Below are 57,671 nucleotides of genomic sequence, written 5' to 3'. Positions count from 1 at the left end.
CGGCGGCCGCGGCCTTGGCGGCGGCGAGGGCGTCCTGGCCCTGCTGCTCGGCGGCGGCGGTGGTCTTCCCGGCCTCGGCGCGGGCCCGGGCCAGGGTCTGCTCGGCCCGGCCCTGGGTCTCGGCGGCCTGCTCGTGGGCCTGCGCGCGCAGCCGCTCGATCTCCCCGGCCGCGCCGGCGCGCAGCTCGTCCGCGTCGGCCTTGGCCCTGGTGAGCAGCTCCTCGGCGTTCTTCGCCGACTCCTCGATCTGCACGACGGCCTGGCGGCGGGCCTCGCCGCGGACCCGGTCGGCCTCGGCGGCGGCCTGGGCGCGAAGTTCCTCGGCCTCGGCCCGCAGCCGGGCCGCCTCGTCCTGCATCTGCTCGATCCGCTCGCGGATCGCGGCGGCGTCGTCGAGGGCGGCGTTCTGGGCCTGCTCGACGGCGGCCTGGGCCTGCTCGCGCAGGCGCTGGGCCTCGGCGGCGGCCTCGGTGCGGATCCGCTCGGCCTCGGTGGCGGCCTCGGCACGGGCGGTCTCGGCGTCCTGGTTGGCCCGGCCGAGTACCTCCTCGGCGGTCTTGGCGGCCTTGGCGAGGTGGACGGTGGCGTCCTTGGCGCCGGTCGCCCGGCCCTCCTCCTCGGCCGCGTGGCGCAGCCGCTGGGCCTCGGCCTCGGCGTGGGCGCGCAGCTCGGCGACGTCCCGTTCGGCCTGGGCGCGCAGTTCGGCGATCGCGGCCTCGGCCTCGGCGCGCAGTTCGCCGGCCACCGACTCGGCGGTGGCCCGCAGCCGTTCGCTCTCCTCGGCGGCGGCGGCCTTGGCGGCCTCCGCCTCGGCCTGCTTGGTGGTGGCCTCGGCGCGGATGGCCTCGGCCTCCTTGGTGGCCTGGGCGACCATCCGGGCGACCTCGGCGCGGGCGGTCTGCGAGCGCTGCTCGTTGGCGGCCTCGCCGTCGGCGACCTTGCGCTCGGCGGCCGCCTCGGCGTCGGCCTGGAGCTGTTCGGCGGCCTGCTCCGCCTGGGCGCGCAGTTCGGCGGACTCGCGGCGGGTGCGCTCGGCCTCGGCGATCGCCTCGGCGCGCAGCCGCTCTATCTCGGCCTGGGCGTGGGCGAGCTGCTGCTCGGCCCGGCTCTGCTCGGCGGCGGACTGTTCCTTGAGCCGGTCGATCTCGGCCTTCGCGGCGGCGAGCTGCTGCTCGGCGGCAGCGTGCGCGGCGGCGAGCTGCTGCTGGGCCTCGCCGCGGGCGGCACCGACCTCGGCGGCGGCCTGGGCGCCGGCCTGCTGGGCGTGCTCGGAGGCGGCGCGCAGCAGGCGCTCGGCGTCGCTCTGGGCCCGCTGGAGGGCGGCCTCGGCGGCGGCCTGGGCCTCGCCGCGGGCGGCGTCGACGTCGGCGGCGGTCTGGGCGCGGGCCTGGTCGGAGAGCGCGACGGCCTCGGCCCGGGCGGCGGCGACCATCCGCTCGGCCTCGGCGCGGGCCTCCTGGAGCAGCCGCTGGGCCTCCTGCTCGGAGCCGGCCCGGGTCTGTTCGGCCCAGCCGTTGACGTGCTGCTCGGCGGTGCGGCGCAGCTCGGCGAGCTCGTCCTCCAGCTGGCGGCGGCGGGCGGTGAGCTCGGCCTCCAGTCGGGCGGTGCGCTCGGCGGCCTCGGCCATGATCCGCTGGGTGGCGGCCTGGGAGTCGCGCAGCTGGCGCTCGGCGTCGGCGCGCAGCTGCTGGGCCTGCATCTCGGCAGTGCGGAGCATCTGCTCGGCCTGGCCGGAGACGGCGTCGAAGGCGCGCGGCTGGGCGAGCATGCGGCGGGACTCGTGCAGCTTGGCCCGGAGCACCTCCACCTGGTAGGCGAGGTCCTCGGCATGCTCGACTGCCTTGTCCCGCTCCTTTCGAGTCCGACCCATCTCGGCCTCGAACTGGGAGAGGTGATCGTCAACCTCGTAGCGGTCGTTGCCCCGCACTCCGCGGTCCCATCCATCTCCTGGTCGCGTCCTCGACCCGGCCGGTCCAGGGCCCCCGTTGTCCGGGTGCCGGTCCGACTGGCTCCTTGCATCCGCAGCCGGTGGACGGCCCTCCGGTCATGCCGGGGCCGCACTCCGCGGTGGTCGGAGCCCTGGGCGCGGAAGCGCGGTGATCCCGCGTTCCCTCGTCCGGGTGGACTCCTGGGCGAACTCTTGCCTTGTGGAGAATGGTGACAGATCCGTGTTGCGACTGTTCAGCCGTGCCCGCGTACTGGACTCCCCTGCGACGGGCCGGCCACCGCAGGGCGGACGGGCCTGTCATCGGCCGTGCCCGTCGCCTCCGTCCCCCGGAGCCTTCGCGCACCTGGGCATTGTAGTGGGAGCGCACTGCGGGGGAATGGCCGCGTGGGGGTTTTCCGACTGTCCGACGAGGTTACTGACGGGTCATGACCGGCGGGACGGGGGTGCCGCCCGGGTGGACGGCACCCGTCGGCTCAGTGGGCGGCGTGCTCGTCGGGCCCGGCGGAGGTCACCAACTCGGTCAGCACACCACCGCAGTCCTTGGGGTGCAGGAAGGTGATCCGCGAGCCCATCGAGCCGATCCGCGGCTCGTCGTAGAGGACCCGCACGCCCTTGGCCCGGACGGCCTCGGCGTCGCCGTCGACGTCGGCGGTGCCGAAGGCGATGTGGTGCACGCCCTCGCCGTTCTTCTCCAGCCACTTGGCGACGGTCGAGTCGGGCCGGGTGGGCTCCAGCAGCTGGAGGTAGGAGGCGCCGCCGTCGCCGGTGTCGTTGATCTTGAGCATGGCCTCGCGGACGCCCTGCTCCTCGTTGACCTCGGTGTGGAACACCTCGAAGCCGTAGGTGGCGCGGTAGAACTCGACCGTCTTGTCGAGGTCTCGGCAGGCGATGCCGATGTGGTCGATACGGGTCAGCACGGCGACCTCCGGGAGGCGGGTTGGCGACGTCGGGAACCAGGTGACACCAGTGCAGCGCATCGCTCTCGACCGGCGCCACCGCCGGACGTGCGAGTCTGCTCACACGCAGGGGTTTCACCCGGGCCGCGTTGACACGGTGTTGACTGGAGGGTGCCAGTGCGCTCGATCACACCGTCGCTCCGGTGACGGGCGGGTAACGGGTCAGTACATTGAGCGCATCCTCACCTGGCCACGACGTGCGAAGGGGCTCGTCCCATGACCAACACCACCTCTGTGATCGTTGCCGGTGCGCGGACCCCGATGGGCCGCCTGCTCGGCTCCCTCAAGGGCTTCTCGGGTGCCGACCTCGGCGGCTTCGCGATCAAGGCCGCACTGGAACGGGCCGGCGTCACGGGTGACCAGGTCCAGTACGTGATCATGGGCCAGGTGCTGCAGGCCGGCGCCGGGCAGATCCCGGCCCGCCAGGCCGCCGTCAAGGCCGGCATCCCGATGAACGTCCCGGCGCTCACCATCAACAAGGTGTGCCTCTCCGGCCTGGACGCCATCGCGCTGGCCGACCAGCTGATCCGGGCCGGTGAGTTCGACATCGTGGTGGCCGGCGGCCAGGAGTCGATGACCAACGCCCCGCACCTGCTGCCGAAGTCCCGCGAGGGCTACAAGTACGGCGCGGTCGAGCTGCTCGACGCGATGGCCCACGACGGCCTCACCGACGCCTACGAGAACATCCCGATGGGCGAGTCGACCGAGAAGCACAACACCCGCCTGGGCATCGCCCGCGAGGTGCAGGACGAGATCGCCGCGGCCTCCCACCAGCGGGCCGCCAAGGCGCAGGCCGACGGCGTCTTCGACGCCGAGATCACCCCGGTCGCGATCCCGCAGCGCAAGGGCGAGCCGGTGCTGTTCGGCCAGGACGAGGGCATCCGCGCGGACACCACCGTCGAGGGCCTGGCCCGGCTGCGCCCGGCGTTCGCCAAGGACGGCACGATCACCGCCGGCACCTCCTCGCAGATCTCCGACGGCGCCGCCGCGGTGGTCGTGATGAGCAAGGCCAAGGCCGAGGAGCTGGGCCTGAGCTGGATCGCCGAGATCGGCGCGCACGGCAACGTGGCGGGTCCGGACAACTCGCTGCAGTCGCAGCCGTCCAACGCGATCCGGCACGCGCTGGCCAAGGAGGGCCTGGAGGTCTCCGACCTCGACCTGATCGAGATCAACGAGGCGTTCGCGGCCGTCGCCTACCAGTCGACCAAGGACCTGGGCGTCTCCTCGGACATCGTCAACGTCAACGGCGGCGCGATCGCGCTCGGTCACCCGATCGGCATGTCCGGCGCCCGCGTGGTGCTGCACCTGGCACTGGAGCTCCAGCGGCGCGGCGGCGGTGTCGGCGCGGCCGCGCTGTGCGGCGGCGGCGGCCAGGGCGACGCGCTGATCGTGCGCGTCCCGAAGGCCTGATCAGCTGATCTGATCTTCGGGGCTGCGGACCGCCACAAGCGGTCCGCAGCCCCTTCGGCATCCCTAGGAGCTCCCGATGATCGATGTCGCCACGCTGGTCGAACAGGCCCGGGCGGGCCGGCCGCGGGCGGTCGCCCGGCTGATCACGCTGGTCGAGAACGCGGCCCCGCAGTTGCGCGAGGCGATGGCCGCGCTCGCGCCGTACACCGGTCAGGCCTACACGGTGGGCCTGACCGGTTCGCCCGGGGTCGGCAAGTCCACCTCCACCTCGGCGCTGGTCTCCGCCTACCGGCGGCTCGGCAAGCGGGTCGGGGTCCTGGCGGTCGACCCGTCCTCGCCGTTCTCCGGCGGCGCGCTGCTCGGCGACCGGGTCCGGATGCAGGACCACGCCACGGACCCCGAGGTGTTCATCCGCTCGATGGCCACCCGTGGCCACCTCGGCGGGCTGTCCTGGACGGCGCCGCAGGCGCTGCGGGTGCTGGACGCGGCCGGCTGCGAGGTGATCCTGGTCGAGACCGTCGGGGTGGGCCAGTCGGAGGTGGAGATCGCCGCCCAGGCCGACACCACCGTGGTGCTGCTCGCCCCCGGGATGGGCGACGGCATCCAGGCCGCCAAGGCCGGGATCCTGGAGATCGGCGACGTCTTCGTGGTCAACAAGGCCGACCGGGACGGCGCCGACGCCACCGCCCGGGAGCTCAACCACATGCTCGGGCTCGGCGAGGCCCGGGACGCGGGGGACTGGCGCCCGCCGATCGTCAAGACCGTCGCCGCCCGCGGCGAGGGCGTGGACGAGGTGGTCGAGGCGCTGGAGAAGCACCGCGCCTGGCTGGAGGAGCACGGCGAGCTGGCGGTGCGCCGCCGCCGCCGGGCCTCCGACGAGATCGAGGCGATCGCGCTGGCCGAACTGCGCACCCGGATCGGCGACCTGCGCGGGGACCGGCACCTGGCCGGCCTGGCCGAGCGGGTGGTGGCGGGCGAGTTGGACCCGTACGGCGCCGCCGACGAGCTGGTGGCCGGGCTCACCCGGGGCTGACGGCGGTACGGGAAGGGTGGGCCGGTCCCGGGACCGGCCCACCCTTCCCGTACGTCGGTCGGATCGCGCCGTCGGTCAGGAGCGACCGCGAAGCCCCCGCAGGTGCTCGGCGACCGGGGCCAGCGCCTCGTACATGGCGTCCAGCTGCTCGGGGGTGAAGCGGTCGATGAAGTGCGACCGGACGCTGCGCACATGGTCGGGGGCGACCCGCTGCATGGTCTCCCAGCCCTGCTCGGTGAGGTGGGCGTAGAGGCCGCGGCGGTCGCCCGGGCACTCCTGGCGCAGCACCAGTCCGGCGTTCTCCATCCGGGTGATCTGGTGCGAGAGCCGGCTCTTGGACTGCAGGGTGGCGGTCGCGAGGTCGGTCATCCGCATCCGGCGGTCGGGGGCCTCGGAGAGGACGACCAGGATCTCGTAGTCGTTGATCGCCAGGTTGTGCGGCTGGAGTTCGCGGCTGAGCTGGTAGTCCAGCAGCTTGGCGACCTCCAGATGGGCGCGCCACATCCGCTGCTCCCTGGCGGTCAGCCAGGGAGTCTCCTCCTCGGGCTGCGACGGAGGGGTGTCCGCAGTGTCGATCGTGTGCGTATCCATGCGGCCCAGCATACCGCATTTAGTTCAATCTTGTACAAGTTTACAGGCCGAAACGCCGTCCCAGATCGCCCAGGTTACCGAGGCCCGGCACGTTGAGGTTGCCCCCGCCGTGGCCGGACGCCGCCGGCTGGGACGGCACCCCGCCCACCGGGACGCCCGCCTCGGCGTCCACCTGGCCGACCGACCGCTCCGCCATCAGCTTCTCGCTGGACTGCAGCAGCACCTGGCCGGCGCCGATGAACTCGAACTGGTGCTCCTCGCCGGAGGCGCCGCCCAGCCCGGTCAGCCGCCGGATGCCGCCGATCAGCCCGTGCATGTAGTCGTGGTCGTAGTGGTGGCACGGCGCCGGGCAGTCCGCCCACCCGACCAGCGCCTGCGGGTCCACCCGGATCGGCGGCTCGACGAAGTGCACCGGCCCGTTGGAGGCGGCGACGAACTTCCCGGTGCCGATCAGGGTCAGGAAGCCCGGGATGATCGACTGCTTGAGCCGCAGCGACGGGTCGAAGGCCAGCAGGTTGCCCGAGCGGACGGTCAGGTTGCCCTCGTCCAGGTCGTAGGAGTTGAGGTCGAAGGCGCGGTCGGCCAGCAGCAGCTTGCCGCGGCCCTGCGCGACCACCCAGTCCGCCGCGTGCATCGGCGAGTTGAAGTGCTGGCCGATCATCCGGTCGAGCACGCCGGCGCCGACGCCCTTGAAGGTGATGTCGCCGTAGTAGGCGACCATCTTGCCCTTCTGCAGGAAGTACGAGCCGTTCAGGTCGACCGAGAAGGCGTAGGGGTTGACGTTGTCGTTCACCGGCAGGCTGAACGCGTCGTACACCACCGGGCCGGAGCCGCCGTGGGCGCTCGGCAGCGGGGCCTGCGGGCCGCCGAACTGCTCCTGGGCGTAGGACTGTTGAGGCTGCTGCGGGGGAGGCGGCGGCGGGTAGCCGCCCTGCTGCGGGTAGCCCTGCGCGGGGGGCGGGTAGCCCTGACCGGGCTGCGGCCCGTAGCCCGGCGGCGGGGGCGCGGCGAAGCCGGGCTGGGTCGGCTGGTCGTACGGCGACTGCCCGTACGGCGGCTGCGGCGGGTAGGACATCAGAGCTTCTCCTCGCTCGCCTGGACGTACACCGCACCCTGCCCGGACAGCTCCAGCTGGAACGCCTCGCCGGAACCGCGGCCGATCATGTCGCGCCAACCCAGCGCCGTGGACAGCTTGTTCTGCACCTGGCCGCGGTGCGCCACGTACGCCTGCGGGTCGACGTGCACCGACTGACCCGGGACGATCGGCAGCTCGAAGACGCCGCCGTGCGCCATCACCGCGACCGCCCCCTGGCCCTCCAGCTTGGTGGTGAACAGGCCCTGCCCGGTGACCTGGCCGCGGACCATGCCCATCACCCCGCCCTGCGAGCCCATGAACATGGTGGACTGGCGCAGCGTGCCCTCGAAGGCCAGCAGCCGGTCCGCCTCGACGTACAGGGTGTCGCCGACCAGGTCGATCACGTGCACGTGGTGGCCGCCGTGGCCGAACATCACCCGGCCCTGGCCCTCGACGGTCATCAGCGGGGTGTCCTCGTTGGCCACCCGGCGGCCGATCATCGACATCACGCCGCCCTGCCCGCCGGTGATGTTCGGCGTGAAGCGGACGTCGCCGGTGTACGCGAGCATCGCGCCGCGCTGGCTGAACAGCCGCTGACCGGGCACCAGCAGGGCCTCGACCATCTTGCCGTTGATCTTCGTGAAGCCCATCAGACGTCGCCCCCGATGGTGACCTTCTCCGACGGCTGCACGTACACCAGCCCCTCCCCGGTGAACTCCACCTGGACGGCCTCGCCGCCGCCCTCGCCGATCACCGTGGTCCAGCCCGCGCCGGACTTCAGGCTGCGGTGCAGGCTGCCGGTGTGTGCCACGTAGGCGCCCGGGTCCACCCGCAGCGGCTGGCTCTTGTCGACCCGCAGGATGATCGCGGGCCCGTTCGAGGTGACGGCGGCCCAGCCGTGGCCCTCCACCTTGGTGGTGAACAGGCCGTTGCCGGAGGACATCCCGTTGAGTCCGGTGAAGGTGGTGCCGGTGCGCAGCGAGCCCTCGGTGCACAGCAGGTTGTCCGCCTCGACGAACAGCGTCTCGCCGTTCAGCCTGACCAGGTTGATCTCGGTGGCCTTGTCGGCGAAGTAGCAGGTGCCCTGTCCCTTCACCTCCATGACGGTCATCTGCTCGCCGGTCAGCCGGCGGGCGACCATGCCGCGCAGGCCGTCCCCGCCGCCGGTCAGCTTCTTGAAGCTCATCTGGCCGGTGTAGGCGACCATCGAGCCGTGTCTGGCCTTGACGGCCTCACCGGCCAACTCGACCGCGAGTACCCGGGATCCCTGGAGTCTGAACTGTGCCACGCCCGCAATCTAGCGGGAGCGGCCGTGGCCGGGCGAGGGGGTGGGGACGAACTGGTACGGGTCTGCGACAAACGCGCCGGTCACGCCCGCGCGTGCGCCCCCCGAGCGGCGTGCGGGACGGCGCCGGCCGCCTCCTCGACCTCCAGCAGCGAGGCCGAGTGGCGTTCCGCCTCGAAGGCCACCACGCCGCCGCGCAGGCCGAACAGCCGCTTGGAGAGCATGATCCACAGGACGGCGGCGATGTTCAGCACCAGCGTGCCGATCTTCACCGCGCTGACGTGGTGGCTCAGTTCGTATCCCTCCAGCGGCAGGAAGGCGGCGGTGGCGACCACGGTCAGGTACTCGGCCCAGCGCTTGCCGATCCAGAGGCCGACCGCCTCGACGATCTCGATCAGCGCGTAGGCCAGCAGCGCGCCCGCGACGATCAGCAGGGTGCTCTTCTTGTAGTCGAAGGTCTTGCGGATGGTGTCGACGATCGGCGAGTGTTCGAGGTCCCAGTGGAAGTGGTCGGTGACCGGCCGGAAGACCGAGAGGTTCTCGTCGAAGACCCGGTGCACGGCGTCCTGGCTGTTGGAGAACTTCCAGACGGCCCAGGCCACGATGATGATCAGCAGGCCGCGCAGCACCCGCTCGATCGCGAGGAAGCGCAGGATGAAGAGGTCCCGCAGCGCCTTGCCGCGCGGCACCAGCGGGGCGTCCTGCGCCGGGCCGGAGCCGTGCGGGGCGCCGAGCGCGAAGTCGCCGCAGCGCAGGCAGCGCCAGGCGTCGCCGAGCGCGGTCGCGGCGTGCAGCCGGGCGGCCAGCTCGGCCTCGGTCGGCGCGTAGGTGATGTGGCCGCGCTTGGCGCAGGTCCTTCGGTCCCAGTCCCGCTTGAACATGTGTGGCTACCCCCGGTCGTCCGACGTCTGCGGCGCCCGGTTCGATGGACGCGCGGGCAGCAGGATAGGGGCAGCGGGTGGCGGGTCGCCGCGTCCGGCCGGGTTCTGGCGCACGGCTGTGACATCGGGCACGGTGCCCACCCCGGCCGGGGGTTCGGACGTGTGCTCGGTGATAATGGCCGGAAGGCTTGTGAGTCGCTTCACAAGCAGGTACGCCTCCGACCCCCGTATTGAGGTACCCATCGTGAACAGCAGCGCCGTCCACCGCCTGCGCCTGGTCTCCGGCCCCGAAGGGGTCTCGTTCATCCTGCTGCTGATCTGCTCCGTGCTGAAGCGGACCACGTCCTTCGACGGCGTCCCGGTGATGGGCATGATCCACGGGATCCTGTTCATCCTGTACGTCGTCTTCTGGATCCAGGCCTGGCAGGCGCAGAGGTGGGACGCCAAGCGCGGTGTCCTGCTGTTCGTCCTCTCGGTGCTGCCCACCGGCGGGTTCTTCGCCGAGCGGATGCTCGGCAAGGAGGAGCGCGGCGAGCTGAAGCCGGCCACCGCCTGAGCGGACACCCCTCCACGCGACGGTCGACAGGCTGCCGCGGCCTCCTCTCCCAAAGGGCCGCGGCAGCCTGTCGCCGGTTTTACCGGGGGTGGCTGGTCGGTGCCGACAGGCCCTAGTTGACGCTGACCCCGCTCCAGGCCGCGGCCACCGCCTTGTACTCGGCGCTGGTGGCGCCGTACAGGTCGGTCGCGGCCTTCAGGGTCGCCGTGCGGGCGCCCGCGTAGTTGGTGGTCGAGGTGAAGTAGACGGTCAGCGCGCGGTACCAGATCGCGGCGGCCTTGGTCCGGCCGATGCCGGTCACGGTCGAGCCGTTGGAGGTCGGGCTGTTGTAGCTGACCCCGTTGATCACCTTGGCGCCGCTGCCCTCGGCGAGCAGGAAGAAGAAGTGGTTGGCGATGCCCGAGGAGTAGTGGACGTCCAGGTTGCCGACGCCGGAGTACCAGGCGTCCGCGGACCTGCCGTCCTTGGAGGGCTTGTCCATGTAGCGCAGCGGGGTGCCGTTGCCGTTGATGTTGAGCTTCTCGCCGATCAGGTAGTCCGGCGGGTCGGCGGGCAGGTTGGCCGACCACTCGACCATGGTGCCGAAGATGTCCGAGGTGGCCTCGTTGAGGCCGCCGGACTCGCCGGAGTAGTTCAGGCCGCCGGTGGCGGAGGTGACGCCGTGGGTCATCTCGTGGCCGGAGACGTCGATCGCGGTCAGCGGGTTGGTGTTGCCGGAGCCGTCCCCGTACGTCATGCAGAAGCAGGAGTCGTTCCAGAACGCGTTGACGTAGTTGGAGCCGTAGTGGACGCGGCTCGTGGCGCCGACGCCGTTGTTCTTGATGCCGTTGCGGCCGAAGGTGTTCTTGTAGTAGTCCCAGGTCGCGGCGGCGCCGAACTGGGCGTCCACGGCGGCGGACTGGCGGTTGGAGGCCAGGCCGTTGCCCCAGGAGTTGGTGGTGCTGGTGAAGAGCGTGCCGTTGCCGGAGGTGGCGCCCTTGAGGTCGGTGGTGGACTGGTTGCCCCGGGAGGCGTCCTTCAGCGAGTAGGTCGAGCCGCTCTGGGTGGTGGTCAGCGGGACGGTGCCGACGTTGACGCCCTTGCCGGTGCCGGCCGCGGTCTGGAACTCCTCGTGGGTGGAGAGCACCGCGCCGGTGGCGGCGTCGGTGACCACCTGCTGGCTGCTCGGGGTGCCGTCGGCCCGCTCGCCGCGGACCACCGTGCGGTGGGCCAGTCGCGGAGTGCCGTCGGCCGCCCACACCACCAGCTCGGCCGCGCCCGCGCCGTCGACCCGGCTGAGCGCCGACTCGTCCTGGTCGACGGCTATCCCGACGGTCGCCCGCACCGCGGCGGTGGCGCGCTCGGCGGCCTGCCCGGCGGCCAGGCCCGGGGCCAGGCTCGGCAGCGACAACCGGCCGTCGAAGGCCCGGTCGACCGAGCTCACCGAGCCGTCGGCGCGCTGGTGGACGACCAGGTCGCCGCCGAGCACCGGGAGGTCGGCGTAGGTGCGCTCGTAGCGCAGGTGGCGTGCGCCGTCGGCGTCCGCGACGACGTCCTTGACCACCAGCCGCTCCTGGCCGCCGAGGGACAGGGCCTGCGCGACCGGGGTGCTCTGCCCGGCGGCCAGCGCGAGCAGCGCCGCGCGCTGCTGCTCCGGGGCCGGGGCGGCGGCCTGGGCGGCGGGGACGACGGCGATCTGGATCACGCCGGCGAGCAGGGCGGTGGCGGAGAGTACGGCGCCGGCTGTCAGCTTTCGCTTCACGTACGGGGTTCCTTCCACGAAACCGCGTGTGCGCGCGGTTGCGCCGCGTACCGGGGCACCGGGGGTGGCGCCGTAGGGGCGGTAGGGCGCGGACGTGCTGCTCCCGTGCAGCCACTGACGGTCCGTCGACGGGTGGGGGTGACGGAGCGTCGGACGGGGCTTGGTCAGAAGCATGACAATCGATGACAGGAAATGACAGGGTGTCGTCGGGTATTGGCCGACAATCGCCAGTGCTGGTGCGGATGGTTCGGTTGCCGCCCAGTGCCCCGCTACGGGCGGTTCGTCCGGCTGGCGGGACTCCGCCACCGGGCGGCGTGCGGGCGTCCTGTCACCGTGCGTCGTACGTCAGTTGACGTTGACGCCGCTCCACGCGGCCGCGACCGCGTTGTACTCGGCGCTGCCGTTGCCGTACAGGTCCGCGGCGGCCTTAAGGCTGCCGGTGCGGGCGCCCGCGTAGTTGGTGGTGGAGGTGAAGTAGACGGTCAGCGCGCGGTACCAGATCTGCGCGGCCTTGTCCCGGCCGATGCCGGTGACCGTCGAGCCGTTGGAGGTCGGGCTGTTGTAGCTGAAGCCGTTGATGGTCTTCGCGCCGCTGCCCTCGGACAGCAGGTAGAAGAAGTGGTTGGCGATGCCCGAGGAGTAGTGGACGTCCAGGTTGCCGACGCCGGAGTACCAGGAGTCCGCCGAGCCGCCGTCCTTGCTGGGCTTGTCCATGTAGCGCAGCGGGCTGCCGTCGCCGTTCAGGTTGATCAGCTCGCCGATCCAGTAGTTCGGCGGGTTGGCGGGCAGGTTGGCGTAGAACTCGACCATGGTGCCGAAGATGTCCGAGGTGGCCTCGTTGAGGCCGCCGGACTCACCGGAGTAGTTGAGGTTCGCCGTGGCGGCGGTGACGCCGTGGCTCATCTCGTGGCCGGCCACGTCGATCTCGGTGAGCGGGTGGGTGTTGCCGCTGCCGTCGCCGTAGGACATGCAGAAGCAGGCGTCGCTCCAGAACGCGTTGACGTAGTTGGAGCCGTAGTGCACCCGGCTGGTCGCGCCGACGCCGTTGTTCTTGATGCCGTTGCGCCCGAAGGTGTTCTTGTAGAAGTCCCAGGTGGCGGCCGCGCCGTACTGGGCGTCCACCGCGGCGGATTCGGCGTTGGAGGCCAGGCCGTTGCCGAAGGTGTCGGTCGAGTTGGCGACCAGGGTGCCGGTGCCGGAGGTCTTGTTCTTCAGGTTGACGGTCGACTGACCGCCGCGGGTGGCGTCCTTCAGCTGGTACGAGGAGCCACTCTGGGTGGTGGTCAGCGGGACGCTGCCGACGAAGACGCCCTTGCCGGTGCCGGCGGCGGTCTGCACCTGCTCGTGGGTGGAGAGCACCGCGCCGGTGGCGGCATCGGTGACCAGCAGCTGGCTGCTCGGGGTGCCGTCGGCGCGCACGCCCTCGACGGTGGTCCGGTACGCCAGGCGCGGGTTGCCGTCGCTCGCCCAGACCACCAGCTCGGCCTTGCCGGTCTGGTGCACGGCCGTCAGCGGGGACTCGTCCTTGTCGGCGACGACGCCGACGGTGGCCTGGACCGCGCCGGTGGCCTGTGCGGCGGCCTTGTCGGCCGGGATCTGCGGGGTCAGGCTCGGCAGGCTCAGCTGCGCGGTGACCGCCTTGTCGACCGACTCCACCGCACCGCGGGCGCTCTGGTGCACCACCAGGTCACCGCCGAGCACCGGCAGGCCGGCGTAGGTGCGCTCGAAGCGCAGGTGCCGGGTGCCGTCCTGGTCCACCACGGCGTCCTTCGCCACCAGTTGCTCCTGCCCGCCGAGGGCGAGCGCCTTCGCCAGCGGGCCGGACTGGCCGCCCGCCAGGGCGAGCGCCGCCGCGTGCTGCTCGGCGGCCTGCGCCTGCAGGGCGGGGATCGGGCTGGCCTGGGCGGCGGTGCTCACCTGGACCACGCCGGTGAGCAGGGCGGTGGCGGAGAGTACGGCGACTGCTGCGAGCTTTCGCTTCACGGACGAGTCCTTCCGGGAAACCGCGTGTGGGCGGTCGCACCGCGTCCCGGGGGCCGGGGTCGGCACCTGAGGGGCGGGACGGGCGCTGACGTGCGGGCCCCGTGCGGTCGAGCGGCAGGTCACCGATGGGTGGGGGTGGTGGCTGCCGGACGGGGCTGGCCGAAAGCATGACAATCGAGCAAATCAAATGACAGGTCTTGCTCATGAATTGGCCAAGTCCCGCCAGTCGGGCGGATTGTGAACGGACCGACAAAAAGGGCGAATCACCCTGGCTTTCAGCGGGTTACCGTCCGAACCGAGGCCTGGTAGTGCGGCTGCGGGTCGATCGGCCGCCAACTCCGGCACGCCTTAGTCGTGTTGTCGTGCATTCACACCGGCGCAATGTCCAGGTATGGACCTGGCCGCCCGATTGGCGGGTTCCCGCCACGCGTCTCGCTTGTCCACCATCAGGACAGCTGGTAGCACACGTCCCTTCCGCCGGTACGGTAAGGAGGTGCCCAAGCCCCTAGCCCTCGACTTCGACCCGATCGCCCGCGCCGACGAGCTCTGGACCCGCCGCTGGGGCGGGGTCCCCTCGATGGCGGCGATCACCTCGATCATGCGCGCCCACCAGATCCTGCTCTCCAGGGTCGACGCGGTGCTCAAGCCGTACGGGCTGACCTTCGCCCGGTACGAGGCGCTGGTGCTGCTGACCTTCAGCCGGACCGGCGAGCTCTCGCTGTCCAAGATCGGCGAGCGGCTCATGGTCCACCCGACCAGCGTCACCAACACCGTCGACCGGCTGGAGCGGGCCGGCCTGGTCGCCCGCCGCCCGAACCCGCTGGACGGTCGCGGCGTGCTCGCCGCGATCACCGGCCGCGGCCGCGAGGCGGTCGAGGAGGCCACCCGGGAGCTCATGGCGATGGAGTTCGGGCTGGAGGAGTACGACACCGAGCAGTGTCGCCAGGTGTTCGAGCTGCTCAGGCCGCTGCGGATCGCCGCCGGCGACTTCACCGACGACCGCGGCGAGGGGGCTGCGCGGGAGCGGCCGTGAGGACGGCTACCCTCGTGGGAGCGGTGCGCGGATCCTGGCGTACCGGCCGATCCTGCCGAGCGAGGCGATAAGAGTATGAAGGCGACCCCCCTGCTGGGCTGGTACCGGGCCCTGGCCATTGCGACCGGTGTGGCGCTGCTGGTCTTCTGCGGCTTCATGGTCGCGAAGTACGGCTTCGACACGGCCAAGGACGTGACCATGTACGTCGCGATGCTGCACGGCTACCTGTACATCGGGTACTTCGTGGTGACCTTCCTGCTCGGGCAGAAGCTGAAGTGGCCGCTCGGCCGGATGATCCTGACCCTGGCGGCCGGCTGCATCCCGTTCGCGTCCTTCGTCTTCGAGCGCAAGGTGGTCCGCGAGGCGGCCGAGCAGCTCCCGGCCGGCGCCGGCGCCCGCCAGCCCGCCGGCGTCTGACCCGAGGCCCGCGAGTCCGAGGCCCGCGAGTCCGAGGCCCGTGAGCGCCCCTTCCCCGACCGGGGGAGGGGCGCTTCGCGTTTCGGTCCCCGGCGTTTCGGCCCCGGTATCCATCGACAGCCGGTAGGGCGCCCGAGTAAATTAGTAGGACGTCCTAATAGCTGTGCCGCCCCGGTGCCGTGGCGGCCCTACGGAGTGGAGTTCGGGGCCCATGGACGCCGAGGAGATCGAGCGCGGACGGCAGCGCTGGCAGCAGCGGTACGACAGCGCCCGCAAGCGGGACGCGGACTTCACCACCCTCTCCGGCGACGAGGTCGAGCCGGTGTACGGGCCCGCTCCCGGGCAGGCCGTCGAGGGCTTCGAGCGGATCGGCTGGCCGGGCGAGTACCCGTTCACCCGCGGGCTGCACCCCACCGGCTACCGGGGCCGCACCTGGACCATCCGCCAGTTCGCCGGGTTCGGCAACGCGCAGCAGACCAACGAGCGCTACCGGATGATCCTGGAGGCGGGCGGCGGCGGCCTCTCGGTCGCCTTCGACATGCCCACCCTGATGGGTTACGACTCCGACGACGCGAAGTCGCTCGGTGAGGTGGGCCACTGCGGCGTCGCCATCGACTCGGCCGCCGACATGGAGGTGCTGTTCGCCGGCATCCCGCTCGGCGAGGTCACCACCTCGATGACGATCAGCGGCCCGGCCGTCCCGATCTTCTGCATGTACCTGGTCGCCGCCGAGCGCCAGGGCGTCGACCCGGCGGTGCTCAACGGCACCCTGCAGACGGACATCTTCAAGGAGTACATCGCCCAGAAGGAGTGGCTCTTCGCCCCCGAGCCGCACCTGCGGCTGATCGGCGACCTGATGGCGTACTGCGCCCAGGGCATTCCCGCGTACAAGCCGCTGTCCGTCTCCGGCTACCACATCCGCGAGGCCGGCGCGACGGCCGCGCAGGAGCTGGCCTACACCCTCGCCGACGGCTTCGCCTACGTCGAGCTGGGCCTGTCCCGCGGCCTGGACGTGGACGTCTTCGCGCCCGGTCTGTCCTTCTTCTTCGACGCGCACCTGGACTTCTTCGAGGAGATCGCCAAGTTCCGCGCCGCGCGCCGGATCTGGGCCCGCTGGATGCGCGACCGCTTCGGCGCCAAGACCGACAAGGCGCAGTGGCTGCGCTTCCACACCCAGACGGCCGGCGTCTCGCTGACCGCGCAGCAGCCGTACAACAACGTGGTCCGCACCGCCGTCGAGGCGCTGTCCGCGGTGCTCGGCGGCACCAACTCGCTGCACACCAACGCCCTGGACGAGACCCTGGCGCTGCCCTCCGAGCAGGCCGCCGAGATCGCCCTGCGCACCCAGCAGGTGCTGATGGAGGAGACCGGCGTCGCCAACGTGGCCGACCCGCTGGGCGGTTCCTGGTACGTCGAGGCGCTCACCGACCGGATCGAGCAGCAGGCCGAGGCGATCTTCCAGCGGATCCTGGACAAGGGCCGCGAGGACCACGAGATCGGCCCGATCACCGCCGGCATCCTGCGCGGGATCGAGGAGGGCTGGTTCACCGGCGAGATCGCCGAGGCGGCCTTCCAGTACCAGCAGTCGGTGGAGAAGGGCGACAAGCGCGTGGTCGGCGTCAACTGCCACCCGCGCAGCGTCACCCCCGAGCTGGAGATCCTGCGGGTCAGCCACGAGGTCGAGCGCGAGCAGGTGCGGGTGCTGCGGGAGCGCAAGGACGGCCGGGACGAGGCGGCGGTGCGGGCCGGGCTGGACGCCATGCTGGCGGCCGCGCGCTCGGGCGAGTCGATGATCCCGCCGATGCTGGACGCGGTGCGCGCCGAGGCGACCCTGGGCGAGATCTGCAACGCGCTGCGGCAGGAGTGGGGCACGTACCAGGAGAACGCGGCCTTCTGACGACCGGCCCGGAAGCCGCCCCCGTACGCACCGTGCGCGGGGCGGCTCCGCCGTGCCCTCAGCCGGACAGCAGGCTCGGGAACGGGCCGAGCAGCAGGTTGGTGAAGCGGCGGGTCCAGTCGGCGGTGATCGGCTCGCCGCTGACCAGGACGCGGTGCTCGACCGTCCCGGCGATGGTGTCGAAGATGATGTCGATCTCCTCGCCGGCCGTCCACGGGTCGGTGTCCGCGGCGAGTTCACCGCGTGCCTGGGCGGCCGCCCGGCCCTGCCGGACCAGCCGTTTCTGCGGGTCGACGATGGCCTCGCGGATCCGGCGGCGCAGGTGCGGGTCGCGGGTGCCCTCGGCGAACAGCGCGAGCAGCGCGGCCTGGGTCTCGGGGCGGGCCAGCAGGTCGGCGAACTGGGCGACCACGGCTTCGATGTCGGCCCGCAGGCTGCCGAGGTCGGGCATCACCAGGTCGTCGAAGAGGCTGGCGACGGCGTCCACCACGAGCTCGTTCTTGGAGGGCCAGCGGCGGTAGAGGGTGGTCTTGGCGACCTTGGCGCGGATCGCGACGTGGCCCATGGTCAGCCCGCCCCAGCCGAGTTCGGCCAGGGCCTCGCGGGTGGCGTCGAGGATCGCGCGGTCGGCGGCGGCGCTGCGCGGGCGCCCCTTGGCCCTGGCGGTGGTGCCCGCCGCGGGGGCGGGGTCGTCCGGGGTCTCCGGGGCGGGGACGTCCGGGCTCGCGGGGGGCTGGGGGGCCGGCACCGGGCCTCCTTGCGCTCTACTGGTGAGTAACATGGGTGGGGCTGGTAACGGTAGCGGCTGATCGTCGATCCGGGCAGCCGGGCCGTCCGGGAAAGTGGGGCAGCTCACGTTCCCGAACTCCCGGCGGGGCTTGCGGTCGGGGCCCCGGATCCAGTTACGCTACGACTCGTAGCGAAAGCAGTGACAACCAGGCACCGCACCCGTGGGACGGGGCGGCGCGGGCGCGGGTGGGGATCCGCGCCGAACGGTTCAGGCTACCGGGGGAGGGCCACGGCGCCCGGGAATCCGCGCCGCGCGGCCCGTGCGGGGCGACTTTCCGGAGGTTGGTGCCCGCAGGCAGCGCGGACGGGGGAGGATGGTGCCATGCAGCCACGGAATTCGCGTCCCAACAGCTCCGCCCTGCGCGGTGCGGTCGACCTCGCCGCAGTGAAGGCAGCCGGCGAGGCTGCCCAGAAGGCCGAGCAGGCCAGGGTCGAGCGGGCCCGTCAGGCGGCCGCCGCGGAGGCGGCCGGAGTCGCCCCCGCCCAGTCCGCCTACTCGCTCGTCATCGACGTCACCGAGGACACCTTCGAGACCGAGGTCGTCCAGCGGTCCACCGAGGTGCCGGTCGTCATCGACTTCTGGGCCGAGTGGTGCGGGCCCTGCAAGCAGCTCAGCCCGATCCTGGAGGGCCTGGCCGAGGAGTACGCCGGCCGCTTCGTGCTCGCCAAGATCGACGTGGACGCCAACCCGCTGATCTCCCAGCAGTTCGGCATCCAGGGCATCCCGGCCGTGATGGCCGTGGTGGCCGGCCAGCTGGTGCCGCTGTTCCAGGGCGCCGAGAGCGCGGCCAACGTCCGCAAGGTGCTGGACCAGCTGATCCTGGTCGCCGAGCAGCGCTTCGGCGTGGTCGGCGGCGCCGCGGCCCCGGGAGAGGCCCCGGCCGCCGCCCCGGAGCGACCGGAGGACCCGGCGCTGGCCGCCGCGCACGACGCGCTGGACAGCGGCGACCTGGGCGGCGCCATCCAGGCCTACCGGAACGTGCTGGCCGACCAGCCGGGCAACACCGAGGCCAAGCTGGGCCTCGCCCAGGCCGAACTGCTGCACCGGATCGAGGGCATGGACCCGCAGGCCGTCCGCACGGCGGCCGCGGCCGACCCGAAGGACGTGGCGGCCCAGCTGCAGGCGGCCGACCTGGACCTGGTGGGCGGTCACGTCGAGGACGCCTTCGGCCGCCTGGTGGACACCGTCGGCCGGACCGCCGGCGAGGACCGGGACGCCGCCCGGCTGCGCCTGCTGGAGCTGTTCGAGGTGATCGGCCCGGAGGACCCGCGGGTCACCGCGGCCCGGACGGCGCTGGCGCGCGTGCTGTTCTGACGTCCTTTCCGGGCCGGGCTCCGGGCGGGTCCTGGCACGGCGGATGACCTGCGGTGTCGCCGGGTGATTTGGCGACAATCCGGTCAACCGGACAGAGGTTTACCAAATCTTGACAACACCCGTGGACGGTCACAGCTTGTGACCGCCCACGGGTGTTTCGCTGGTGTTTCCGGCGGATTTCGTCGTCACGTTTCCTTCAAGGCGTCACGGACGGTGCATGCCGGGCCGATTTCATGATCAATGCCGCCGGGTGTTGCATTACCCGTCAGTAAGGAACCTCTTGTGCTTCGCCCGGGATTCGAGCACGATCGGCGACGCCCGGTCCCAGCCTCCCCACCCTCCGACCACCCGGTCGGCCACGCGGAGTGCGGGATCCCCACCGGGTGCTCCGCCGGCCCCGGTCGGCGGTAGGGAGGGCAGGGGGGTATCCGCGGTCCCACGGCGGTTCCTGTCCTTCGACCGGCCGCGCGCCCCTGCGCGGTCGCTGGTTGTCGCTCGGGGGTGATCGCCGATGTCGTCGGTCCTGCCCGCCGCTCCGCAAGGACGGCCGGTGGAGGAACGGGAGTGCCGCTGTACGCCGGCCGCTCCCGCGTCCGACGACGCCCAAGGCGCTCTCCGCTACCGAGGACGTAGCTCTCTCCCATCCCAGGCCCCCACCGGCGCGGGACGCGCCGCCGGGGAGCCGGAGATGTACGTCCTAGAAGGAGGACTCGCATGTCCCAGACCTACGGCAAGACCCGCTGGAAGCGCTTCGCCCTGGTGATGGTGCCGAGCATCGCGGCCACCGCGATGGTCGGCGTCGCCATGGCCAACAATGCGCTGGCGGCTTCGTTCAGCGTCTCCGGCCAGAGCTTCAAGGTCACCACGCCGGAGCTGCACGGCAAGAACTTCGCCCAGTTCGGCTCGATCGATGCCGAGGTGAACGGCACTCCGCACCCGGTCGCCGTCTCGGCGTTCGACGAGGCCACCATCAAGGGCCTCTGCCAGTCGGTGGTGACCGACCCCAACATCATCCCCGGCCTGCCGTGGAAGCTGCCCAAGATCATCCTGCGTCTGGAGGCGGGCAACAGCGACGACGTCAAGAAGCAGGTCTACGCCAAGAACCTGCTGATCGACCTCGACCAGCTGAACGCGGACGCCGAGTTCACCAACATCAACATCGGCCAGGACGCCTCGACCCTCAAGGGCGAGGCCACCCAGGGCTGGAAGTCGAAGCTCGGCGGTCTGCCGTCCGGCGCGACCGGCTTCGCCCAGGCTGCCGACAAGGCCGACCTGTACAACGTGCAGCAGACCGCCTGGGCCACCTCGGCCGGCACCTTCAAGCTCCCTGGCCTGAAGCTCGCGCTGCACACCGACGGCACCGGCGAGTGCTACTAGGCCGTTGACGGGCGGCGGGCCGGGCCCGGCCCGCCGCTCTGACGGCTCCTGTGGGACCGGGGACGGTGCGTGCGCCGTTTCCGGATCCCGTGTCTCGTCCATCCCTCGTTCACACCATCGAGGAGCTGCATCGTGTCCAGCGCCCTTGCCTCATACCGGCCCGCCGAGCACGAGAACCCCGTCCAGTGGCTGCGCCGGGTGTTCCGTACCTTCCGTCGGACGCGGCCGTACTACGGCGGCCTGCTGGCCATGATCGCCGGCGTCCCGATCATGTACTTCCCGTATGCCAAGCTCTCGTTGGGCGGCATGACGGTGGCCATGGCCACCACGGCGGGCGCCGGATCGCTGATCATCGGTGTGTTGCTGATCGTGCTCGGGCTGACCGCGTGGTTCCAGCCGACCGTGCGGGTCTTCGCGGGGGTCGCCACCACCCTGCTGACGCTGGTCTCGATCCCGGTCTCCAACCTGGCCGGCTTCGGACTGGCGCTGCTGCCGGGGCTGATCGGCGGCGGTCTGATGGCGTCCTGGGCGCCGCTGCCGGAGCCGAAGGCAGCCAAGGCCGGCGTCGCCGAGAGCGTCGCCGCCGAGACGCCTGCTACTGAGGCCTCCGCTGCCGAGACCGTCGTCGCCGAGTCCGCAGCCGTCGAGGCGCCCATCGCGAAGCTGCCCGCACAGACCGCGTCGAACGAGCAGGCCGCTGCCGCGGACCCGAAGGAGACGCGGTGAGCATGTCGGAGGATCAACCGCAGCGCTCCGGCCGGCACGCGGCCCCGCGCACGCCCGTACGGGTCCGGCTGAGAGGCCGCGCGCTGGCGATGGCCGCGGTGCCGACCGCGCTGCTGATGGCCGCCGCGTACACCCCCAACCCGGCGGTCGCCGAGTCGGGCAAGGCCTGTGGCACCGCGCCCGCCGCCGTCCCGGACGTCGCGCCGCTGGAGACGCCCGTCCCCAAGAGCGAGCTGCCCGAGCCGCCACCCGGCCCGTCCGCGGCGCCCTCGACGGGTCCGAGCGCGATTCCCACCCAGACGCCGACCACCGGGCCCGCCCAACAGCCCTCCGCGCCGGCCGATACGCCGACCGCCACCGCGACCCCGACCGGTGCGGCCACCGCCCCGACGACCCCGCCGTCCGCCCGCTCCGCCGCCACCGGCGGCTCGGGCACGACGGGCGCGGTCTACCAGGGCGGCGCCAACGGGCCCGGTACGGCCAGCCGGGCCGGGCTGATCGACGACCTCGTGGGCGGCATCGACCACCTGCTGAACCCGGGTGCCTCGCCGAGCCCGTCGCCGAACGCCAAGTCGGCCGCCACCCCCGCGCCGACCACCACCCAGTCCCCCGCCCCGACCGCCCCTGCGCCGCGGGCCGGGACGCCGGCCCCGCCGCAGGCCCCGACCACCGGAGCCCCGGTCGACGGGCAGTCCGCCGCCCAGCCGCCCGCGGCCGGCACGGGCGACCGGACCCCGGTGGGCGACCAGGCCTCGCCCACCGAGACGCCGTCCGCGAACGGTGGTGCGACCGGGAAGCCGAGCGGCAAGGCGAGCCCGAAGACGACCCCGTCCGCGGCCGCCTCCGGAACCGCCACCCCGTCCACGGCGGCCTCCGTCACCCCGTCCGCCTCGCCGAGCGCCAACCCCAACTGTGCGGTGGACACCCGCGGCCTGACCGCCGGCGCGCCCGCCACCGGGGACGTCGTCCCGGAGCAGAACTGGACGCTGCGGACCAGCCGGCTCGGCCTGCACGGCGCCGTCTTCCACGGCGTCTACGACGTGCGGACCCCGACCGGCACCAAGCGGGTGCTGAAGTTCGTGGTCGACAGCGTGGACATCGAGAACCTCGACATGTCGACCCTGGAGGGCAACGGCAAGACCTTCCACGTGCAGGGGGCCCCGGGCTCGACCTCGACCATGCGCAAGGGCCCGGTCACGATGTACGTGGAGCGGCTGTCCGGCCACCTCTCCAAGCTGCTCGGCCTGCCGATCCCGATCGACCTGGGCGAGATCACGCTCACCCCGGACACCCTGCCGCGCTGGCTGTACGACCTGATCGGCGCGATCCCGATCCCGCTGGACCTGGAGCTGACCGGGGTCACCGCCAAGCAGGCCGGCCAGTTCGGCGGCACGCTGACCATCCCCGGCATGCACCTGTTCAACGACGACGCGCCGTACAGCGACAAGTGACGGCCCCGGGCGCCGACACGGCCCGGAAACGCCCGTGGGGCGGTCCTCCACTGCGGAGGACCGCCCCACGGGCGCTGGTGCGACCGGGTGCTACTCGCCCCGGGTGCCCAGGTGGTGCACCTGGACCATGTTGGTGTTGCCGGGGATGCCGGGCGGCGAGCCGGCGGTGACGATGACGGTCGCGCCCTCGGCGAGCTTGCCCATGCTCAGCAGCTCGCGGTCGACCTGGGCGACCATCTCGTCGGTGGTCTCGACCTGCTCGGTGACGTGCGCCTCGACGCCCCAGCTCAGCGAGAGCTGGTTGCGGGTGGCGACGTCCGGGGTGAACGCGATCACCGGGATCGGCGAGCGGTAGCGGGACAGGCGGCGGGCGGTGTCACCGGACTTGGTGAACGCGACCAGCGCCTGGCCGTTGAGGAAGTCGCCCAGCTCGCACGCGGCGCGGGCGATCGAACCGCCCTGGGTGCGCGGCTTGCGGCCCGGGTTGAGCGGCTGCAGGCCCTGGGAGAGCAGCTCCTCCTCGGCCTTCTCGGCGATCCGGCTCATGGTGCGGACGGTCTCGATCGGGTACTTGCCGACGCTGGACTCGGCGGAGAGCATCACCGCGTCGGTGCCGTCCAGGATGGCGTTGGCGACGTCGGAGACCTCGGCGCGGGTCGGGCGCGAGGCGTGGATCATCGACTCCATCATCTGGGTGGCGACGATGACCGGCTTGGCGTTGCGGCGGGCCAGCGTGATCAGCTGCTTCTGGACCAGCGGCACCCGCTCCAGCGGGTACTCGACGGCCAGGTCGCCGCGGGCGACCATGATGGCGTCGAAGGCGAGGACGATCTCCTCCATGGCCTCGACGGCCTGCGGCTTCTCGATCTTGGCGATGACCGGCACGCGGATGCCGACCTCGTCCATGACCTCGTGGACGTCCTTGATGTCGTCCGCGTTGCGGACGAAGGACAGGGCGATCATGTCGACGCCCAGGCGCAGCGCGAAGCGCAGGTCGTCCTTGTCCTTCTCGGACAGGGCGGGCACGTTCACGGCCGCGCCGGGCAGGTTGATGCCCTTGTTGTTCGAGAGCACGCCGCCCTCGATCACCACGGTCTTCACCCGCGGGCCGTCGACGCTGACGACCTCCAGGGCGATGACGCCGTCGTTGATCAGAATCGGGTCGCCGGGCTTGACGTCGCCGGGCAGGCCCTTGTAGGTGGTGCCGCAGATGTGCTGGTCACCGGGGACGTCCTCGGTGGTGATGGTGAACTCGTCGCCGTTGTCGACGGTCACCGGGCCGTTGGCGAAGGTCGCCAGACGGATCTTGGGACCCTGGAGGTCGGCCAGGACGCCGATGGCCTTGCCGGTGTCCTCCGAGACCTGGCGGACCTTGCGGTACCGCTCCTCGTGGTCCGCGTGGTTGCCGTGGCTCATGTTCAGTCGGGCGACGTTCATGCCCGCCTCGACGATGGCCTTCAGCTGTTCGTAGGAGTCCGTCGCCGGACCCAGGGTGCAGACAATTTTCGCTCGGCGCATATGGATCAGTCTATCCGTTCGTGTTATAGGTGCATTCGGCACGAATCGCGAGGAATCGCCGACGAAGGATTCCGAGGGTCGAGACGACGTCTCGTCAGCCCCCGGACTGCCGGTGCACCAGGGCGAAGGCCTGTCGGGCGATCTCCAGTTCCTCGTCGGTGGGCACCACGGCGACCGCCACCCGGGCGTACGCCGGCGAGATGATCCGGGCCTCGCCGGAGCGCACCGAATTCAGCTCGGGGTCGACCGAGACGCCCAGCTCCTCCAGCCCGGCGGTGGCCGCCGCGCGCACCGGCGCCGCGTTCTCCCCGACGCCCGCGGTGAACGCGATCGCGTCCACCCGGCCGAGTACCGCGTAGTAGCCGCCGATGTACTTGCGCAGCCGGTGGATGTACGAGTCGAAGGCGAGCCGGGCGTCCGCGTCCCCGGCCTCGGCCCTGCGCATGATCTCGCGCATGTCGTTGTCGCCGCACAGGCCGCGCAGGCCGCTGCGGCGGTTGAGCAGGTCGTCGATCTCGTCGATGGACAGCCCGCCGACCCGGTGCAGGTGGAAGACCACGCCGGCGTCGATGTCGCCCGAGCGGGTGCCCATGACCAGGCCCTCCAGCGGGGTCAGGCCCATCGAGGTGTCCACGCAGCGACCGCCGCTGACCGCCGAGGCGGAGGCGCCGTTGCCCAGGTGCAGCACGATCACGTTCACCTCGGCCGGATCCTTGCCGAGCAGCCGGGCGGTGGCCCGCGAGACGTACTGGTGGGAGGTGCCGTGGAAGCCGTAGCGGCGCACCCGGTGCTCGTCGGCGACGGCCTTGTCGATCGCGTACCGGGCGGAGTACTCGGGCATCGAGGCGTGGAAGGCGGTGTCGAAGACGGCCACCTGGGGGAGGTCCGGGCGCAGCGCGCGGGCCACCTCGATGCCGGTGATGTTGGCCGGGTTGTGCAGCGGGGCGACCGGGATCAGCCGGCGGACCTCCTTGAGCACGTCGTCGGTGATCACGGTCGGCTCGGTGAACCGCTTGCCGCCGTGCACCACCCGGTGGCCGATCGCGGCCAGCTCGGGGGAGTCCAGCCCGAGGCCGTCGGCGGCCAGCTCCTCGGCGACGGCCTTCAGGGCGGTGGCGTGGTCCGGGAAGACCTGCAGGGTCTCGCGCGGCTCGCCCGACTGCGGGGTGTGCACCAGCCGCCCGCTGGACTCGCCGATCCGCTCGACCAGACCGGAGGCCAGCCGGGCGCCGTCCAGCATGTCGATCAGCTGGTACTTCACCGACGAGGAGCCGGCGTTCAGCACCAGAACGCGGGTACCTTCGCTCATGCCTGCGGCTCCTTGCGGTCCTGGGACTGGATGGCGGTGATCGCGACGGTGTTGACGATGTCCTGGACGAGCGCACCGCGCGAGAGGTCGTTGACGGGCTTGCGCAGCCCCTGCAGCACCGGGCCGACCGCCACCGCGCCCGCCGAGCGCTGGACCGCCTTGTAGGTGTTGTTGCCGGTGTTGAGGTCCGGGAAGATCAGCACGGTGGCCCGGCCCGCCACCGGCGAGCCCGGCAGCTTGGTGGCCGCGACGTGGACGTCCACCGCCGCGTCGTACTGGATCGGGCCCTCGACCAGGATGTCCGGCCGCAGCTCGCGGACCAGCTCGGTGGCCTTGCGGACCTTGTCGACGTCCGCGCCGGAGCCCGAGGTGCCGGTCGAGTACGAGAGCATCGCGACCCGCGGCTCGACCCCGAACTGGGCGGCGGTGGCGGCGGCCTGGATCGCGATGTCGGCCAGCTGCTGGGCGTCCGGGTCGGGGTTGACCGCGCAGTCGCCGTACACCAGCACCTTGTCGGCCAGGCACATGAAGAAGACGCTCGACACGATGGACGCGCCGGGCGAGGTCTTGATCACCTCGAAGGCGGGCCGGATGGTGGCCGCGGTGGAGTGCACCGCGCCGGAGACCATGCCGTCCGCGATGCCCTCCTGGACCATCAGGGTGCCGAAGTACGAGACGTCGGTGACCACGTCCAGCGCGAGCTCGACGGTCATCCCCTTGTGGGCGCGCAGCCGGGCGTACAGCTCGGCGAACTGGCGGCGCAGCGGGCTGGTGGCCGGGTCGACGATCCGGACCTGGGAGCGGTCGGCGCCCGGCGCTCCCCCGGCCTGGTGGCCGGGAGGTGCCCCCACCTGCGGGAGGTCGATGCCGAGGCTCGCGGCCTTGCGGCGCACCGCGTCCGGCTCGCCGAGCAGGGTGAGGTCGCAGATGTTGCGGCGCAGCAGGATCTCGGCCGCGCGCAGCACCCGTTCCTCGGTGCCCTCCGGCAGGACGACGTGCCGCCGGCTCGCCCGGGCCCGCTCCAGCAACTCGTGCTCGAACATCATCGGGGTGACCCGCTCGGACCGGCCGACCTCGATCAGGTTGGTCAACTCGGCCGTGTCGACGTGCAGTTCGAACAGGCCGAGGGCGATCTCGGCCTTCCGCGGGCTGGCCGCGGTGAGCTTGCCCTCCAGGTGGGTGAGGGTGGCGGCGGTCGGCCAGCTGCCCTCGGGGACGACCGCGACCGGGGTGCCGGGGGCGAGTCGGGCGGCCAGCGCCAGCACGTTCGGACCGGGGTGCTGGCCGAGCGTCAGCAGTACGCCGGCGATGGGCGGGGCGCCGGCGGCGTGCGCGGCCAGCGAGCCGATCACCAGGTCGGCGCGGTCCCCGGGGGTGACGACCAGGGCGCCCTCGGTCAGGGCGTCCAGGAAGGTCGGCAGCATGGCGCCGCCGAAGACGAAGCCGCGGACGTCGCGGGCCAGGCCGGCGGCGTCCCCGAGCAGGACGTCGGCGCCGGTCGCCTCGACCAGCTGGGCGACGGTCGGCGCGGCCAGCGCCGGCTCCTCCGGTATGACGTAGGCGGGGATCGGCAGCTTCTCGGTGAGCTTGCGCTGGATCCGCTGCTTGGCACCCGGGGCGACCCGGTTGGCGACCATCGCCAGGGTCTCGCAGCCCAGGTCGGTGTACGCCCGGTGGGCGTTGCGGACCTCGGCGACCACGGCCTCCGGGTCCTCGGCGTGCCCGCCGACCACCGGCAGCACGGCGGCGCCGAACTCGTTCGCCAGCCGGGCGTTGAAGGCCAGCTCGTCCGGGATGTTGGTGTCGGCGAAGTCGGTGCCGAGCACCAGCACCGCCTGGCAGCGCCGCTCCACCGCACGGAAGCGGTCGACCAGGGTGGAGACCAGCTCGTCCTGCCCCTGGGCGGCCTGCAGCGCGGCGGCCTCCTCGTAGGTGAGCCCGTACAGCTCGGAGCTCGGCAGGTCGATCCGGTACCGGCCGCGCAGCAGCTCCACCACGTGGTCCGAGCCCGGCGCCCCGGGCGCGTGCGCGTGCACCAGCGGGCGGAACACCCCGACCCGGTCCACCTGGCGGGTGAGCAGTTCCATGACCCCGAGTTCGACCGCCTGCCGGCCGTCCCCCCGGTCGATGCCGGTCACGTACACGCTGCGCGCCACGTGGGTGTCTCCGTCCCGTCGTCTCGGAATATGGCCATATCGACCATACCTTTGCACCCCGAACGGGTGTCCGCGAGCAGAGCGACCCGGCGGAGGCAAGGGGGCGAAGGTCCCCGCAGGGCGCGCCCTGGAGCTCGCCGCCGAGGTGGACGATCATTGCGCTGTCGGCTAGCGGTTCCCGCGGAGATCAGGGCTGCGCCGGCGTTCCGAAGTACTCGGGGCCCACCAGCTCGACGGACGCCCCGCGGGGGCTCTCGGTGATGAACGCCCGGACCACTCGCTTGTCCAGGAGCCACCCGTGCGGATGCTGCAGTGAGCCGGAGGGGCCGGCCATCCAGCCGTCGGCGGTGAGGCTGTCCCGCAGCCGGGCTGCCACCGCCGTCGGCGAGAGATGTCCGGTGCTGCCGATGGAGAGTTCCCTGGTGCAGTCGTGCGAGGCGCAACTGCCGGCGGTCCCGGAGTCGCGCTCGACGACGACGCCCGACGGCAGCGGAAGCTCGGCAAGACTCGGGTAGTAGGCGAAACCCGAGAGGTAGAGCGGATAGGCGGCAGCGACGACCACGCCGACGATCGCGTGGCAGACGAGGGCGGCTGTCGCGCCGCCGACTCGGTGGCTCTCCGCCTCTTCGGGGCGACGGCCGTGCAGCCGTCGTTCGGCCAGTGCACCGACGAGGATCGCGAGAAGCGAGCTGAACGGATATACCACCGTCAACTCGGCCGCCGCGAGGAGTGGCCACCATTCGTACTCCAGACCGATCAGCACCACCGCCTGGCCCAACAGGGCGACGCCGACGGTCCCTCCGACCAGCCGGGTGCGAGCGAGCGCAGCCCAGCAGCCCAGCGGCCACAGCACATACAGCCACCACATGATCTGGAACAACGACGCCTCCTGCTGACGATTTGCGTCGGATGTGAACGCTAAGGGTGTCCGGGGTGGGAGACAACGCTCCCGCCCCGGACACGGTGCGGATCAGGAGAACGTGCAGGTCATGATGCCGCTTGCACAGATTTCCCGGTTGGCTCGATCCCAGTGCGTCTTCCAGGCAGTGATATTGCCTGTGACATTGGGGCCGAAATGGCCGTAATGATCGCCCTTGAGGTCGTAGAACGCCCGGTACGACTCACTCGTGGGGTCGATACCTCCGTTGTAGAACCCGTAGAGCAGGTCATACGACGCGTAGTCCCGAGTGCTGACATCCGGCAGCTTGGGCAGTTCCACCGACTCCAGGTACTTGATGTAGTAGGCGGTTGCCGCCATGTCCAGATCGGTCTGGTCGCGCAGGTCGGCCCACTCGTGTCCCTGGAAGGCGTCCGGGTAGGCCTTGGCGATGTAGTCCCAGGTCACCGGTTTGATATTGGTGACGCCGAGCGAGGCCACCCCGTCACCGCCGTGGCCCGGCCACAGGTGCATCGCGGACAGTGCCGCGGCCCGCTTCTCGTACTCCAGGTAGACGTCGAGACCGTGGTCGCGGACCATCGGCACCTCCTTGCCGCTGGTCTCCATCAGCGCGATGGAGTAGACCAATCGCGGATCGACCTTCGCCTTGGCGGCAGCGATGACGGCCGACTGCATCAGGATCGACGGCTGGCACGCGAGATCCTCGAACTTCGCATTGAGGCAGTCCCCGTAGGTCTTGTTCATGGCCGTGCGCCAGTCGCTGTTCAGGGTGAACCGCAGGTTGCAGGGGTACTGGTCCCACGAACCGTCGCACTTTCGACCCCCGGGAGTGCCAGCGCCACCTGTGAGTTCAGTGGCATTCGCACAGACCTGCCCCGATGCCGCGTCACACCATCCCTTGTCCGCCGAGGCTTTGATGCCGGTCCGGTTGGCCGCGTCGGCGGCTTCCTTGGCATCCTGTTGGGCCTTGGCGATCGCGGCCTCGGCCGACGTGGCGGAGGCGTCCGCCGCCGCGGCTGACTTCTGGGCCTGGTTCGCAGCCGTCCGAGCGGTGACTGCGGCCTGACGGGCACCTGCCGCGTCCCGTTCCGCCACGGTGGCCGAGTTCTGTGCTCCCTTGGCATCGGTGGCGGCGTCGGTTGCCGATTGGTGAGCCGCGCTCTGGTCGCCCTTGGCTTGGGTCACCAGTTGGTCGCTGTGCGCGGCAGCCTGGATCGCGACCGCCGAGTCGGCGGCGGCGGAGGCCGCTGACTTCACCGCGTCCGCCGAGGACTTGGCCGCTGCCGCGGCCGACTTGGCGGCGTCGGCAGCGGCCTGGGCAGCCAGCTTGGCGTCCCCGTTCGCCTGGTCGGCCGCCTGCTGGGCACTCACCGCGGCCTCGGCCGCCTGGGTGGCCCGTGCCTGGGCGACCTCCGCCTGTTGCTGGGACACGGTCTTGGCCGCCTGGGAGGCCAAGGTGGCCAGACCGGCCGCCGAGTCGTTGTTGGCGTACGGTGCGGCGAGGTCGATCGCCTTGTCGGCCGGCGCGGCGACGGTCGCCGCCGCGGCCGACGCCTGCTGGGCGGCTTCGGAGGTCGCCGCCGCCTTGCCGGCGGCGACGGCGCTCTCGGCGACCGCGCCGTCCGCCTCGGACCGGGCCGCGGTGGCCTTGCCCTGGGCGTCGGCGGCGGTCTGGGCGGCCTGGTCCGAGGCGGTCTGGGCGGTCTGGGCGTTCGTCGACGCCTGGTTCGAGGCCTCGATCGCGTCAGCCGCTGCCGCGTGGGCGTCCGCGGCGGCAGCAGTCGTTGCTGCGGTGTCCGCGTCCGACTTGTCCGCGTCCGCCTTGGCCCGGGCCGCAGCGGAGTTGGCTGCGTCGGCCGCCTTGCGGGCCTTGCCGGCTGCGATCGTCGCGGTACCTGCCACAGAGCGCGCCTGGTTGGCGGCAGTGACTGCCGCCGCGGCGTCCGCCTTGGCCCGGTCGGCCGCAGCCCGGGCGGCACCCGCGTTCGGGCCGCCGGCCGCTGCGACTGCCGCGGCCTCTGCGGCGCCGGCCCGTGCATCGGCCGCGTTCTCGTTCTGCTCGGCCGTCAGGGCTTGGCCCCGTGCCGTGTCAGCGTTCTGTTCGGCTTGCTGCGCGGCGCTTTCGTTGGCGGCCGCAGTCCCGGCAGCTGCCGCGGCATCCTTCTGCATGCCCTGAGCAGTGGCTGCCTTCTGCTGGGCCAGGGCCTCCGCCTGTTGGGCCTTGTTTCTCTGGGTGTCGGCGGTGGCCTTGGCGGTGGCCGCGTTCTGCCGCTCCTGGGCAGCCTTGGCGGCGCTGTCGTGGGCGGCGGCGGCCGCCGTGACGGCGGTGCTCTCGGCTGTCTGTGCCTTGCCCTTGGCGGTGGCGGCGCGCTGGGCGGCGCCGGCCGCGGCGGTCGCCCGTTCCTGGCTGGTGGCGGCGAGCGAGGCTGCCAGTTTGGCGTCGCCCTGGGCCATTTCGCGGAGGAACTGGGCCCGGGCGGCGTGGGCCTGGGCCCGGGCGTTGGCGAGCAGGGTGGCGCTGTCGTTGACGGTGGCGTTGGTGGTGGCCAGCGCCGTCTGGATGGCGTTGGAGATGGCGGTGGCAGCTGAGGCGGAGGCCTTGGCGACCTGTGCGTCCTGCTGCGCGTACAGCAGGCCGCGGCCCTCCGGGTCGCCGTTGGCCTTGGCGGTCGCGACGGACGCGTCCTGGGCGGCCTGGACCTTGTCAGCGGCCTCCTTGGCCTGCGCGGCGGCCATCTTGGCGCTCTCGGTCAGCCCGGTGACCTTGGCCTTGATGATGCCGAGGTCGTTGGGGATCCGGTCCACCGGCGCATTCCACTCGGGTGAGACCCGGTACTGCTGGGCCCAGAGCAGTCGGTCGGCGTACCAGGCGTAGCTGAGCGCGTCGTTCATCGCCTCGGAACTGGTGCGCAGCGCCTCCAGGCCCTGGATCTCGGCGGTGGTGATGTCCGCGCGGAGCTGGGCCTGGGAGTTGAGTTCGGCCTGGTACTCGGCCCAGGCGGTCTCGATGGCGTCGGTCAGCACGTACTTGGGGTCGGCGGGGTTGGTCGGGTCGCCGTTGAACCAGCGGGCCTTGATCGCCTCGACCTCGATCCGGAACTCCGGGGAGCCCTGAGCGGGTGCGACCGTCGGGAAGCCGTTGTACTGGATGAACCGTCGGACGTCGTCGGCCGAGCCCCCGTTGGCTTGGTGGGCGTAGGTCTCCCAGATCGTGGTCGGGTCCTTGGCGGCGTTCTCCTTGCCGATCGCGGTGACCCGGTCCATCGCGGCCTGGTCGGCCTTCGGTATGTCCAGAGCGATGGAGACGGAGAGTACGGCTCGCCAGAACGTGGAGTCGGACGACATGTAGGCGATCACGTCGCCGTCGAAGTCGGGCTGGCGATCGTACATCGAGAAGCCGTCGAGGAAGTGCTGCCGGCCGTCCCGGCGCTGGCCCCGGGCCTGGTCGGCGACCTTGGTAGCGGCCACGTCCTTCGCCAGCGCGCTGCTGGGATCGTCTTCCCATCCTCTGCTGATCCAGGTGGCCCAGACCGCGCTCGTCTCGGCGTCGTTGCCGGCCAGTGCGGCGCCGGCCTCGGTCCGCATCCGGGTGCCGCCGGCGTGCATCACCTTGGCCAACCGGGCCCGGTCCATGCGCTTGTTCTCCGCGTCCTTGAGCGCGGCGAGGCGGACGCCCAGCGGGCCCGTGCCGGCCGGGTAGATCACCGGCGCGGAGACCTTGGGTCCGGCGACCGCGGCGTGCGGGCGCCGGGGGGTGTTCCAGACCTGGGCGATCCAGTCGTTGCAGGTCCAGATCTGGAGGTTGGTGCCGTCTGAGGTGGAGCCGGCCGGAACGTCTAGGCAGCGGCCCGAGTTGGGGTTGAGCAGGGTGGTGCGGCCGTCCGCGTCGAAGCGGACCACCCACTGCTGGTTCAACCCGCCATTGCAGGTCCAGAGCCCGACCGGCGTGCCGTCCGCGACGGCGCCCTCGCCGCCGGCGATGTCGAGGCACTGGAAGGCGTGGGTGATGGTGCCGTTCTGGTTCAGCGTCCAGACCTGCGCGGGCGTGCCGTTGCACTGGGTGCTCTGCACCGGGGTGCCGGGAGCCGGGTTGTTCCAGGGGTCGTCCACGCACTTGCCGCCGAGGGCCGGGTCGGAGATCGGACCGGTCGGCTGGGGATCGCCGGCGGGCGGGCTGAACCACTGGGCTGTGCTGCCGTTGCAGCCCCACAGCCGGAGCGTCGCGCCGTCAGTGGTGGAGGCGCCGGGGACGTCGATGCAGCGGCGGCTCATCGGGTTGTAGATCCGGGGGCTGCCGTTGCTGGCGTACTGCACGATCCACTGCTGGTTTCGGCCGCCGTTGCAGTCCCAGATCTCCAGTTCGGTGCCGTCGGTGATCCCGCTCCCGTCGCGAGCGGTGTCGGGAATGTCGAGGCACTTTTCCGGGGTGGTGGTCAGGGTGATTGTCCCGTAGAACCCGAGGTCGCCGTACCCGTAAGGGCCGCTGGGGTTGAACGTCCAGTTCTGGGCGTCCCCGCCGTTGCAGGTGGACGAACCCACGGCCGCGCCGTTGCGGGTGTCGGCCGCGAGGTCGTCCGCGCACTTGTCGAGGCCGAGGTTGTGGATCGGGCCGCTGGCCTGTGCGTTGAGGTTGACCGGGGTGGCTAGCCCGGTGTTCCCGAGGTCCCACGGAGGGGTGTCCGCGGCGGCCGGTGGGATCAGTCCGAAGGCGAGGCCGATGGCCGCGAGCGCGGCGGCCGTTCTCGCCAGGAATGGGTGGGCCCGCCCTAATGATCTCGATTTCATGAAGTTGCGACCTACCGTCAGTTATGCCCGGACCTCGCCTTGTTGACGAACGATCTCGGATCGCGGCGAAGCCTACTGCGGTGGTTCGCATCCTTTTCGAACATTTACAGAAGCGGAAGCCCCCCGGAGCGATTCGCGTTCCGGGGGGGGCATGCGGCGAGGTGCTCGCTAGGCCGGGCGGAGCCAGAGGGTGGCGAGTGGGGGGAGGACCAGTTCGGCGGAGCGGGGCTGGTCGTTCCAGGGGGTCGGGTCGGCCTTGACCGGGTGGGAGTTGCCGATGCCGCCGCCGCCGTAGGCCTCGGCGTCGGTGTTGAGCACTTCCTCCCACAGCTGGTCGCGGCCCGCCAGGGCGGGCAGGCCGACCCGGTGGCCGTGCCGGACGACCGGGGAGAAGTTGCAGACCGCGACCAGTGGCGAGCCGTCGGCCGCGTACCGGACGAAGGAGAGCAGGTTGTCCTCGGCGGCGCCGCCGTCGAGCCAGCGGAAGCCGTCCGGGGTGGCGTCCCGTTCCCAGAGGGCGGGGGTGTCCAGGTAGTGCCGGTTGAGGTCGCGGACCAGTCGGCGCACGCCGAGGTGGTCCCGGTGGGCCGGCCACTGCTCGTCGAGCACCCACCACTGCGGTCCCTGTTCGTGGTGCCACTCCGCGCCCTGGGCGAACTCCTGTCCCATGAAGAGGAGTTGCTTGCCCGGGTGGGACCACATGAAGCCCAGGTAGGCGCGGTGGTTGGCGCGCTGCTGCCACCAGTCGCCGGGCATCTTGGAGACCAGCGCCTGCTTGCCGTGCACCACCTCGTCGTGCGAGATCGGCAGGATGTAGTTCTCCGAGTAGGCGTACACCATCGAGAAGGTGATCTCGTTGTGGTGGTACTTGCGGTGCACCGGCTCCTTGGACATGTAGACCAGCGAGTCGTGCATCCAGCCCATGTTCCACTTCAGCCCGAAGCCCAGGCCGCCGGCGTCGGTGGGGCGGGTGACGCCGTCCCAGGCGGTGGACTCCTCGGCGATGGTGACCACGCCGGGGCAGCGCCGGTAGACGGTGGCGTTCATCTCCTGCAGGAACGCGGCGGCGTCCAGGTTCTCCCGGCCGCCGTGCTGGTTGGGCGTCCAGGCGCCGCCCTCGCGGGAGTAGTCGAGGTAGAGCATCGAGGCGACGGCGTCCACCCGCAGGCCGTCGATGTGGAACTCCTCGCACCAGTAGACCGCGTTGGCGACGAGGAAGTTGCGCACCTCCTTGCGGCCGTAGTCGAACTCCAGGGTGCCCCAGTCGGGGTGCTCGGCGCGCAGCGGGTCGGCGGGCTCGTACAGCGGCTCGCCGTCGAAGCGGGCGAGCGCGAAGGCGTCCTTGGGGAAGTGGGCGGGCACCCAGTCGACGATCACGCCGATGCCGTGCCGGTGCAGGGTGTCCACCAGGTGGCGGAAGTCGTCCGGGCCGCCGAGCCGGGCGGTGGGGGCGTAGTAGCCGGACACCTGGTAGCCCCAGGAGCCACCGAAGGGGTGCTCCATCACCGGCATGAACTCCACGTGGGTGAAGTTCAACTCCTTGAGGTAGAGCGGGAGTTCCTCGGCGATGGCGCGGTAGCTGGTGAGGTCCGGCCGCCAGGACGCCAGGTGCAGCTCGTACACCGACATCGGCGCCCGGTGGTGCGCGGTGCGGGCCCGGCGGGCCATCCACTCGCCGTCCTGCCAGCGGTGGTCGGAGCTGGTGACCACCGAGGCGGTGGCGGGCGGGCACTGGGCGGCGCGGGCCAGCGGGTCGGCCTTGTCGAGCACCCAGCCCTGCCGGGTGTGGATCTCGTACTTGTACGCGGCGCCCTCGCCGAGGCCCGGGACGAACAGCTCCCAGATCCCGGACGAGCCGAGCGAGCGCATCGGGTGCCCGGTGCCGTCCCAGTGGTTGAAGTCGCCGATCAGCCGGACCCCGACGGCGTTCGGCGCCCAGACCGCGAAGGCGGTGCCGGCGACGCCGTCGACGGTGCGCGGGTGGGAGCCGAGCGCCCGCCAGAGCTGCTCGTGCCGGCCCTCGGAGATCAGGTGCAGGTCGAGCTCGCCGAGGGTGGGCGGGGTGCGGTAGCCGTCGTGCTGGACCAGTGGCTCGCCGCCGGGGTAGGTCACCAGCAGCCGGTAGTCCGGCATGCTCCCGCCGGCCACCAGCCCGGTGAACAGGCCGCCCTGCTGGTGGGTGAGTTCGGCCGGGCCCTGGGCGGTCTCGACGACCACCCGCTCGGCGAACGGACGCAGCACCCGGATCGCGGTGCCGCCGTGCACCGGGTGGGCGCCGAGCAGGGCGTGCGGGTCGTGGTGCTGCCCGCCGACCAGCCGGTCCACCTCGGACGGCGGCAGCGGCGCCTCGGGCAGCCGCAGCGAGGCCGTGGGCGGGGCCGTGGGTGGGGCCGCGACCGGCTCGGGCTCGGCGACCGGCTCGGGCTCCGCGGCCGCCCGGGGCGTTGTGGGCTCGGGCCCGGGGGAGTCCGGGCCGGCCAGGAAGGTGTCCGGTACGGGGCGGGTGGTACGGCCGGGCGGATCGAGCGGAGTCACGGCTGGGTCCTCCTGCGACGGGGGGTGGGCAAACTCCAGGGCGGCGGAACCGGGGGTACGGGTGCGGCCGGGGCGGTCACACGGTGAGGGCGAGCCGGTTGATCGCGGCGAGCGGGATCGGCAGCCAGCTCGGCCGGTGCCGGGCCTCGTAGACCACCTCGTACACCGCCTTGTCGATCTCCAGGGCCCGCATCAGCTCCGGCGAGGCCGCCGGGTCGGCGCCGCCGCCGGCGGTGTAGCCGGCGCAGAAGGCGGTGCGGTTGCGCTGCGCCCAGGCGGCCGCGAGGTGGGCGAGCTCCGGGTCGACCGGGCCGCCGGCCAGCAGGTGGGCGGCCGCGTAGTCGAAGGAGCGGAGCATCGCGGCGATGTCGCGCAGCGCGGGCTGCGGCTCCCGGCGCTCGTTGACGGACTTGGCCGGTTCGCCCTCGAAGTCCAGCAGCACCCAGCCGTGCGGGGTGCGCATGGCCTGCCCGAGGTGCAGGTCGCCGTGGATGCGCTGGACCGGCAGGCCGTCCGGGTGGGCGTCGGCGAGCTGCTGGAAGGCGGTGCGCAGCGCGGCCCGGTAGCGCAGCAGCCCGGGGACGGCGGCGACGGCGCTGTCCAGCCGGTCGGCCATGGTGGTGGCGAGCCGGCTGGTCTGGGCGCGGTCGAGCCGGGCGACCGGCATCGACCGGGCCAGGACCCGGTGCACCTCGGCGGTGGCCCGGCCGAGCCGGTGCGCCTCGATGGCGAAGTTGCCGGGGGAGGGGTCGCCCTTGAGCCTGCCGACCTGGTCGAGGGCGAGCTCCCAGCCGTCCTCGGCGTCCGGCAGGTAGCGCTGGAGCAGGCCGAGGGTGGCGGGTTCGGCGCGTTCCATCCGGCTCTCGAACCAGGCGGCGACCCGGGGGATCCGGGTGGAGCCGGCCCGGGAGAGGGCGAGGGAGAGTTCGAGGTCGGGGTTGGTGCCGGGGTGGATGCGGCGGAACAGCTTGAGGATGTACGAGGTGCCGTAGATGACCGAGCTGTTGGACTGCTCGGCGGTGGAGGCGCGGCCGGGGAGGTTGGCGGGGAGCCCGGAGCCGGGGGTGCGGCGGAAGGACAGCGAGCCGAACCGGTCGCCGGTGGCCAGGTGTTCCAGCAGCCGCCCGGTGAGTTCGGGGTCGTGCACCGCGTCGTAGAGCGCCGCGCCGTCGTACGGGCCCTGGCTGAGCCGGCCGAGCACGGCGCTGGGCTCGATGTCCGCGGGCCCGTCCGAGCGGATGCCGAGCAGGAGTTGGTAGATGTCCCCGTGCGGGGCGCCGGCCGTGGTGGCGTGCTCGACCCGCAGCAGCAGGTGCAGCAGGGCCGGGTCGCCGACCTGCAGCGGGGTTCCGACCATCGGGGTGAGGCCGGTGATGGGCCGTCCCTTCCCGGCGTACCAGCGCTGGGTGGGGAGCCACTCGGCGATCAGCGGCAGGGCCGCCTGGACGAGTTCGCTGACCCCCAGGGCGGTTCTCCGGGCCCCGGTGCTCCGCGGGCCCGCCGACGCGGCGGATTCGGCGGGGGTGTCGTGCTGCACATGGGCTTGAGAACGGGAGGTTTCGGACATGACTCCCTTTCCCCGGAAGCGGGCGGACGGCCCGACGGGTCTGGCCGGGTCCGTCAGTCTTCCGGATTTCGGCGGCGCGGCGGCGGCGGCACGCGAGCGGGGCTCAGGTGTCACGCCTTCGTGTGGGTGGCCGTTGGGCTGTTCTCCGTACGCGGTGGTGCAGAGAACTCCGGGGGCGCAGGGGTTCAACTCGCGCCCCCGGAGGGTCTGGTGGTGCTGTTGGGGCCGGATGTGGCGGATCGTTACTTCGAGCGCCTCGTCCCGCTCAGGCGCGGGGGCTGCCGGAGCTGGAACCAGTAGAAGCCGTGGCCGGCCAGGGTGAGCAGGTAGGGCCACTCGCCGATCGAGGGGAAGCGCACCCCGCCGATCAGCTCGACCGGGTACCGTCCGCCGTACTGCCGCAGGTCCAGCTCGGTCGGCTGCGCGAACCGCGAGAAGTTGTTCACGCACATGACCAGGTCCCCCTCGTGTTCGCGCACGAAGGCCAGCACGGCGGGGTTGCTGGAGGGCAGTTCGGTGTACGTGCCGAGGCCGAACGCCGGATTGAGCTTGCGGATCTCGATCATGCGACGCGTCCAGTGCAGCAGCGAACTCGAACTGCTCTGCTGCGCCTCGACGTTGGTCACCTGGTAGCCGTACACCGGGTCCATGATGGGCGGCAGACTGAGCCTGCCCGGGTCGGCGGAGGAGAAACCCGCGTTGCGGTCCGGGGTCCACTGCATCGGCGTGCGCACGCCGTCCCGGTCGCCCAGCCAGATGTTGTCGCCCATGCCGATCTCGTCGCCGTAGTACAGCACCGGCGAGCCGGGCAGCGAGAACAGCAGGGCGGTGAACAGCTCGATCTGGTTGCGGTCGTTCTCCAGCAGCGGGGCGAGCCGGCGCCGGATGCCCACGTTGGCGCGCATCCGGGGGTCCTTGGCGTACTCCGCGTACATGTAGTCGCGCTCCTCGTCGGTGACCATCTCCAGGGTCAGCTCGTCGTGGTTGCGCAGGAAGATGCCCCACTGGCAGCCGCCCGGGATCTGCGGGGTCTTGGCGAGGATCTCCGACACCGGGTAGCGGGACTCCCGCCGCACGGCCATGAAGATCCGGGGCATCACCGGGAAGTGGAACGCCATGTGGCACTCGTCGCCGCCCGCGGTGAAGTCGCCGAAGTAGTCGACGACGTCCTCGGGCCACTGGTTGGCCTCGGCGAGCAGCACGGTGTCGGGGTAGTCGGCGTCGATCTCCTTGCGGACCCGCTTGAGGAACTCGTGCGTCTCCGGCAGGTTCTCGCAGTTGGTGCCCTCGCGGGCGAACAGGTAGGGCACCGCGTCCAGCCGGAAGCCGTCGATGCCGAGGTCGAGCCAGAACCGCAGCCCGGCGATCATCTCCTGCTGGACGCGGGGGTTGTCGTAGTTGAGGTCCGGCTGGTGGGAGAAGAACCGGTGCCAGTAGTACTGCTTGCGGACCGGGTCGTAGGTCCAGTTGGAGGTCTCGGTGTCGACGAAGATGATCCGGGCGTCCGGGTACTGCTTGTCGTCGTCGGCCCACATGTAGAAGTCGCCGTACGGGCCGTCCGGGTCCGCCCGCGAGGCCTGGAACCACGGGTGCTGGTCGCTGGTGTGGTTCATGACGAAGTCGATGATCACGCGCATGCCGCGGGCGTGCGCGGCGTCGACGAACTCCATGAAGTCGGCGAGGTCGCCGAACTCCGGCAGCACCGACTTGTAGTCGGCCACGTCGTACCCGCCGTCGCGCAGCGGCGAGGCGAAGAACGGCGGGAGCCAGAGGCAGTCGACCCCGAGCCACTGGAGGTAGTCGAGCTTGGTGGTGAGCCCCTTCAGGTCCCCGACCCCGTCGCCGTTGCTGTCCTGGAAGGACCGCACCAGCACCTCGTAGAAGACCGCACGCTTGAACCACTCCGGGTCCAGGTTCTTCTTCGAGGTCTCCGGGAAGATGTCGGGGACGGGCTCGTTCACTGTCACGCTGGGTTCCTCCGAACCGTGAGGAGGTGAGCCGGCTCGGCTGAGGGATCGAGCCGGACGTAGTTGTGCCGGCCCCAGGTGTAGACGGCGCCGGTGAGCTCGTCGTGCACCACGTACGGGCCGTCGCCGTCGAGGGTGACGGTGGCCTCCTGGACCTGGTGCGGGTCGAGGTTGACCACGGTGACGACCTGGTCGGTGAGGCCCTCGGGGGTGGTCGCGGTCTTGGAGTAGGCGAGCACCTGGTCGTTGTCGGTGGGGTGGAAGCGCAGGTTGCGCAGCTGCTGCAGGGCGGGGTGGCGCCGGCGCAGCCGGTTCAGCACGGTGAGCAGCGGGGCGAGGGAGTCGGTGCGGGCCCAGTCGCGCGGGCGCAGCTCGTACTTCTCCGAGTGCAGGTACTCCTCGGATCCCGGGTGGGCCGGCTCGTTCTCGTACAGCTCGAAGCCGGCGTAGACGCCGTAGCTGGGGGAGAGGGTGGCGGCGAGCACGGCGCGGACGGCGAACGCGGCCCGGCCGCCGTGCTGGAGGTAGCCGTGCAGGATGTCCGGGGTGTTGGCGAAGAAGTTGGGCCGCATGTAGGCGGCGGCGTCACCGGTGAGTTCGGTGAGGTACTCGGTGAGTTCCGTTTTGGTGGTGCGCCAGGTGAAGTACGTGTACGACTGGTGGAAACCGATCTTCCCCAGGGTGTGCATCATCGCGGGCCGGGTGAAGGCCTCCGCCAGGAACACGACGTCCGGGTCGGTGCGGGCGATGTCGGCGAGCACGTTCTCCCAGAACACCACCGGCTTGGTGTGCGGGTTGTCGACCCGGAAGATCCGAACGCCGTGGGACATCCAGAACCGGAGGATCCGGATGGTTTCCTTGACGATTCCATCCATGTCCTGGTCGAAGTTGACCGGATAGATGTCCTGGTACTTCTTCGGAGGGTTCTCGGCGTACGCGATGGTGCCGTCCGCGCGGTGGTTGAACCATTCCGGGTGCTTGTTCACCCACGGGTGGTCGGGGGAGCACTGGAGGGCGAAGTCCAGCGCCACCTCCAGGTGCAGGTCCCGGGCCTCGGCGACGAAGTGGTCGAAGTCCTCGATGGTGCCGAGGTCCGGGTGGATCGCGTCGTGGCCGCCCTCCGGGGAGCCGATCGCCCACGGCGAGCCGACGTCGTGCGGACCGGCCGTCAGGGTGTTGTCCGGGCCCTTGCGGAAGGCTCGCCCGATCGGGTGGACCGGCGGCAGGTAGACCACGTCGAAGCCCATCGCGGCGACGGCCGGCAGCCGCTCGGCGGCGGTGCGCAGGGTGCCCGAGCGCGGCGGCTCGACGCCGCCCGGGTCCACCACCGCGCCCTCCGACCGGGGGAAGAACTCGTACCAGGAGCCGTACAGCGCGCGCTCGCGGTCCACCTGGAGCGGCAGCGGGCGGGAGGCGCTGAGCAGTTCGCGCAACGGGTGGCGGTCCAGCAGTTCCAGCACGTCGGGGGCGAGTGCGGCGGCCAGCCGGGACAGCGGCGGCAGCCCGGGGTCGCGCAGCGCGTCGGCGGCGGCCAGCACGTGCGCCCGGCCCTCCTTCTTCGGCACCCCGTTCGCCGCCTGCTCCAGCAGTCGGGCGCCCTCCTCCAGGACCAGCACGGTGTCGATCCCGGCGGGCAGCTTCACGGCGGCGGTCCGGCGCCAGGTGGCGATCGGGTCGCTCCAGGCCTCGACCAGGTACGACCAGCGGCCGGGGGCCGTCGGGGTGACGTGCGCGCCCCAGCGGTCGGTGCCCTCGGCCAGCTCGCGCATCGGTGTCCACGGGCCGCTGCGGCCGCGCGGGTCGCGCAGCACCACGTTGGCGTTGACGGCGTCGTGGCCCTCGCGGAACACGGTCGCGGTGACCAGGAAGGTCTCGCCGACGACGGCCTTGGCCGGGCGGCGGCCGGAGTCGACGAGGGGGCTGACGTCCAGGACGGGGATGCGGCCGATCACGGTGTCGCTCTCTGTCGTCTTGCGGGCGGCGGACTTGCGGGCGGGGGCCTTGCGCGGCGCGGCGTCGGCGGGGGCCTCGGCGGCGTCGGCGGTGGCCTTCGCGGTGGCGGCGGCGCGGCGCGTCGTGGTGGTGCGCCTGCGCGGTGTCGCCGGCCGGCCCTCCTCGGACCCGGGTTCTCGGGCTGCGTCGGTCGGCTCGCCGCGGACCGCCCCGGCCCGCGGCGCCGGCATCGCCGGATCCGTCCGAGTGTCAGAATCCGTCCGTCCGGCGGATTCCGCGACCGCTGCGTCGATGGTGTCGGCCACCGGTGTGGACTGGTCCCGCGTGTCGCCGTGCATGTCAAACTCCTGCCCGAGATCGGCGGCAGCTCCCGCGGGCCGGGATGGGCCAGGGGAGTACCGGGAGGACTGCTGGGTGGGGAGGACGTGCGACCGGAAGCCTGCCCGCGCCGCTGTCCCCGGCAACCTGCCCGGCGCCCGCCGAGCCCGCGGCGGGACGCCCGGAGCCCGTGCGCGTCCCGGCGCGCGCCTCCAGGGGCACGCCCCTGGGCGAACCGGTCCACCCGTGAACGAGCAGGCCGGGTACGAGGACACGCGTCGGTGCGCGGTGGGCGCCGAATGGGCTAAGAAGAAGGGAAACGATCAACGCGAAAAGGATTCGGACGTGCTGCTTCAAGGCGGACGCCACCCGCCGCCGCACTCCCCGCAGCATCAACGACCTTGAGTCATCCTCGCACCGGGGACAAGACTTTTGCAGCGGTACGACAGTAGTTTCGGGCTTTGTCCTGAGCGGATGAGCCATCGGAAATGGACCTGTTCCGCAGTGTTCATGCATTGGTAGCGCGGGCCTCCGGAATGTGCGCCTCGCGCGCCCCCCGTGCAGCCCAATGCGCCGAATGCGATCTCATCAATAGGCCGAACGGATGCCCAATAGCCCACTTGACGCACTGCCATGACGACCATCGCGGCTACGCTTCACGCCGTGAAGGCAATCCGCAGATTCACCGTCCGCACCGTCCTGCCCGAACAACTCCAGCCGCTGCACGAGCTGGCCCTCAACCTGCGCTGGTCCTGGCACCCCGAGACCAGGGACCTCTTCCGGTCCGTGGACCCGGAGGTCTGGGCCGCGACCGGCGAGGACCCGGTGCGGTTGCTCGGGGAGGTCCCGGCCGCCCGGCTCGCCGCACTCGCCGCCGACCGGCGGTTCCTGCGCAGACTCGGCGACCTCGCCGACGACCTGCGCGAGTACCTGGGCGGCCCCCGCTGGTACCAGACCCAGCAGGAGGCCGGCGCCACCCCGCCGCCCGCCGCCGTCGCCTACTTCTCCCCCGAGTACGGCATCGCCGCCGCGTTGCCCCAGTACTCCGGCGGCCTGGGCATCCTGGCCGGCGACCACCTCAAGGCCGCCAGCGACCTCGGCGTCCCGATCATCGGCGTCGGGCTGTTCTACCGGCACGGCTACTTCCGCCAGTCCCTCAACCGGGACGGCTGGCAGCAGGAGCGCTACCCGCTGCTCGATCCGGACGAACTCGCGGTCAGCCTGCTCCGGGAGGGTGACGGCGCCCCCGGCCGGGTCGACCTCGCCCTGCCCGGCGGCCGCACCCTGGCCGCACACATCTGGAAGGCCCAGGTCGGGCGGGTGCCGTTGCTGCTGCTCGACTCCGACATCGAGGCCAACTCGCCGGCCGAGCGCGACGTCACCGACCGGCTCTACGGCGGCGGCAGCGAGCACCGGCTGCTCCAGGAGATGCTGCTCGGCATCGGCGGCGTCCGCGCCGTCCGCGCCTACTGCCGGCTCACCGGGCACCCCGCCCCCGAGGTCTTCCACACCAACGAGGGCCACGCCGGCTTCCTCGGTGTCGAACGGATCCGCGAACTCGTCGCCGACGACGCGGCCGGCCTGGACTTCGCCGCCGCCCTGGAGTCCGTCCGGGCCGGCACCCTGTTCACCACCCACACGCCCGTTCCGGCCGGCATCGACCGCTTCGACCGCGAGCTGGTCGCCCGGCACTTCAGCGGCGACGCCGCGCTGCCCGGAGTCCCGGTCGAACCGGTGCTGGCGCTCGGCGCCGAGACCTGGCCCGGCGGGGACCCGAAGCTTTTCAACATGGCCGCCATGGGCCTGCGGCTCGCCCAGCGCGCCAACGGGGTGTCCACCCTGCACGGCGAGGTCAGCCGCTCCATGTTCAACGGCCTCTGGCCCGGATTCGACGCCACCGAGGTGCCGATCACCTCGGTCACCAACGGCGTCCACGCCGCCACCTGGATCGACCCGGCGGTCGTGCGGCTCGGCGCCGCCGAGATCGGCGCCGACCGCGCCGAGGACGCCATGACCACCGGCGACGCCAAGCGCTGGACGGGCCTGGAGAGGATCGGCAACACCGAGATCTGGGACCTGCGCCGCAGCCTGCGCGCCCAACTGGTCGAGGAGGCCCGCCGCCGGCTGCGCGACTCCTGGCGGCAGCGCGGCGCCGGCGAGGCCGAACTCGGCTGGGTCTCCTCGGTGCTCGACCCGGACGTGCTCACCATCGGCTTCGCCCGCCGGGTGCCCTCGTACAAGCGGCTCACCCTGATGCTGCGCGACCCGGACCGGCTGCGCGCCCTGCTGCTGCACCCCGTCCGGCCGGTGCAGATCGTGGTCGCCGGCAAGGCCCACCCGGCCGACGACGGCGGCAAGCGGCTGATCCAGCAGATGGTCGCCTTCGCCGACGACCCGGCCGTCCGGCACCGGATCGTCTTCCTGCCGGACTACGACATGGCGATGGCCCGGCACCTCTACCCGGGCTGCGACGTCTGGCTGAACAACCCGCTGCGCCCGCTGGAGGCCTGCGGCACGTCCGGGATGAAGGCCGCGCTCAACGGCTGCCTCAACCTGTCCGTCCTGGACGGCTGGTGGGACGAGTGGTGCGACGGCCAGAACGGCTGGGCGATCCCCACCGCCGACGAGACCGGCGGCGTGCTCGACCCGGAGAGCAGCGAGGCCGAGCACCGCGACGACATCGAGGCCGCCGCGCTGTACGACCTGATCGAGGAGCAGGTCGCCGGCCGGTTCTACGACCGGGGCACGGACGGGCTGCCGCACCGCTGGATCGCCATGGTCCGGCACACCCTGGTCACCCTCGGGCCCAAGGTGCTGGCCGGGCGGATGGTCCGCGAGTACGTCGAACGGCTGTACACCCCGGCGGCGCTGGCCCAGCGGGAGCTGGCCGGCGCGGCGTACCGCGGCGCGCGGGAGCTGGCCGAGTGGAAGGCGCGGGTCCGCGAGGGCTGGCCGGCCGTGCGGGTCGAGCACGTCGAGGCGGACTGTCCGGACGAGGCGCAGGAGCTGGGCAGCGCGCTGTCGCTGCGGGTGCAGGTCGCGCTCGGGACGCTGGACCCGGGCGACGTCGAGGTGCAGGCGGTGTCCGGCCGGGTGGACGAGTCGGACGGCATCTCGGATGCCTGCGTGCTCGCCCTCAAGCCCGTCGGCGGGTCCGACCTGGACGGACGGACCCGCTACGAGGGCTCGCTGGAGCTGTGCCGGACCGGGCCGTTCGGCTACACCGTCCGGGTGTTGCCGGCCCACCCCCGGCTGGCCTCCCCGGCCGAGCTGGGGCTGGTCGCCCTGCCCGCCGAGTCGGCGGGGATGGACGCGGGGGTGCTGCGCTAGCCCTGCCCTGGCGGGACGCGCCAGGGCCTGTCTTCAAACCCCCGCCACGCGGGCGGGGTTTGAAGACAGGCCCTCTAGACGAGGCTGTCCCGCCAGGCCTGGTGGAGGGCGGCGAAGCGGCCGGAGCCGTCGACCAGCTCCTGCGGGGAGCCGTCCTCGACGATCCGGCCCTGGTCCATCACCAGGACGCGGTCGGCGATCTCCACGGTGGAGAGCCGGTGCGCGATGATCACCGCCGTCCGGCCGGCCAGCACCGTGCGCATGGCCCGCTGGACGGCCTGCTCGCCGGGGACGTCCAGCGAGCTGGTCGCCTCGTCGAGGATCAGCACCGCCGGGTCGGCGAGCAGCGCGCGGGCGAAGGCGACCAGTTGGCGCTGCCCGGCGGAGATCCGGCCGCCGCGCTTGCGCACGTCGGTGTCGAAGCCGTCCGGGAGCGCGGCGATGAACTCGTGGGCGCCGATGTCCCGGGCGGCCTGATCGACCTCCTCGCGGCCGGCGCCGGGGCGGCCGATCGCGATGTTGTCGGCGACGGTGCCGGAGAACAGGAAGGACTCCTGGGTCACCATCACCACGCCGCGGCGCAGCTCGGGGGTGGCGAGGTCGCGCAGGTCCACGCCGTCCAGCCGGATCCGGCCGTCGGTCGGGTCGTAGAAGCGGGCCAGCAGCTTGGCGACCGTCGACTTGCCCGCGCCGGTCGCGCCGACCACCGCCACCGTCTGTCCGGCCGGGATCACCAGGTCGAACGGCGGCAGCACCTCCTTGCCGGTGCGGTAGGCGAAGCGGGTGTCCTCGAAGCGGACCTCGCGCCCCTTGCCGGCGGCCGCCGGCAGCTCGGTGGGCTCGGCCGGTTCGGCGACGGTCGGCTCGTGGGCGAGCAGGCCGGCGATCTTCTCCAGCGCGGCCGCGGCCGACTGGTAGCTGTTCAGGAACATCGCCAGCTGGTCGATCGGGTCGTAGAGCCGGCGCAGGTAGAGCACGAAGGCGGTGAGCACGCCCAGTTCCACCGTGCCGTCGGCGACCAGGTAGGCGCCGAGCAGCACCACGCCGGTGGTCCACAGGTTGGCGGTGGCGCGGGAGAGGCCGACGTAGCGGGCGATCTCCAGCAGGCCGTCCGCCGTCGCGGTGGCGGACTGCCGGTTGACCACGGCGAAGGCGTCGTCGTTGGCCTGCTCGCGGCGGAAGGCCTGCACCGGGCGGATGCCGTTCATGGTCTCGGTGAAGCGGACGATCAGCGAGGCGGCCGAGGTGCGGGAGCGCCGGTAGACCCGGCGCGAGCGGCGGCGGAAGGAGCGGGCGATCAGCGCCAGCGGCAGCACCGACACCAGTGAGACCAGGCCGAGTCGCCAGTCCAGCACCAGGAGCAGCACCGAGATGTAGCAGACCGAGAGGAAGACGGTCAGCAGCTCCTGGAGGCCCTCGGAGAGCAGCTCGCGCAGCGCGTCCACGTCGCTGGTGGCGCGGGAGATGATCCGGCCCGAGGTGTACCGCTCGTGGAAGTCCAGGCTCAGCCGCTGGGCGTGCCGGAAGATCCGGCCGCGCAGCTCCAGCAGGATGTCCTGGTTGACCCGGGCGCTGATCTTGATGAACGCCCACTGCAGCACCGGGCTGATCAGCGCGCAGGCCAGGTAGGCGCCGACCACCGCGATCAGCGGGCCGGAGTCGTGCTCGCGCAGCGCCGGGATGCCGCGGTCCATCGCGACGGCGACCAGCAGCGGGCCGGACTGCAGCGCGGCCTGCTGGACGAGGATCACCACCATCGCGACGGCGATCCGGGCGCGGTGCGGGCCGAGCAGCGAGCGCAGCAGTGCCCGGGGCGCGCCGGGCGGGACGGGGATGTCCTCCTCGTCGGCCGGGGGCGGCGGCAGCTGTTCCTCGGCCGGCTCGGCGGTCTCCCGCTCGGCGGGGCCGGCGGGCGAGACGGTGGTGGTCATCGGGTGGTGCCCCCCTCGGAGATCAGGGCGGTCTCGGGTACGAGGGCGGCCTCGCCCGACATCAGTTCGCGGTAGTGCGCGCAGTCGCGCAGCAGTTCCTGGTGGGTGCCGACGGCCTCGATCCGGCCGTCGGAGAGCACCGCGACCCGGTCGGCGAGCAGTACGGTGCTCGGGCGGTGGGCGACCACCAGGGCGGTGGTGGCGCCGAGGACCTCGCGCAGCGCCCGTTCGACCAGTGCCTCGGTGTGCACGTCGAGGGCGGAGAGCGGGTCGTCCAGCACCAGGAAGGCCGGGTCGCCGACCACCGCGCGGGCCAGCGCGAGACGCTGGCGCTGGCCGCCGGACAGGCTCAGGCCCTGCTCGCCGACCTCGGTGTCCACGCCCTCGGGGAGCTTGTCCACGAAGGCGGCCTGGGCGGTGGCCAGGGCGGAACGAAGCTGCTCCTCGCCCGCGCCGGGCGCGCCCATCAGGACGTTCTCCCGGACGGTGGCGGAGAACAGGGTGGGCTCCTCGAAGGCGACGGCGACGAGTTCGCGCAGCCGCTCCCGGGGGAGGTCGCGGATGTCCCGGCCGTCCAGGGTGATGGCGCCCGCGGTGGCCTCGTGGAGGCGGGGGAGCAGCGCGGTGAGGGTGGTCTTGCCGCTGCCGGTGGCGCCGACCAGGGCCATCGTCTCGCCGCTGCGGATGTGCAGGTCGATGCCGGCCAACAGGTCGGGGGTGTCGTCGGGGGCGTCGGGATAGCGGAAGCGGACGTCGGTGAAGCGGATGCCGTCGGGGGTGGGGCCGAGGCCGTCGGCGGTGCCCGTATCGGCGCTCTCGGGCTCGTCCAGCACCTCGAAGAAGCGGTCGGTGGCGGTGGCGGCCTCGTTGGCGTAGGCGAGCAGCCAGCCCAGGGACTCGACCGGCCAGCGCAGCGCGAGCGCGGTGGAGAGGAAGGCGACCAGGGTGCCGGCGCTCAGCTCGTCGTGGGCGACCAGGTAGGCGCCGACGGCGAGGGCGCAGCCGAGGGCGATCTCGGGCAGGCCGACGATGACCGCCCAGAGGTTGGCGAGCAGCCCGGCCTTGCGCAGTTCGGTGCGGCGCAGGTCGTGGGACTGGGCGCGGAAGCGCTCGGCCATCGAGCGGTGGCGGCCGAAGGCCTTGAGGATGCGGATGCCGAGGACGGACTCCTCGACGACGGTGGCGAGGTCGCCGTTCTGGTCCTGGGCGCGGCGGGCGGCGCCGGAGTAACCGGACTCGAAGCGCCGGGTGAGCAGGAACAGCGGGACGGAGGGCAGCAGGGTGATCAGGGCCAGCCGCCAGTCCTGGGTGAACATCACCACCGTGCCGGCCAGGAACATCACCGAGTTGACGATCAGGAAGACCAGCGGGAAGGCCAGAAACAGCCGCATGGTGTACATGTCGGCGGTGGCCCGGGAGAGCAGCTGGCCGGAGCCCCAGCGCTCGTGGAAGGAGATCGGCAGCCGCTGGAGCTTGGCGAAGAGGTCGCCGCGCATGGCCGTCTCCAGCCCGGCCAGTGGTCGGGCCAGGATCACCCGGCGGGTGTAGAACAGTGCGGCCTCGACCAGGCCGAGCAGCAGCAGCAGGCCCACCAGCGGCCACAGCCCGCGCAGGTCGTGTTCGGCGAGCGGGCCGTCGACGATCCGGCCGAGGATCAGCGGGACGCCGAGGACGCTCAACATGGCGAGCGCGGCGGCGGTCGCCGAGGTGGCCAACTGGCGGCGGACGGCCCGGGCGTAGGGCCACAGGCGCAGCAGGGAGCGGACCGTGGAGCGGTGCCCGGTCGCGGTGTCGTCGTGTTGTCGGTTCTCGGCCATCGTCGTGAGGGTAGGACGAGGCCGCGTCATTTCTCATCAGGTTTTTCACCCCTGACAGGGCCCTTCGGCGAGAACCGGCCACCCGTACGGGTGGGGCACGGCTGAACGGTGGTGCGTGCGCGGCCGGTTGAGCGGGCCGGACTGCGCGCCGGGCGCGTTTCGGGCTCCTCTCGGGCTCCTCTCCGGCGCCGCTTGCGCGGTCGAGGTCCGTCAGGAGGCCGGGGCGGGTGCCTGCAGCAGCCGCAGCGAGCGCCCGCCGAGCACCACGGCGCCCCGCGGACACGGCTCGCCGGTGCCCGCGGCGGCCGTGTCGACCACCGTCCGGTACGCCGCCTCCGGCGCGGCCCAGGGCTCGCCGGGCAGGGTGAACACCACCGGTTCGTGGCCGGCGTTGAGCAGCAGCAGGAAGCTGTCGTCCCGTGAGGGCCGCCCGGTCTCGTCCCGTTCGGACATCGCGGTGCCGGACAGCAGCATGCCGAGGCAGGCGGTCGGGGCGAACCAGTCGGCCTCGGTCATCTCCTTGCCGAGCGGGGTGAACCAGGCGAGGTCCGGCTGGCCGCCGGGGGCGGCGGCCCGGCCGGAGAAGAACGCCCGCTGGCGCAGCACCGGGTGGGCCCGACGCAGCCGGATCAGCCGGGCGGTCAGCTCGCTCAGCTCCCGCCAGCCGGGATCGGCGCCCTCGGCGAGCAGCGACCAGTCCAGCCAACTGGCCTCGTTGTCCTGGCAGTAGGCGTTGTTGTTGCCACGCTGGGTGCGGCCGAACTCGTCCCCGGCGGTGATCATCGGGACGCCGGTGGAGAGCAGCAGGGTGGCCATCAGGTTGCGCAGTTGGCGCAGCCGCAGGGCGTTCACCTCCGGGTCGGTGGTCTCGCCCTCGACGCCGTGGTTCCAGGAGCGGTTGTCGTCGGTGCCGTCCCGGTTGGCCTCGCCGTTGGCCTCGTTGTGCTTGCGGTCGTAGCTGACCAGGTCGCGCAGGGTGAAACCGTCGTGCGCGGTCACGTAGTTGACGGAGGCGTACGGGCGGCGGCCGCCGCGCTGGTACAGGTCGGAGGAGCCGGACAGCCGGTAGCCCAGCTCGCGCACGTCCGGACGGGCGCCGCGCCAGAAGTCCCGTACGGTGTCGCGGTACTTGTCGTTCCACTCGGCCCACAGCGGCGGGAAGCCGCCGACCTGGTAGCCGCCCGGGCCGACGTCCCAGGGCTCGGCGATCAGCTTCACCCGGCTGAGCAGCGGATCCTGGGAGACGGCGGCGAGGAAGGGGTGGTCCATGTCCACCCCGTCGGTGCCGCGGGCGAGGGCGGCGGCGAGGTCGAAGCGGAAGCCGTCCACGCCCATCTCGGTGACCCAGTACCGCAGCGAGTCGGTGACCAACCGGACCACCTGCGGGCGGCGGGTGTCCAGGGTGTTGCCGCAGCCCGTGTAGTCGGCGTAGCCGCGCGGGCGGTGCGGGGCCTGCCGGTAGTAGGCGGCGTTGTCGATGCCGCGCAGCGAGAGCATCGGGCCGAGCTCGGCGCCCTCGGCGGTGTGGTTGAACACCACGTCGAGGATCACCTCGATCCCGGCGGCGTGCAGGGCGCGGACCATCCGCTTGAACTCGCCGACCTGGCCGCCCCGCGAGCCGGCCGCGGAGTAGCCGGCGTGCGGGGCGAAGTAGCCGATCGTGTTGTAGCCCCAGTAGTTGACCAGGCCGCGTGCCTGCAGGTGGTCCTCGCTGGCGTACTGGTGGACCGGCAGCAGCTCGACGGCGGTCACGCCGAGCCGGGTCAGGTGGGCGATCGCGGCCGGGTGGGCCAGGCCCGCGTAGGTGCCGCGCAGCTCCGGCGGGACGTCGGGGTGGCGCATGGTGAAGCCGCGCACGTGCAGTTCGTAGAGGACCGTCTCGGCCCACGGGGTCTTCGGCCGGTGGTCGTCGTACCAGTCGTCGTCATCGTGGACGACCACGGATCTGGGCACGTAGTCGGCCGAGTCGCGGTTGTCCCGGACGGTGTCGGCGACGTCCGGCTCCGGCCAGTTGCGGACGGCGGCGCAGACCGCGTCGTGGCTGGTGTAACAGCCGTCGACGGCACGGGCGTACGGGTCGAGCAGCAGCTTCGCCGGGTTCCAGCGGGCGCCGGTCCACGGGTCCCACCGGCCGTGCACCCGGAAGCCGTACCGGGTGCCGGGGCGGACGCCGGGCAGGAAGCCGTGCCAGATCTGGAAGTCCTGCTCGGTGAGGCGGTGCCGGCTCTCCCGGCCGTCCTCGTCGAACAGGCAGAGGTCGACCGCCTCGGCGCCGGCCGCCCAGAGCGCGAAGTTGGTGCCCTGGCCGCCCTGTTGGTCGGTCCGGAAGCGCGCGCCGAGCGGCTGCCAGCTGCCGGGCCACGGTGGCTCGGCGGTGTCCCCGCCGGGCGGCCGCACTCCGGCTTCCAGCTCCTGCCCTGACGCCATGGCCGTACCCTCCCTGGACGGGGTGTCCCGGACCCCGTTCACTTCCTCTTTCCCGGATTGCGCAGATCGGAAGCGGCTGAACGGGGGCTTACCGGCGGATGGCGGCTGATGGATGGGGGGATTTCGGGCCGCTCCGCGTGTCCCCGCCGTGATTGCCCTCGTTGTTCCCGGTATCGGACGTGGACAGTGGGAGGCCCCGGAATGCGGCGCCGAGGACGGGTGTGGGCGCGGCGGGCGGTGACGGTGGCCTGGGGCCTCGCTGTCCTGACGGGGTGCGGCGGCTCCCCGGCGGCCCCGGGGCAGGACGCCGCCGGGCCGGGGGCGCACACCCCGCCCCCGCCGCCGTCCCGGGCGGTCGTCGCGACGCTGCCCGCCGACGGCGCCCAGGACGTGCCGCCCGAGGGCCCGGTCCGGGTGACCGCGGCACAGGGCCGGTTGGTCACCGTCCGGTTGGCGGACACCAAGGGCGCCGAGGTCCCCGGCACGATCGCCCCGGACGGTGCCACCTGGACGCCCGACGGCCCGCTGCCGCTGGGCACCGCGTACACCCTGGACGCCGTCGCCGAGGACGACCAGGGTCAACGGGCGGCCCAGCACTCGGCGTTCTCGACGATGACCCGGGCGCACACCTTCGTCGCCTTCTTCACCCCGGAGGACGGCTCCACGGTCGGCGTCGGCATGCCGGTGTCGCTGCGCTTCAGCCGGCCGATCACCGGCCGGGCGGCGGTGGAGAAGGCCGTCCAGGTGAGCGCCGACCCGCCCGTCCCGGTGGCCGCGCACTGGTTCGGCAACCAGCGGTTGGACGTCCGCCCGCAGCAGTACTGGGCGGCCGGCACCAAGGTGACGGTGGCGCTGCGGATGAAGGGTGTGCAGGGCGCACCGGGCGAGTTCGGCACCCAGACCAAGGACCTGCACTTCACCATCGGCCGGGCCCAGGTCTCCACCGTCGACCTGGACGCGCACACCCTGACCGTCCGGGCCGGCCAGGGCGGCCGGGTGGTGCGGGTGCTCAAGGTGTCCGGCGGCAGCCCCGACCACACCACCTACCGGGGGGTGATGGTGGTGTCGGAGAAGTACAAGGTGACCCGGATGAACTCGCAGACCGTCGGGATGGGCGACGAGTACGACATCCAGGACGTGCCGCACGCGATGCGGCTGACCACCTCCGGCACCTTCCTGCACGGCAACTACTGGGCGGATCCCGAGGTGTTCGGCACCGCCAACACCAGCCACGGCTGCATCGGCCTGGTCGACGCCAAGGGCGGCGCGAGCAAGGACTCCCCGGCGGGCTGGTTGTTCGAGCACACCGTTCCGGGGGACGTGGTGGAGGTGAAGGCCTCCGCCGGGGACTTCGTGCCGCCGCAGAACGGCCTCAACGGCTGGAACGTGCCGTGGGAGCAGTGGGTGGCCGGCAGTGCCCTCGGTCCCGTCTCGGCCGCCGCCGGCTCCACCCCGCAGTAGTCGATCTTCACTGCCGGTTCACCCCCGCTCCACCCACCTCCGCCCGGGGCTCGCTCAGACGGCCCGGCTATCCTGCTCCGGCGCGCCCTGACCCGGCGCGAAAGATCGACGCCCGGTGCAACTCATGGGGGCACTCAACGCGTCAAGGGAGTGAATACCGGGAGGGGAGAAACCGTGAAGACGGGGAAGACGGCCGGCGCCGCGATACGTACCACCAGCCGCTACGGGCGCAGGGGTGCGATGGCGTTGGTCATGGGTGGGGTGCTGCTGCTCACCGCGGCCTGCAACGACGAGAAGGGCGGCGGCACGAGCGGCGGGGGCGACAACGCGGCGCCCGCGGCGACGGCGGGTGCGGGCGGGACGGCGGGTGCGTCGGCGGAGCCGAAGACCTCGGCCGCGGTGCTGGCGGTCGAGCCGAAGGACGGTGCCCAGGACGTGGCGCCGAGCAACGCGCTGCAGGTGTCCGTCTCGAACGGCAAGCTCACCGCGGTCGACGTGACGGACAAGAACGGCAAGCCGGTCGAGGGGGCGATCACCCCGGACGGCACCGGCTGGAAGCCCGCCGCCGCGCTCACCGTCGGCATGGCGTACAAGGTGAACGCGCAGGCCAAGGACGCCGAGGGCCTGGTGGCCGCGTCCACCACCTCGTTCACCACGCTGACGCCGGACAAGAAGGTCTCCACCAACGACAACATCAGCGACGGCGGTACCTACGGCGTCGGCATGATCGTCTCGGTGAACTTCAGCAAGAACGTCAAGAACAAGGACGCCGTCCTCAAGGGCATCACCTTCGAGACCGACAACGGCACCGAGGTGAAGGGCCACTGGTTCGGTGACAACCGGCTGGACTTCCGTCCGGCCGAGTACTGGAAGCCGGGCACCAAGGTCACCATCAAGTACCGGCTGAAGAGCGTCGAGGTCGCCCCGGGCGTCTACGGCGACGTGGACAAGGACGAGCCGTTCACCGTCGGCCGCTCCCAGATCTCCACCGCCGACGCCAAGTCGCACCAGATGACGGTCGAGCGGGACGGCAAGAGCACCACCGTGCCGGTCACCCTGGGCGCGGACGCGACGCCGTCGTGGGGCGGGACCATGGTGGTCATGTCCAAGGAGAAGGTCACCCGGATGAACTCGCAGACCGTCGGTCTCGGCGGCGAGTACGACATCCAGGACGTGCCGCACGCGATGCGACTGACCACCTCCGGCACCTTCGTGCACGGCAACTACTGGGCCAACCCGTTCGGCAAGACCAACGCCAGCCACGGGTGCGTCTCGATGGCGGACGAGAAGGGCGGCAGCGACACCTCGGTCGCGGGCAAGTTCTTCAACGACTCGATGGTCGGCGACGTGGTCAAGATCGTGAACACCAAGGAGAAGACCGTCGCGCCCTCCAACGGGCTGGGCGGCTGGAACGTGGTCTGGGCGAACTGGTAATCCCTGCCCGCCGACGGCCCGGATAGTCCCGGTTCGTCGGAGCGGTACGGACGAGCGGCCCGATCCTCACCCGTTGGGGTCGGGCCGCTCGCGTTTCGGGAGCGCCCCGGTCCTCGGATGGCGCAACCTTTCCGGGGGCCGGTGCGTGTAGTGGTCGGGTCCGCCGTGTCGGTGGGGTCGGCCGTGTCGGTCGGGTCCGCCGTGTCGGTGGGGTCGGCCGTGTCGGTCGGGTCCGCCGTGTCGGTGGGGTCGGCCGTGTCGGTGGGGTCCGCGGGGGTTCCTCCGCGGAGGGTTCAGAGGGAGGGATCGACGTTGAGGTCGATACGCAGAGTGGTGGCCGTCGGTCTGGTCGGCGGGGCGATGGTGCTGACGGCCGCGTGCAGTGGCGGCGGGAGCGGGAACGGGGGCGGAAGCGTGGCCAAGGCGGACCTGGGGGCCAGCGCGGCCGCCGGGACGGCTTCTCCGACCGCGACGCCCAGCAGCGCGGCGCCGAAGGTGTCCCAGGCCGTGGTGACCATCGCGCCGCAGGCCGGCGCGGTGGACGTCGCGCCCGACGCGCTCAAGGTCGGTGCGACCGGCGGCAAGCTCACCACCGTCAAGGTCAGCGACAGGAGCGGCAAGGAGATACCCGGCACGATCGCCGCCGACGGCTCCAGCTGGACCCCGTCCGCCGGCCTCTCGGTGGGCACCGCCTACCAGGTGAGCGCGATGGCCGCGGACGCCAGCGGCGCGGTCGCCACCGCGGACAGCAGCTTCACCACGCTGACGCCGACGGCGCTCGCCAAGGCCGTCGACAACGTGGACAACGACGCGACGTACGGCGTCGGCATGATCGTCTCGGTGGACTTCAGCAAGGACGTCAAGAACAAGGAGGCGGTCCTCAAGGGCATCACCTTCGAGACCGACAACGGCACCGTGGTCAAGGGCCACTGGTTCGACGACCGCCGGCTGGACTTCCGTCCCGAGAAGTACTGGACGCCCGGCACCAAGGTGACCGTGCACTACCGCCTCAAGAACGTCGAGATCACCCCTGGGGTGTACGGCACCGACCGGGACGAGCCCTTCACGATCGGGCGATCCCAGATCTCGACGGTTGACGCCGCCGCGCACAAGATGACCGTCGAGCTGAACGGCCAGGCGTCCGAGATCGACATCACCTCCGGCTCGCCCGAACACCCCACCTGGAACGGCACCATGGTCGTCATGTCCAAGGAGGGCGTGGTGCGGATGCAGTCCAGCACCATGCCCGGCATGACCGGCTCCCCGTACGACCTCCAGGTGCCGCACTCGATGCGGCTCACCACGTCCGGCACCTACGTGCACGGCAACTACTGGAGCAAGGTCATCGGTGAGGACAACGTCAGCCACGGCTGCGTCGGCCTCAAGGACGTCGAGGGCGGCGGCAGTTCCACCTCGATGGGCAAGTTCTACGACGGCTCGATCGTCGGCGACGTGGTGATCGTGAAGAACTCCACGAAGAAGGAGACCCTCGACCCGGCCAACGGTCTGAGTGGCTGGAACCTGGCCTGGAGCGCCTGGTAACCGGCCGGCGATCGGCTGCTGATCGCCCTGGTCGGGGCGGATTCGCGGCAACCCGGGCTGACGCCGACGCGGCCCGGGTCGCCCTCGCCGCGGCTCCTGCGGGGCTTCTTGTCGCTCTCTTGTCGCCCTCCTCTTGCACGCGGCATATGCCGACTCGGGAGAGATCGTTTGCTCATTGTCCGTACGCGGCCGCTTGCGTTCCGCAATGATGGACCGCATGGCGGGTTGGGGCGAAACAGATCAGTCATCAGTTCCCGGGGCCGGAATGGTCGCCGAGGCGTCGTGGATCGATGTCCAGGGCGCGCTGGCGGCGCTGGAACGGCTCAGCTCCGAGGAGCTGGAGGAGATGTATTGCGGCAGGTTGGGCGATCAGTCCGTGCCGGACGAGGTGCGACTGCCGTCCCGGCCGGAGACCGGCCCGGTGGCCCGCCGGCTGGTGCTGTCGGTCCTGGAGGCCTGGGACCTCCACCAGCACCTGGAGGCCGGGGAGTTACTCACCAGCGAACTGGTCTCCAATGCCGTTCGGCACGCCGCCGGGCGCACCATCGGGCTCCAGGTGGTCCGCAAGCCCGGCTGGCTCCGCGTCGAAGTCCGGGACTCCTCCCGGGCGTTGCCCTGCATGATCCTCGCCGAGTCGAAGCCGGCCAACGAGCGGGGGAGGGGCCTGCGGGTCGTCGACGACCTGGCCGACCGCTGGGGTGCCGACCTGTTGCCGCGCGGCAAGGGCGTCTGGTTCGAGCTGAAGGTCCGCGAGTTCCGTGAGCGCCACTGAGGGCTTCCGACGTCTGCCTGCCGAAGTCTGCGTGCCGAGGCCTGCGGGTCCGGGCGGTCGCGGGTCCGGGCGTCCCCCGGAAAACGCGCAGGGCCCCCGAGGTCGCCGTGGTCCGGCGGGTGGGGGCCCCTGCAAGTCATCGCGCCGGCCAAGGGGGTGCGTGCCGCGCGATGGGCGTCGGCCGTGCCAGGTCGGGCCAGCCGAAGTCTCCGCGCCCAGGGCGGCGTGCTGTGGCGCCCGCCGTCGGGCTGCTTCGACTATCGCACGGATCTCAGCATGTGGGCAAACCAGGCGTCTTGGATTGAAAGGTTTGTAACCTAGTTCACCTTTGGATTTTGCATAGGTTAACGCCGCTGCCTGTGAATATTCACGATCGCCCGCATCGGAGGGCTGCGCGGGCGGTCGTTCCGTGCCATCCGCCACCTCCTCCCGATTACCATCGGCGCGTGAACTCGTACTGGCGCGTCGCGCTGCCACCGCTCAGCGCCTGATCGGGCGCGCGCCGGTGGCTTGAGCCCCGCGACCCCGGCCGGTGTGGACCGCCGCCAGGGGTCTGCCGTGTGCGCCCGTTTCGAAACCAGTCCTCTCCCACGGTTTTCGACGACGGAAGTTCACGACTGTGCCGAACCGCACCACTGTGCCCGCGCCCACCCGCCCGGCCCCCGCTGTGCGCCCTGCCAACCCCCTCAACGGGCCGGTCCCGATCCTGGCCACCGCCCTGCTGTGGGGCACCACCGGGACCGCCAGTTCGCTCGCGCCCGCCGGGGCCCCGGCGGCGGGCATCGGCGCCGCCGCGCTCGTCCTCGGCGGGCTGCTGCTCTTCCTCTCCACCCGTAGCGCCCGCGCGCTGCCCCGGACGTGTAGCCGCCGGGAGCGGTGGCTGCTCGTCGTCGGCGCGGTCGCGGTGGTCGGGTACCCGATCGGCTTCTACCCGGCCGTGAGCCGTACCGGCGTGGCGGTGGCCACCGTGATCGCGCTGGGCAGCGCCCCCGTCTTCACCGGCCTGCTCGGCTGGCTCGCCCGGCAGGGCCGGCCGACCGGCCGCTGGGCCTGCGCCACGGCGACGGCGGTCGTCGGCTGCGCCGTCCTGGTGCTCGGCCCCGAACTCACCGGCGGCGCCACGGCGGTGGACGCCACCGGGGTGGTGCTGGCCGCGTTCGCCGGGCTCTCCTACGCCGCCTACTCGCTCGTCGGCGGGAAGCTCATCATGCGCGGGCACCCCTCGGCCGGGGTGATGGGGGCGATGTTCGGCGGGGCGGCGCTCCTCGTCCTGCCGGTCCTGCTGCTCGGCGACGTGCGGTGGATCGGCACTGCGCGCGGCGCGGCGGTGGTGCTCCACCTCGCCGTGATCACCACCTTCCTCGCCTACCGCCTCTTCGGCCACGGCCTGCGGCACACCTCCGCCCAGACCGCCACCACCCTCACCCTCGCCGAATCCGCCGTCGCCGCCGTGCTCGGCGTCGCCGCCCTGGGCGAACGCCTGTCCG

39 protein-coding genes (2 of these 39 cut by a window edge) are annotated in these 57,671 nt (G+C 72.0%); 16 read left to right on the top strand and 23 right to left on the bottom strand.

Features of this window, described 5'->3' with window-relative positions:
- Positions 1-1,927: the start of a hypothetical protein gene (locus tag ACIO5E_RS16975; RefSeq protein WP_400668117.1), read on the bottom strand. Its footprint begins 2,714 nt before the window's first position; the window shows 1,927 of its 4,641 coding nt (coding positions 1-1,927); the start codon lies at positions 1,925-1,927; its stop codon lies beyond the left edge, outside the window.
- A 494-nt stretch (positions 1,928-2,421) separates the two neighbouring features.
- The gene (gene mce / locus ACIO5E_RS16970; protein ID WP_280675985.1) at positions 2,422-2,865 is read right to left on the bottom strand and encodes a methylmalonyl-CoA epimerase; all 444 of its coding nucleotides are present in this window, start codon (positions 2,863-2,865) and stop codon (positions 2,422-2,424) included.
- 255 nt (positions 2,866-3,120) lie between these two features.
- Here mce and ACIO5E_RS16965 point away from each other — a divergent pair, with 255 nt between their 5' ends.
- Positions 3,121-4,314: an acetyl-CoA C-acetyltransferase gene (locus tag ACIO5E_RS16965; protein WP_400668114.1), complete on the top strand. Its 1,194-nt coding sequence runs from the start codon at positions 3,121-3,123 to the stop codon at positions 4,312-4,314.
- A gap of 76 nt (positions 4,315-4,390) precedes the next feature.
- On the top strand, positions 4,391-5,347 hold the full coding sequence (gene meaB / locus ACIO5E_RS16960; protein ID WP_280675982.1) for a methylmalonyl Co-A mutase-associated GTPase MeaB: 957 nt from the start codon (positions 4,391-4,393) through the stop codon (positions 5,345-5,347).
- Between the two features lie 75 nt (positions 5,348-5,422).
- Here the strand turns inward: meaB and ACIO5E_RS16955 are convergent, their stop codons facing one another.
- From ACIO5E_RS16955 to ACIO5E_RS16935, 5 genes are all read right to left on the bottom strand, one after another.
- The gene (locus ACIO5E_RS16955) at positions 5,423-5,938 is read right to left on the bottom strand and encodes a MarR family winged helix-turn-helix transcriptional regulator (protein WP_280675980.1); all 516 of its coding nucleotides are present in this window, start codon (positions 5,936-5,938) and stop codon (positions 5,423-5,425) included.
- 40 nt (positions 5,939-5,978) lie between these two features.
- Entirely contained in the window at positions 5,979-6,788 is an 810-nt protein-coding gene (locus tag ACIO5E_RS16950; RefSeq protein WP_400668730.1) for an AIM24 family protein, read from the bottom strand.
- Between the two features lie 224 nt (positions 6,789-7,012).
- Positions 7,013-7,663: an AIM24 family protein gene (locus ACIO5E_RS16945; protein ID WP_280675978.1), complete on the bottom strand. Its 651-nt coding sequence runs from the start codon at positions 7,661-7,663 to the stop codon at positions 7,013-7,015.
- Positions 7,663-8,301 carry an AIM24 family protein gene (locus ACIO5E_RS16940; RefSeq protein ID WP_280675976.1) on the bottom strand — a complete coding sequence of 213 codons (639 nt, stop codon included), beginning with the start codon at positions 8,299-8,301 and terminating at the stop codon, positions 7,663-7,665. The genes ACIO5E_RS16945 and ACIO5E_RS16940 overlap by 1 nt, the downstream gene beginning before the upstream one ends.
- Before the next feature lie 80 nt (positions 8,302-8,381).
- Complete coding sequence (locus tag ACIO5E_RS16935; protein WP_400668109.1) at positions 8,382-9,179, bottom strand: DUF2127 domain-containing protein; 798 nt, start codon at positions 9,177-9,179, stop codon at positions 8,382-8,384.
- Positions 9,180-9,423: 244 nt separating this feature from the next.
- Between ACIO5E_RS16935 and ACIO5E_RS16930 the strand changes: the two genes are divergently transcribed.
- Positions 9,424-9,735, top strand: a complete 312-nt coding sequence (locus ACIO5E_RS16930; protein ID WP_400668106.1) for a DUF3817 domain-containing protein — start codon at positions 9,424-9,426, stop codon at positions 9,733-9,735.
- 112 nt (positions 9,736-9,847) lie between these two features.
- Here the strand turns inward: ACIO5E_RS16930 and ACIO5E_RS16925 are convergent, their stop codons facing one another.
- Complete coding sequence (locus ACIO5E_RS16925; protein ID WP_400668104.1) at positions 9,848-11,476, bottom strand: M4 family metallopeptidase; 1,629 nt, start codon at positions 11,474-11,476, stop codon at positions 9,848-9,850.
- Between the two features lie 345 nt (positions 11,477-11,821).
- Positions 11,822-13,459 (bottom strand): M4 family metallopeptidase, encoded by a 1,638-nt coding sequence (locus ACIO5E_RS16920; protein ID WP_400668101.1) that lies wholly within the window; start codon positions 13,457-13,459, stop codon positions 11,822-11,824.
- A gap of 493 nt (positions 13,460-13,952) precedes the next feature.
- On the opposite strand from ACIO5E_RS16920, the gene ACIO5E_RS16915 reads away from it, so the two are divergent.
- From ACIO5E_RS16915 to ACIO5E_RS16905, 3 genes are all read left to right on the top strand, one after another.
- Positions 13,953-14,492 carry a MarR family winged helix-turn-helix transcriptional regulator gene (locus ACIO5E_RS16915; RefSeq protein ID WP_400668098.1) on the top strand — a complete coding sequence of 180 codons (540 nt, stop codon included), beginning with the start codon at positions 13,953-13,955 and terminating at the stop codon, positions 14,490-14,492.
- 75 nt (positions 14,493-14,567) lie between these two features.
- Complete coding sequence (locus ACIO5E_RS16910) at positions 14,568-14,909, top strand: DUF3817 domain-containing protein (RefSeq protein WP_280675964.1); 342 nt, start codon at positions 14,568-14,570, stop codon at positions 14,907-14,909.
- Positions 14,910-15,120: 211 nt separating this feature from the next.
- Positions 15,121-16,806 carry a methylmalonyl-CoA mutase gene (locus ACIO5E_RS16905; protein ID WP_400668095.1) on the top strand — a complete coding sequence of 562 codons (1,686 nt, stop codon included), beginning with the start codon at positions 15,121-15,123 and terminating at the stop codon, positions 16,804-16,806.
- 58 nt (positions 16,807-16,864) lie between these two features.
- Here ACIO5E_RS16905 and ACIO5E_RS16900 read toward each other — a convergent pair whose 3' ends face one another.
- Positions 16,865-17,554: a TetR/AcrR family transcriptional regulator gene (locus tag ACIO5E_RS16900; RefSeq protein WP_400668093.1), complete on the bottom strand. Its 690-nt coding sequence runs from the start codon at positions 17,552-17,554 to the stop codon at positions 16,865-16,867.
- 363 nt (positions 17,555-17,917) lie between these two features.
- Between ACIO5E_RS16900 and ACIO5E_RS16895 the strand changes: the two genes are divergently transcribed.
- The 4 genes from ACIO5E_RS16895 (at position 17,918) to ACIO5E_RS16880 (ending at position 22,464) form a co-directional block, all read left to right on the top strand.
- Positions 17,918-18,910, top strand: coding sequence for a tetratricopeptide repeat protein (locus ACIO5E_RS16895; protein ID WP_400668090.1), 993 nt, complete (start codon positions 17,918-17,920; stop codon positions 18,908-18,910).
- Between the two features lie 714 nt (positions 18,911-19,624).
- The gene (locus ACIO5E_RS16890) at positions 19,625-20,287 is read left to right on the top strand and encodes a DUF6230 family protein (RefSeq protein ID WP_280675958.1); all 663 of its coding nucleotides are present in this window, start codon (positions 19,625-19,627) and stop codon (positions 20,285-20,287) included.
- Positions 20,288-20,419: 132 nt separating this feature from the next.
- Positions 20,420-21,013: a DUF6114 domain-containing protein gene (locus ACIO5E_RS16885; RefSeq protein WP_400668088.1), complete on the top strand. Its 594-nt coding sequence runs from the start codon at positions 20,420-20,422 to the stop codon at positions 21,011-21,013.
- A 2-nt stretch (positions 21,014-21,015) separates the two neighbouring features.
- Positions 21,016-22,464 carry a hypothetical protein gene (locus ACIO5E_RS16880; RefSeq protein ID WP_400668085.1) on the top strand — a complete coding sequence of 483 codons (1,449 nt, stop codon included), beginning with the start codon at positions 21,016-21,018 and terminating at the stop codon, positions 22,462-22,464.
- A gap of 90 nt (positions 22,465-22,554) precedes the next feature.
- Here ACIO5E_RS16880 and pyk read toward each other — a convergent pair whose 3' ends face one another.
- The 9 genes from pyk to ACIO5E_RS16835 all read right to left on the bottom strand — a co-directional run bounded on the left by pyk (position 22,555) and on the right by ACIO5E_RS16835 (position 41,151).
- Positions 22,555-23,982, bottom strand: a complete 1,428-nt coding sequence (gene pyk / locus ACIO5E_RS16875) for a pyruvate kinase (RefSeq protein ID WP_400668082.1) — start codon at positions 23,980-23,982, stop codon at positions 22,555-22,557.
- Between the two features lie 94 nt (positions 23,983-24,076).
- Positions 24,077-25,291: an acetate kinase gene (locus ACIO5E_RS16870; protein ID WP_400668080.1), complete on the bottom strand. Its 1,215-nt coding sequence runs from the start codon at positions 25,289-25,291 to the stop codon at positions 24,077-24,079.
- The gene (gene pta, locus ACIO5E_RS16865; RefSeq protein WP_400668077.1) at positions 25,288-27,447 is read right to left on the bottom strand and encodes a phosphate acetyltransferase; all 2,160 of its coding nucleotides are present in this window, start codon (positions 27,445-27,447) and stop codon (positions 25,288-25,290) included. The genes ACIO5E_RS16870 and pta overlap by 4 nt, the downstream gene beginning before the upstream one ends.
- A gap of 187 nt (positions 27,448-27,634) precedes the next feature.
- A complete protein-coding gene (locus tag ACIO5E_RS16860) occupies positions 27,635-28,327 on the bottom strand; it encodes a hypothetical protein (RefSeq protein ID WP_400668074.1) in 693 nt (230 codons plus the stop codon).
- Positions 28,328-28,417: 90 nt separating this feature from the next.
- Positions 28,418-33,130 (bottom strand): ricin-type beta-trefoil lectin domain protein, encoded by a 4,713-nt coding sequence (locus ACIO5E_RS16855; protein ID WP_400668071.1) that lies wholly within the window; start codon positions 33,128-33,130, stop codon positions 28,418-28,420.
- 168 nt (positions 33,131-33,298) lie between these two features.
- Positions 33,299-35,665: a 1,4-alpha-glucan branching enzyme gene (gene glgB / locus ACIO5E_RS16850; RefSeq protein ID WP_400668068.1), complete on the bottom strand. Its 2,367-nt coding sequence runs from the start codon at positions 35,663-35,665 to the stop codon at positions 33,299-33,301.
- Positions 35,666-35,741: 76 nt separating this feature from the next.
- Positions 35,742-37,232 carry a maltokinase gene (locus ACIO5E_RS16845; protein WP_400668065.1) on the bottom strand — a complete coding sequence of 497 codons (1,491 nt, stop codon included), beginning with the start codon at positions 37,230-37,232 and terminating at the stop codon, positions 35,742-35,744.
- A gap of 242 nt (positions 37,233-37,474) precedes the next feature.
- A complete protein-coding gene (gene treS, locus ACIO5E_RS16840) occupies positions 37,475-39,199 on the bottom strand; it encodes a maltose alpha-D-glucosyltransferase (protein ID WP_400668062.1) in 1,725 nt (574 codons plus the stop codon).
- A complete protein-coding gene (locus tag ACIO5E_RS16835; RefSeq protein ID WP_400668729.1) occupies positions 39,196-41,151 on the bottom strand; it encodes an alpha-1,4-glucan--maltose-1-phosphate maltosyltransferase in 1,956 nt (651 codons plus the stop codon). Before ACIO5E_RS16835 ends, treS begins: the two co-directional genes overlap by 4 nt.
- Before the next feature lie 982 nt (positions 41,152-42,133).
- Here ACIO5E_RS16835 and glgP point away from each other — a divergent pair.
- The gene (gene glgP, locus ACIO5E_RS16830) at positions 42,134-44,800 is read left to right on the top strand and encodes an alpha-glucan family phosphorylase (protein ID WP_400668059.1); all 2,667 of its coding nucleotides are present in this window, start codon (positions 42,134-42,136) and stop codon (positions 44,798-44,800) included.
- Between the two features lie 74 nt (positions 44,801-44,874).
- Here glgP and ACIO5E_RS16825 read toward each other — a convergent pair whose 3' ends face one another.
- From ACIO5E_RS16825 to glgX, 3 genes are all read right to left on the bottom strand, one after another.
- Positions 44,875-46,731, bottom strand: coding sequence for an ABC transporter ATP-binding protein (locus tag ACIO5E_RS16825; RefSeq protein ID WP_400668056.1), 1,857 nt, complete (start codon positions 46,729-46,731; stop codon positions 44,875-44,877).
- Positions 46,728-48,548 (bottom strand): ABC transporter ATP-binding protein, encoded by a 1,821-nt coding sequence (locus tag ACIO5E_RS16820; protein ID WP_400668053.1) that lies wholly within the window; start codon positions 48,546-48,548, stop codon positions 46,728-46,730. Before ACIO5E_RS16820 ends, ACIO5E_RS16825 begins: the two co-directional genes overlap by 4 nt.
- A gap of 210 nt (positions 48,549-48,758) precedes the next feature.
- Positions 48,759-50,975 carry a glycogen debranching protein GlgX gene (gene glgX, locus ACIO5E_RS16815; protein WP_400668048.1) on the bottom strand — a complete coding sequence of 739 codons (2,217 nt, stop codon included), beginning with the start codon at positions 50,973-50,975 and terminating at the stop codon, positions 48,759-48,761.
- 201 nt (positions 50,976-51,176) lie between these two features.
- Between glgX and ACIO5E_RS16810 the strand changes: the two genes are divergently transcribed.
- Both ACIO5E_RS16810 and ACIO5E_RS16805 read left to right on the top strand, forming a co-directional pair.
- Positions 51,177-52,436: an Ig-like domain-containing protein gene (locus tag ACIO5E_RS16810; protein ID WP_400668046.1), complete on the top strand. Its 1,260-nt coding sequence runs from the start codon at positions 51,177-51,179 to the stop codon at positions 52,434-52,436.
- A gap of 174 nt (positions 52,437-52,610) precedes the next feature.
- On the top strand, positions 52,611-53,870 hold the full coding sequence (locus ACIO5E_RS16805) for an Ig-like domain-containing protein (RefSeq protein ID WP_400668045.1): 1,260 nt from the start codon (positions 52,611-52,613) through the stop codon (positions 53,868-53,870).
- A 293-nt stretch (positions 53,871-54,163) separates the two neighbouring features.
- Here ACIO5E_RS16805 and ACIO5E_RS16800 read toward each other — a convergent pair whose 3' ends face one another.
- Complete coding sequence (locus ACIO5E_RS16800; protein ID WP_400668042.1) at positions 54,164-54,388, bottom strand: hypothetical protein; 225 nt, start codon at positions 54,386-54,388, stop codon at positions 54,164-54,166.
- Between ACIO5E_RS16800 and ACIO5E_RS16795 the strand changes: the two genes are divergently transcribed.
- The 3 genes from ACIO5E_RS16795 to ACIO5E_RS16785 all read left to right on the top strand — a co-directional run.
- Positions 54,378-55,412 (top strand): Ig-like domain-containing protein, encoded by a 1,035-nt coding sequence (locus ACIO5E_RS16795; RefSeq protein ID WP_400668039.1) that lies wholly within the window; start codon positions 54,378-54,380, stop codon positions 55,410-55,412. The genes ACIO5E_RS16800 and ACIO5E_RS16795 overlap by 11 nt on opposite strands.
- 265 nt (positions 55,413-55,677) lie before the next feature.
- Positions 55,678-56,184, top strand: a complete 507-nt coding sequence (locus tag ACIO5E_RS16790) for an ATP-binding protein (RefSeq protein WP_400668037.1) — start codon at positions 55,678-55,680, stop codon at positions 56,182-56,184.
- Between the two features lie 619 nt (positions 56,185-56,803).
- Positions 56,804-57,671, top strand: the 5' portion of a protein-coding gene (locus ACIO5E_RS16785; protein ID WP_400668034.1) for a DMT family transporter. It continues 86 nt past the right edge of the window; the window shows 868 of its 954 coding nt (coding positions 1-868); it begins with the start codon at positions 56,804-56,806; its stop codon lies beyond the right edge, outside the window.

The sequence above is a fragment of the Kitasatospora sp. NPDC087314 genome (genome assembly GCF_044744365.1).
In the GTDB taxonomy this organism is placed as follows: Bacteria; Actinomycetota; Actinomycetes; order Streptomycetales; family Streptomycetaceae; genus Kitasatospora.
The sequence above is the reverse complement of the archived record's forward strand: the minus strand, read 5'-3'. Positions and strand labels throughout refer to the sequence as shown.

Bases quoted from the DNA above. Each gene is read 5' to 3' on its own strand.
- ACIO5E_RS16790 (WP_400668037.1), top strand. From the start codon at position 55,678: ATGGTCGCCGAGGCGTCGTGGATCGATGTCCAGGGCGCGCTGGCGGCG.
- ACIO5E_RS16855 (WP_400668071.1), bottom strand. From the start codon at position 33,130: ATGAAATCGAGATCATTAGGGCGGGCCCACCCATTCCTGGCGAGAACG.
- ACIO5E_RS16935 (WP_400668109.1), bottom strand. From the start codon at position 9,179: ATGTTCAAGCGGGACTGGGACCGAAGGACCTGCGCCAAGCGCGGCCAC.
- ACIO5E_RS16905 (WP_400668095.1), top strand. From the start codon at position 15,121: ATGGACGCCGAGGAGATCGAGCGCGGACGGCAGCGCTGGCAGCAGCGG.
- ACIO5E_RS16825 (WP_400668056.1), bottom strand. From the start codon at position 46,731: ATGACCACCACCGTCTCGCCCGCCGGCCCCGCCGAGCGGGAGACCGCC.
- ACIO5E_RS16910 (WP_280675964.1), top strand. From the start codon at position 14,568: ATGAAGGCGACCCCCCTGCTGGGCTGGTACCGGGCCCTGGCCATTGCG.
- ACIO5E_RS16880 (WP_400668085.1), top strand. From the start codon at position 21,016: ATGTCGGAGGATCAACCGCAGCGCTCCGGCCGGCACGCGGCCCCGCGC.
- ACIO5E_RS16945 (WP_280675978.1), bottom strand. From the start codon at position 7,663: ATGGGCTTCACGAAGATCAACGGCAAGATGGTCGAGGCCCTGCTGGTG.
- meaB (WP_280675982.1), top strand. From the start codon at position 4,391: ATGATCGATGTCGCCACGCTGGTCGAACAGGCCCGGGCGGGCCGGCCG.
- ACIO5E_RS16965 (WP_400668114.1), top strand. From the start codon at position 3,121: ATGACCAACACCACCTCTGTGATCGTTGCCGGTGCGCGGACCCCGATG.
- glgX (WP_400668048.1), bottom strand. From the start codon at position 50,975: ATGGCGTCAGGGCAGGAGCTGGAAGCCGGAGTGCGGCCGCCCGGCGGG.
- ACIO5E_RS16895 (WP_400668090.1), top strand. From the start codon at position 17,918: ATGCAGCCACGGAATTCGCGTCCCAACAGCTCCGCCCTGCGCGGTGCG.
- ACIO5E_RS16810 (WP_400668046.1), top strand. From the start codon at position 51,177: ATGCGGCGCCGAGGACGGGTGTGGGCGCGGCGGGCGGTGACGGTGGCC.
- ACIO5E_RS16800 (WP_400668042.1), bottom strand. From the start codon at position 54,388: ATGGTCACCACGGCCTGGGACACCTTCGGCGCCGCGCTGCTGGGCGTC.
- ACIO5E_RS16845 (WP_400668065.1), bottom strand. From the start codon at position 37,232: ATGTCCGAAACCTCCCGTTCTCAAGCCCATGTGCAGCACGACACCCCC.
- ACIO5E_RS16870 (WP_400668080.1), bottom strand. From the start codon at position 25,291: ATGAGCGAAGGTACCCGCGTTCTGGTGCTGAACGCCGGCTCCTCGTCG.
- ACIO5E_RS16890 (WP_280675958.1), top strand. From the start codon at position 19,625: ATGTCCCAGACCTACGGCAAGACCCGCTGGAAGCGCTTCGCCCTGGTG.
- ACIO5E_RS16820 (WP_400668053.1), bottom strand. From the start codon at position 48,548: ATGGCCGAGAACCGACAACACGACGACACCGCGACCGGGCACCGCTCC.
- ACIO5E_RS16955 (WP_280675980.1), bottom strand. From the start codon at position 5,938: ATGGATACGCACACGATCGACACTGCGGACACCCCTCCGTCGCAGCCC.
- pyk (WP_400668082.1), bottom strand. From the start codon at position 23,982: ATGCGCCGAGCGAAAATTGTCTGCACCCTGGGTCCGGCGACGGACTCC.